Consider the following 57,548-nt stretch of genomic DNA (forward strand, 5'->3'; position numbering starts at 1 on the left):
CGCCGCAACAGGCGGCGGGGGTGGTGGCGGGGGTGGTGGCGCAGCGGTCACCACCTCGGGCTCGGGTGCATAGCCGGGCTTGCCCACCAGTTTCTTGCGCTTTACCTCGACCACAACCTTGTTAGTGCGGCCGTGGCTAAAGGTCTGTTTGACTTCACCAGACTCGAGCGAACGGCTCAAGGTGAGCGGCTTGCGCGTCAATGTCGGCTTGTTATTGGTATCATCACTCATCTAAACAGAACCCGTCCTTATTCAATCAATAGCGGGGATATCAGTATCGGGGCCCCGCTTTTCCGAAGCATAACTTGCGGAATCGAGGGGCGCATTACTGCATCCTTTGAAATTTAGCCAGCGTCCAAGATGTTGTGTCACCCTGTCAGCTGATTTTTGGTCTAATAGTGCAACATGCACGGCATTTTGCCGCCCCAGCGCCGCAGATAATGCATCACGATCCAGTGGCAGTTTGATACCGCCCTTGCCTGTTCCTTCGGCGTCCTCGCCAACGCGCCATGCCTGGTCGCGTTTGCCGCTGCCGTCGGCGCTTGCATCAGAAGCGTGAAGCAGAAGCCGGACCTGACCACTGCGAGACGCCGCATCAATTTTCGCCGCACCCAAGATAAGATGCCCTGCCCGTGCTTCCAAGCCCAGCCGGTCAAGAAATGCCTTTTCCAAGCCACGTTCGACACGTCCGGCAATATCGTCAATCAACGCAATTTTGTCAGTCTTGAACGCACGGCGCAGCAATCCGGCAAGTTTGCCTTTGGCCTGCGCTTTGGCGAGTTCGTCGCGGTTTACACCTATCCACGCCCCGCGACCGGGGGCTTTGGCAAACAAGTCAGGCGCGACGGTTCCGTCGGGGCCGAGCGCAAGCCGGATGAGCGTGGCGCGGTCGCCATGCTCACCCGATAATATGCACTTCCTTATAGGAGAGTGTCGGTTCTCATTGGGAGTCGTCCGCTGCAACCGCGTCCTCCTCTTCGAACCAATGGGCGCGTGCGGCCATGATGATCTCATTGCCCTGCTCTTCGGACAATCCGAACACAGCCAATATACCTGCCTTGTCTTCGGTGCGATTGCGGCGAACTTCACGGTCGCTGCGTTCGTTACGGCGCGGTTCGCGGGCTTTCTGGATCAGTTCGTCGGTCGCAAGGTCAGCCAGATCGTCAAGCGTCTTGATCCCGGCTTTACCCAGAACCACCAGCATCGCTTCGGTCAGGACCGGCAATTCAGCCAGTGCATCTTCGACGCCCAATTCGCGGCGCTCTGTCCGGTTGGTTTCTTCGCGGCGTTCCAACGCTTCTTGTGCGCGGTTTTGCAATTCCGATGCCAGATCTTCATCAAATCCTTCGATCGCGGCGATTTCTGACGGATCGACATAAGCGACTTCTTCAAGTTCACTAAAGCCTTCAGCGACAAGCAATTGCGCCAGCGTTTCATCAACGTCCAGTTCCTGCTGGAACATTTCGGAACGCTCGACAAATTCCTTCTGCCGCTTCTCGCTCGATTCCGCCTCGGTCATGATATCGATACCACGACCCGTCAATTGCGAGGCCAGGCGGACATTCTGACCACGACGGCCAATGGCGAGGCTCAACTGATCGTCGGGCACAACAACTTCGATGCGGCCTTCTTCTTCGTCGATGACCACGCGGCTGACTGTCGCCGGTTGCAATGCGTTTACGATAAACGTCGCTGTATCTTCCGACCAGGGAATGATATCGATCTTTTCGCCCTGCATTTCCTGAACAACTGCCTGTACGCGGCTGCCTTTCATACCGACGCACGCACCAACAGGATCGATGCTGCTGTCATAGCTGATGACACCGATCTTCGCACGGCTACCGGGGTCACGCGCCGCCGCCTTGATTTCGATGACACCGTCGTAAATTTCCGGGACTTCCTGCGCGAACAATTTCTTCATGAAATCGGGATGGGCGCGGCTTAGCAGAATCTGCGGACCGCGATTTTCACGCTGCACTTTCATGATGAGGGCGCGAACGCGATCACCATTGCGGACCACTTCGCGGGGAATCTGCTGATCGCGGCGGATAACGCCTTCAGCGCGACCCAGGTCAACGACTACATGGCCGAATTCGACCGATTTCACGACGCCAGTAATAATCTCGCCAGCGCGTTCCTTGAATTCTTCAAATTGACGCTCACGCTCGGCATCGCGGACTTTCTGGAAAATAACCTGCTTGGCCGATTGCGCGTCGATGCGACCCAGATCCACAGGAGGCAGCGGGTCGACGATAAAGTCACCGACGGCCGAACCCTTTTGCAGCTTTTCCGCCTGCTTAAGGTCGACCTGCTTGAAATAATCCTCAACTTCTTCAACAACCTCGACAACGCGCCACAGGCGAAGGTCGCCGGTCTGCGTATCAAGCTTTGCGCGAATGTCGTTTTCCGCACCATAACGCGCACGGGCGGCGCGCTGGATCGCTTCTTCGAGAGCTTCGACGACAATTGCCTTGTCGATCATCTTCTCAGATGCAACCGCATTGGCAATTGCGAGCAATTCAGCCTTGTTCGCGGCAATCGTATTAGCCATACTCTTCGTCTTCCTGTGCTTCGTCGTGAATGGGGTCTGCCTCTACTTCGTCGGCCCCATCGCTATTGATGGGCGCAGTCGACGCAATAAGGCGGTCTGTCAAGAGCAGCTTGGCCGAACCAAGCGCGGAAAAGGGGAAAGTCAGGCGGCCAGCTTTGCGATCGTCGACCAATATGATCTCGCCATCAACGCCGGCAAGATCGCCACGCATATTCTTGCGACCATCCATAGGCTCGGCCAGTTCAATCTTCGCCTCATGCCCTTTCCAGTCGGTAAAATCGGCAAGACGCGTCAACGGCCGGTCGATTCCGGGCGAACTAACTTCCAACCGATAGGCTTCTTCTATCGGGTCAAGTTCGTCAAACAGATCGGAAATACGGTGCGACAAGGCGGAGCAGTCATCGATGCCGAGTTGACGCGTCTCTAGCCGTTCCGCCATCACCTGCAACGTTGGCTCATCACTTCCCTGTGCGCCATTTTCAAACCACGCAACGCGCACCAACGCAAAGCCAAGGGCTTGCGCTTCGGGCGATATCAACGCAGTCAATTTGTCGAGGTCGGGCAACGTCGGTCTTTCTCAGGCTTTCTGCAAAGCTTTCGGGTGCCGGCCCCGATAGGCGCCAGCGCTTCCAAAATTTTGCAATGTAAGGATGACTCCCATATATCGCGGACAACCATTATATGCAAGCCTCTTGCTATCGGGCGACAGACGCACCAATTCGTGATGATACAAAGCCAAGGAGCCTTCCCAATGAACAAATCCGCTTTACTCATATCGGCAGCATTGATGATCGCCGCGTGCCAACCGACAGATAGCGACGCCGCAGCGGCCGGCGGCGGGGACAAGCCCTTTGAAATTGCCGTGGTCGCTGACTTTGACCAGCCTTGGGCCATGACCTTCATTCCGGGCACTCCCTACGCCTTGATTACAGAAAAAAAAGGAGAGCTGAAGCTTTGGCAAAGTGACGGCCCGGTGGTTGACGTTGTTGGTGTTCCGGCAGTCGCTTATGGTGGCCAAGGCGGGCTAGGCGACGTTGTCTTGCACCCCGACTTTGCCAATAACCAATACATCTATCTCAGCTTTGCCGAAGCAGGAGCAGGAGCAGGCGGCTTTGGCGCGGCCGTTGCCAGGGCGAAGCTGCTACTGGATGGTGCAAAGCCTGCTTTGAGCGATGTCCAGGTAATCTGGCGGCAGGAACCGAAAGTTTCAGGACAAGGACATTATGGCCACCGTCTTGCCTTTGGCCCTGACGGGATGCTCTACATCAGCAGCGGCGAGCGGCAGAAGTTCCAACCTGCACAGGATTTGAACCAGAATTTGGGTAAGATTGTCCGATTAACCGATGGCGGCATGGTACCGTCCGACAATCCCTTTTATGATCAGGGCCGCATCAAATCACAAATCTGGTCCTACGGCCATCGCAATCCGCTAGGGCTCGCTTTTGATGCACAGGGCCGTTTGTGGAATCAGGAAATGGGGCCAGAGGGCGGCGACGAGTTAAACTTCGTCAAGAAAGCCGCAAATTATGGCTATCCCAAGGTATCAAATGGCCGCAATTATGGATCATTCACCGACGATATCCCTGACCACAAAGCCGGAGACGGATTTGAAGCACCCAAGGTCTATTGGAATCCTGCAATCTCGCCAGGTGGCCTGATGATATACTCAGGCGATATGTTCCCGCAATGGAAAGGCGATGCGTTCATTGGTGGCTTAGGCGCCCGGGCGCTGGTCAGGGTGAAGCTGGATGGCGAAAACGCCAGCAAAGGTGACCAATGGGACATGGGCGCCCGCATCCGTGAAGTGGAACAAGGCCCCGATGGATCCATCTGGTTACTCGAAGATGGCAAAAACGGGTCTGAAGGACGCTTGCTAAAGCTGACACCGAAAAAATAGACAAATTGACGTAAATTCTATCGCGCAGCGGTCACCGTACCTGTCAGATCGGCAAGGAAAGAGCGAACGCGCTTTGCGTTCATTCCCAAATCGCTGACCCCGACACGGCTGACAGAGCGCATGTCGACGACGCTGCCTTCACCGGTATCTGTCGGGCGCACCCGGATCACGACGTCATCTTTGAATTTGAAAAATGCGCTGGTTTCTGTTGCTTCCATCCGCCCCTCTTCAGGTAGCGAGATCGCCACTGTCCAGTTTCTTGCCTTTGCCAAACGCTCGGCCTTGGCAACAACCACTGGCACAGGTTCATTGATGCGGACCGAACGGATATCGCCATAAGCCTTCTGATGCACCATGACCCAGCGCTGTTGCGGGGTCAGGCCTTTCATCTGGGCATCATCGGCACCCGGAATATTGTCCAGATTATCGGCCCTAAGCTGAAGCGTCCGAAATACCGGTGGATCGGCCAGATCGGTCGAAACATCGTGAATGGCAGGAACCGACAGGGCCGAAAACAGGAACGTACCGACCCAACCAACATAAACCAGAGCAACCAACATTCCGGCCCAGCGGCGACCGCGCGGCGCGGGATTGATCGACTTGCGCGCGCGCCAACCAAATAGAGCGCCGAAAAGCAAGGCGCCTATGCCCAGAAAAAACGCCCAAGTGACGCCTTTCAGCCCTGACGTGAATTCCCAGAAACCCCATCCGGTGCCGACTGCGGACACAAGGCCCCACAATAAAGCGCCGACGCCGGCAACAAGGACGAGTGTACCTTGATAATCGAATTTCTTTTTCTCGGCTATTGGCATTGCAGGTGACGGGTTGACCGAAGGCGATGCCGTTTCGGCTTGCTCGGCGGGAATTTCCTGTTCGTTCAAAACCTGTTTCCTTATCATGACGACATAATCGCCTCATGCTAATCGAAGTTCCCCTTCATGGCAATTTACCGTTCAAAATTATGTTTGCGCATGACATTCAATTGGACAAAATACCGTTCAACTGACAGGAGGCGGCATGATTATAGACCCCGCCTCGCAGAAACGCGCAAAGCGATTTGTCCTGCTGACGGTGTTCATATATTCGGCCGGCTTTGGTATCATCATGCCGGTTCTGCCCGATCTCATCCGTGAACTGACACAGTTGAGCCTTTCCGAAGCGACGCGATTGGGCGCGTGGATCGGCGCGGCATACGGCATATTCCAATTCGTTATGGGACCGTTGATGGGGAATCTTGGCGACCGGTTTGGACGCCGTCCGGTGTTTTTGGTTTCATTGTTCGGGTTTGGTATCGATTTCCTGCTTATGGGATTGGCTCCCTCTATAATCTGGCTATTTATCGGCCGCTCGATTGCAGGTGGTTTTGGCGCAATATTTGGCCCGGCCAATGCCGCAATGGCCGACATGTCGAGCGCAGAAGATCGCGCCGCCAGCTTTGGTAAAGTTGGTGCGGCCTTTGGACTTGGCTTTATAATAGGGCCAGCACTCGGCGGATTTTTAGGCGACTTTGGCACACGACTGCCTTTCTTCGTTGCCGCAGGCCTTGCCTTTGCAAATGGCATCTACGGGTATTTTGTATTTCCCGAAACAATGACCAAAGACAGGCAACGCCCGTTCGAATGGCGTCGCGCGAACCCATTTGGGGCATTGGCAAATCTGGGCAAGATAAAGGGCATTTTGCCGATCGCCTTTATCTATTTTCTGTGGGTATGTGCGATCAATATCTATCCGGCATCCTGGTCCTTTTTTGCTCCCGCACAATTTGGTTGGGACAGCAAGATGGTGGGTATTTCCCTGACACTGGTCGGGGTTTCCATGCTGCTTTTCCAATCATTGGTAATTGGCAAAGTCGTCAAACGCTTTGGTGAACAGAAAACCGCCATGATCGGGATGGCCTTTGGCGTGACCAGTTTCACGATTACGGCCTTCCTTACCAATGGAACAATTGCACTGTTGTTGAACGTCCTGAACGGATTTTCGGGTATGGCGATGCCAGCGATTAACGCGATGATGTCGCGGCGAACTCCACCGAACCAGCAAGGCGAATTGCAAGGATTGAATGGCAGTATGTCGGCGCTGGCATTTTTGATGGCGCAATTGGTGTATAATAATCTGTTGTCGACGTTCACGGGCACATCTGCCCCCATCTATTTTCCCGGAGCTCCATTCCTTGTTGCTGCCGGCCTTGGTGTTTTGACGTTAGCATCATTATTTCTGTTATCCCGGCGTGACCCCGAACCCGCAATGCCCTGAACATGCCGCAGCCTGTTAAACTTTCCAGCCTTTCAAGTCATGCCGTCGAAAGCCTTTTGGATGATGCCTTTGGTTTGGACAGGCATCAGCGGACGGCATATTTGCTCCGTCAAGGAATGCCGGTCATCGACCGACTGTCTTTTGGCGTAATGTTGAAAGATGATTTGGTGGGAAGCATCCAATGTTGGCCAGTCGCAATCGGGGATGCGCCTTTGATACTTGTCGGCCCGGTTGCAGTTGCCCCCAAGATGCAAAATGAAGGTTTCGGAAAAATGCTGATGCAAAAAATGCTCGGCGCGGTTCTTGCGACAGATGATCCGATGGTGATGATCGGCGACCCGGAATATTATGGGCGCTTCGGTTTTGACCCGGTCGGTACACAAGGCTGGACTTTACCGGGGCCTTGGGAACCGCGGCGGCTATTGCTGCGTAATCCGGAGCATGCGCGCTTACCTGTAACTGCGCCACTTGGTCCACGCCGTATAAATTTGGGTCGGGATGTCATGGGCCACGACCTGTCGCCGATTGTTTGACGGCTGCGACCTTTGCCCTTATCGATTTCAAATGCCTTATGAAGCGCCGGATCTGGCCACGTTAAACCTTGCCGAAATTGCCGATCTCGTTGCGGCACGCAAATTGCCCGCCGTCGAAAGCTGGCAGCCAACGGACATTGGCGACAGCGAAATGCGGATAACTTCTGACGGGAAATGGTATCATCAGGGTGGAGAGATCAAGCGCCCTGCTATGGTACGCGCTTTTTCCGGCTTGCTCAGACATGATGCCGACGGAACATACTGGTTGGTAACGCCGCATCAAAAATTGTCTATTCTGGTTGATGATGCGCCGTTCATGGCCGTCGAAATGCAAAGCGAGGGTGAAGGCAAAGACCGCAAAATTGCATTTCGTTTGAACAGCGACGATTTAATCATGGCCGGTCCAAATAACCCTATCGAGGTTCACAACGGCCTTCTTTACCTGCAGGTCCGGTCAGGTTTAACCGCAAAAATCGCGCGCCCGGTTTATTACGAGCTGGCCGATATTGCCCTGGAAGAAAGCCCTGATGCTCCTGTCGTCTGGAGCAATGGTGTATCGTTTTCTATTGGTTCGTCTGAATGAGCTGGATCGAGCACATCACGGCTGCACTTGACCCTTCGCGCCGCATTGATGTCGAGGATGAGCGCAGCCTTGGCGAGGTCACCCATCGTCCTGCCGCCGTGCTCATTCCAATAACCGAACGCGCGGAACCCGGTGTAATCCTGACGCAAAGACCCGACTGGTTGCGCAGTCACGCAGGGCAAGTCGCGTTTCCGGGCGGTAAAATTGACGATACCGACGCCGACGAAGTTTTCGCCGCATTACGTGAGGCGCATGAAGAATTGAGCATCAATCCCGTTGATGTGAAAGTCATCGGCGTTGCGGACACCTATTACTCCGGAAGCGGATATCGCATCGCACCCGTCGTCGGAATCATTCCGCCGGACCTTCCACTATTGGCAAACCCGGACGAGGTCCAAGACTGGTTCGAGGTTCCTCTGTCCTTCTTGCTTGACCCTGCCAATGCGATGAAGAAAGAAGCGAACTGGAATGGGGAATTGCGGACCTATTATGATATGCAATGGCATGACCGCCGAATCTGGGGCGTTACCGCCGGAATCATTGCAAATTTGGTGCGGCGTCTGACATGACGTCAACGGTTGCTGATACCGAATGGTTTCGTGCCGATAGCTTGCGCCACGTTGTCGACGCACTGCGTGATGAACATGGCGGCCCTCGCATAGTCGGTGGCGCGGTTCGGGATACTTTACTCGGTGTTTCCGTGACTGACATCGATCTGGCGACCCCGTTGATTCCGACCACTGTAGTCGACCGGCTTGAAGCTGCGCGCATCAAGGCTGTGCCCACCGGTATTGATCATGGCACCGTGACCGCAGTTGTTGATGGCAAAAACTATGAAATCACAACTTTACGACGCGATGTTACGACAGATGGCCGGCGTGCAACGGTCGCATTTTCAACCGATTGGCGCGAGGATGCGGCACGACGCGATTTTACCATAAACGCCCTTTATGCCGACGCGGAAAGTGGTGAAATTTTCGACTATTTTAACGGTCAAACAGATCTCAAGGCGGGAATCCTGCGTTTCATTGGCGATGCAAACCAGCGGATTGCCGAGGATTATCTCAGAATATTGCGCTATTTCCGGTTTCTCGCCCGTTACGGCAATGGCTATGTCGATCCTACAGCTGTGATTGCGTGTAAAAACGGGGCGCATGGTTTAACGGCGCTATCGCGTGAGCGGATTGCACAGGAACTGACACGGTTGATGGTGCTGCCCGATCCGGTACTTGCTGTGCAGTTGATGGCCGATAACGGAATATTCGCGCCGTTTCTGCCGGAACTCAAAGACGATGCCCCGAAACATTTGGCGCAGCTTTCAAAACGCGAAAACGTGCATGGCCAGAAAATTTCACTGCCTGCACGGTTGTTGACGCTGGTGCCACGCGACGCGAATGTCGTGGACCGTGTTGCGGCACGTCTGAAACTTTCCAATCGGCTGCGGGAGCATTTGGCCAAGAGGGTGAGTGACCCTGACCCCGATATATTGAATATCAGGGAAATCGCCTATCGTAACGGCATTCAATGCGCCACGGATGCGGTGATGCTTTACACCGACAACGCAACCTTGCCAGAGTGCCTTACAAAGCTGAAAGATTGGACTATTCCGGGTTTTGGAATAAAAGGGGGCGACTTGATTGCGCTAGGGCTGCCGATTGGCAATGTCGTGGCAAAGACCTTGGTATCCGTCGAAGCAAAATGGGTCGCCGAAGATTTCCCCCCGCGCACCCGTCAAATGGAAATCGCGCGTCAGCTTGTCGGAACGCTTCTGTCCGCATCCAAAAAGGCATAAGCCGCCTCACCCGTCATTGGCCGGGCGAAATAATAACCCTGACCAACCGAGCAACCCAAGCGGCGCAAAACTTCTGATATTTCGCTGCTTTCGATTCCTTCGGCGGTTGTTTTCATGCCCAAGGCGCGGGCAAGTGACAGCACCGTGCGGACAATCGCACGCTTGTCCTTGTTGACCATCATTTCCGATACGAAACTGCGGTCGATTTTGAGCACGTCGATCGGCAATTGCTGCAAATAGGCCAAATTGGAATAACCTGTTCCAAAATCATCCATTGCCAAATTGGTGTCCAGCGCCTTCAGATTGTCGAGCAATTGCTTTGCGCCGATCGGATCGTTGATGAACGCGCTTTCAGTAAGTTCAAGCGTCAGCCGGTTGCCCGGTATTTTTGCCCCCCGCAGGGCTTCTGCGACGGCTTCGACGACATTATCGCGTTGAATTTGTACGGCAGACATATTGACCGAAATCCGGAAATCCTGTTCGCCGATCAGGCGGGAATCCCATAATGCGATGGTCTTGGCCGCCTCTTCCAGCGCCCACCGACCCAAAGGAACAATCAGGCCGCTTTCTTCTGCGACGGGGATGAAATCAACAGGGGAAATGGCCCCGAGATCCGGATGATGCCAGCGTGCGAGGGCCTCGAAACCGCTAAGCGACCCTGTGTCCAGATCGACCAAAGGTTGATAATGCAGTTCAAGTTCACCCATTTGCAAAGCCCGGCGTAAATCGGTTTCCATGCTGAACCGACGACGGGCGGTATCAACCGTGCCCGGTGTATAAAGTTCGAAGGCCTTGGAATTTTTAGCCTTTTTCAGCGCGATCTGGGCATGACGCAGCGTGTCCATTGGATCATCGCCGCCCACGGTGCCAATAGCAGCGGCCGCGGCGCAATCAACCTGGATTTCAAGGCTGGAAAGCTGGCACGGCGTTGCAAAGGCATCCATCAACCGGTCTGCGATCCGCCGCACATCCGAACAATCATTGCCCAACTGAACAAACAAGGCAAATTCATTGCCCCCCAGCCTGCACAGGATTTCATTGCTTCGCGTTCGCGAGTTCAACCGGCGGGCAACGGTAATGATAAGTTCATCACCAACCATCGCGCCTGCGGATTCGTTTATGCGGCTAAATCGAGCTAGGTCGATCAGGATGATCGCATAAGCTTGGTCCGACCCGCTATCTGATAGCGCTTCAATTCTTGCTTCGATTTCTTCTTCAAACCCTGTTCGGTTACAAAAACCGGTAAGGCTGTCGCTGAGCATTTCGCGGCGGAGATTGAGGCGGCTGGTTGCTTCTGCTGTGCGGTCGACCATAGACAACAAGATCATGGTCCCGTTCGCACCGAAACGCGCGATGCTGATTTCCAATTCCCGTTTGTTTACAGGGTCCGGCGATTGCCAACATTCAAAATGGGTATCTCTGCCGTTTTCCACCATATTAAATGCGCGGTCGGCCAGTGTTCCGAGATCCAGCCCCGCTTCCCGTTCAAAGCCGAGTGCCAGATCGTCGAATTTCGGGTTGCTCAGGACATATTCTACCCGATCATCTTTCAACCGAAAAATCGCACCGGCAATCGGCAGCGACGCCAACCAGCCAAATTCGAGACGTGGATCAACCGGATTTAGCTGCGCAACCTTCGTCAGCTTGGCGCTGAAAGGGGATAACTCGGCAGTATCGCGTCGGATAATATGCTTCATTCCAACAATTCATAAGAGGAAGATGTAAAAAATAGTCTCTTAGATTTTGGTGGATATTTGGTTAATTTTCGACAAGCCGATTGTTAGTCAAACCGGTTATTACGCGGAAATCCTTGGGGAGGGAGTCTTCCCGCCGCCCCCCGCGCCACGCGCCAGAGCGACATGTCATTCTCGGTCCGCATCCGCCCACTCTCGCCACCCATAGCCCAGCTCAGCCCTTCGCTCAGAAGGAAGCACATGGCGTCGGCAAGACCGCCATCTTTATACCGTTGCAGCGTCACACCCTGCCCCTTGGACATTTCCGGCACCTCGCTCAACGGGAAAACCACGAGCTTACGGTTTTCGCCGACGACAGCGAGATACTGGTCCTTCAGCACCGCTTCATCTTCGGTTTCAGGCGGCGCAGGTCGCACAACCTTCAACCGCACACCAGGTTTCAGCGTCACGACGCCGCGTCCCTTGCGGGTCTCGGCAATGACGTCCGCCATTTTTGCGATAAAGCCTTTGCCTGTCGACGCCGCCAGCAACATCCGGCCATTGGCCGTTGCCGGAAAGACAGAAACAATGTCATTACCCGCTTCAATATCGATCATCGACCCGACGGGCTCACCAAAGCCGCGCGCGCCGGGCAATTTGTCGGCACCCACTGTGTAGAAACGGCCATTTGCCGTGGCGATTAGTATCTTGTCCGTCGTCTGGGTATGGAATGCGAAGGCGAGGCTGTCGCCTTCCTTGAACTTATAGTCCGCTTTTGCCGACAAGTCCGCATGACCCTTCATGGCCTTGATCCAGCCCCTCTTCGACATAATGACCGTCACCGGTTCGCGCTCGACAAAGGCTTCGAGCGAAATTTCCCTCGCCTGTCCGGCTTCTTCCAACGACGTGCGACGCCGGCCCAATTCGGTGTCCTCGGAATAGCTTTTGCGTAAAGCCGCCAAATCCTTTTTAAGCCGCGTCTTTTGTCGCACTGGGCTTTCAATCAGCTTCACCAATTCTTCGCGTTCAGCCTGCAACTCGCCAAGTTCACGGCGAAGCTCCATTTCTTCAAGCCGACGCAGCGACCGCAGCCGCATGTTCAATATGGCTTCGGCCTGTCGGTCGTTGAGCTGGAATTCTTCCATCATCGTAGGTTTGGGTTCATCTTCGGTCCGGATGATCTCGATAATCCGGTCCAGATTGAGGAACGCGATGATATAGCCTGCAAGCAGTTCCAGACGGGCATCAATCTTGTCGAGGCGGTGCTGTGACCGGCGTACCAATACTTCAAGCTGATGGTGCAGCCAGTGCCGAAGCACCTCACCAATGCCCATGACCCGCGGCGTACGCTCTGCATCCAGGACGTTGAGGTTCAGCGAGAAGCGGGTTTCCAGATCGGTCAGGCGGAACAGCGCGTTTTTCAGGTCATCCGGGTCGACATTGCGGCTTTTGGGAACCAAAACGATCCGGATCAGTTCGTCACTTTCGTCGCGAATGTCCTCCAATATCGGCAATTTCTTGTCGGCAATCAGTTGGGCGATCTGCTCGATCAACTTGCCCTTTTGAACCTGGTAGGGAATTTCCGAGACCACAAGTTGCCATGTGCCGCCCGACTGTTTTTCAACGCCGGTTTGTTCCCAATTCCCCGCCTCGTCCCGCCCGGTCGAGAACCGAGCCCGGACACGCATCGCGCCGCGACCGCTTGCATAGGCGGCGCTGATGACGTCCTTGCTGTCCACCAACAGGCCGCCCGTTGCAAAATCGGGGCCCTGCACGATGTTCATAATTTGCTCATGCGTGGCTGATGGTTCGTCAATCAACAGGGTCGCGGCATCAATGATTTCCGCTACATTGTGCGATGGAATGCTGGTCGCCATGCCCACGGCGATGCCACTTGCCCCGTTGGCTAGCAGATTGGGGAAAAGCCCCGGCATCACCTCGGGTTCTTCATCTTCCCCATTATAAGTTGGGCGGAAATCCGAGGCGTTTTCATCAAGACCATTCATCAACTCGATGGCGGTCTTGGTCAGGCGGGCCTCTGTATAGCGATAAGCCGCCGCATTATCGCCGTCGATATTGCCAAAATTTCCTTGCCCGTCGACCAGCGGATAACGGAGCGAAAAAGTCTGCGCGAGACGCACCATCGCGTCATAGACTGACTGGTCACCATGCGGATGATATTTACCGATAACGTCACCCACAACGCGGGCGCATTTCTTGTAGCCCTGCGACGGATCAAGTTTCAACAAACGCATCGCCCATAACAGGCGCCGGTGCACGGGTTTCAGGCCGTCGCGCAAATCCGGCAAAGACCGCGCGGTTATTGTCGACATCGCGTAAATCAGATAACGTTCCGACAAAGCAACATCAAAAGGCGCATCGACGATGGCGTCGAATGGATCTTCGGGTAATGTATCAACTATATCAGACATTGCAGCCCCGATAGCGGCGGTTACGCACAGCGCAAAGTGGCGAATTCAGCAATCCACAGATTTGTTATCAATCGCTTGCTCTGCTAACGGGGCCCCGACTCTGATATTCTGCTGAAAGCTGCGCCCATGATCCCTCGTTATTCCCGCCCCGCCATGACCAAAATCTGGGAGCCGGAGAACCGATTTCGAATCTGGTTTGAAATCGAGGCCCATGCCACGGATGCCCTTGCAGAATTGGGCGTAGTCCCGAAGTCCGCGGCGGAAGCATTGTGGGCGTGGTGGGCGACAAACCCGGCCATCGATGTGGCGGCAATTGACGCCATCGAAGCGGTTACCAAACATGACGTTATAGCTTTCCTGACATGGGTTGCCGAACAGGTAGGCGACGAAGCGCGCTTCATGCATCAGGGTATGACATCCTCGGATGTGCTGGATACGTGCCTTGCCGTCCAGTTGACACAGGCGACGGACCTTCTTCTGGCGGATATGGACGCGCTGCTCGCCGCCCTGAAAACGCGGGCGCTGGAGCATAAATTCACACCGACCATTGGCCGAAGCCACGGTATCCACGCCGAACCGGTTACCTTCGGCCTGAAACTGGCTCAGGCTTATGCCGAATTTGCACGGGGACGTGAACGTCTGGTTGCCGCACGGGCCGAGATTGCAACTTGCGCGATATCGGGTGCCGTTGGAACATTTGCCAATATCGATCCGAAGGTCGAGGCCCACGTAGCCGCAAAGCTAGGCCTTTCGGTTGAACCGGTGTCCACACAGGTCATCCCCCGCGACCGGCATGCGATGTTCTTCGCGATACTGGGCGTCATCGCCTCGTCCATTGAACGGCTCGCCGTCGAAATACGCCATCTGCAACGCACCGAAGTGCTGGAGGCAGAGGAATATTTTTCACCAGGGCAAAAAGGCAGCTCGGCCATGCCCCACAAACGCAACCCTATCCTGACGGAAAATCTGACCGGCCTTGCCCGTATGGTTCGCAGTGCAGTGACCCCCGCGATGGAGAATGTGGCGCTTTGGCATGAGCGGGATATTTCGCACTCCTCGGTGGAACGCTATATCGGCCCCGATGCGACCATCACGCTGGATTTTGCCCTCGGTCGATTGACCGGTGTTGTCGAAAAACTGCTGGTTTATCCAGCGCGTATGCAGAAAAATCTAGACCGGATGGGCGGACTTGTTCATTCGCAGCGCGTTCTGCTCGCGCTCACACAAGCCGGTATAAGCCGCGAAGACAGCTATGCCATCGTCCAGCGCAACGCGATGAAAGTATGGGAATCCGATGGCGCATTGTCGCTTTTGGAACTGCTCAAAGCCGACCCCGACGTGGCGGCAAAAATGAGCGCTACCGAGATGGAAGACCGGTTTAATCTCGATTATCATTTCAAATATGTTGATACGATTTTTGATCGGGTGTTCGGTTAGGTTATTCCCCCTACCCAAGCCGACAAACATTCCATAAGGTAGAGCAAAAGGAGCCTACCCCCCATGCGATTTCTCAAAACACTAATCTGGGTAACCGCGATAGTGGGCCTGATCGTGTTTGCGATGAACAATTGGGTTCCGGTTTCGATCAGTCTTTGGGGCGGTATGCGTCTCGACACGAAATTGCCGGCTTTGGTAATTGCGGCCTTCTTTTTGGGCTTTTTTCCGCTTTATTTCATTCACCGAACGCTTTTATGGCGAATGAGGCGGCGCATTTTGACGCTGGAGGGAAATCAGCGGACCATCACTCCGCCCCCGCAAACCGCCGCGCCCGGCCCTAGCTACGCTTCAGGAGATGCGATATGAGCAACCCGCTTTTTGTCGCTATTGACACACCCTATCTCGAAACTGCGCTGGAACTTACGCGCAAAATCAAGAACCATGTGGGCGGTGTTAAACTGGGCCTCGAATTTTTCTGCGCCAATGGTCATCATGGTGTGCATGAAGTGCAAAAACTGGGGTTGCCCATCTTCCTTGACCTGAAATTGCATGACATTCCCAATACGGTTGCCAAGGCCATGCAGGCGATCCACGCACTTGAACCAGCAATCGTTACCATCCACGCGGCCGGCGGTCGCGCGATGATGGAGGATGCAAAGGCAGCAGCAGGGGCGCATACCAAAGTTGTCGCCGTGACGGTATTGACCAGCCTCGACGATCATGACTTGAACCGCGTCGGCGTGGCAGATAGCCCCGATGTTCAGGTCGCCCGCCTCGCCGCTTTGGCGCAAGAGGCCGGGCTGGACGGTATCGTGTGTTCCGGCCATGAAATAAAAGCGGTCAAGAAGCTCTGGAAAGACGGCTTTTTTGTCGTCCCAGGCCTGCGCGCTGAGGGTGGCCTTAGCGGTGACCAGAAACGTACGGTCACCCCGCGGCAGGCCCGCGACGATGGTGCCAGCATATTGGTGGTGGGCCGTCCGATTACCAAGGCTGAAAGCCCCGATGACGCAGCGCGGGCTATCGTCGGGACGCTGTAAGGAATGACCGTAAGCTATCGGTGGGCCGATTCAGCCGATTATGATGTCCTCGGCGAAGTTATCTTTGACGCCGTTAGAAACGGCCCCAGCCTTTATGATGAAGCCCAGAGACACGCTTGGCTTTCAGCGCCAAAATCTGGACCTGATTGGCATCAACATTTGGCGGTACAATCAGTCGCTGTGGCCGAAACATGCGACACTATCGTGGGTCTGATGAGCCTTACACAGGATGGGTATCTAGATTTTGCTTTTATCCGACCGGCTTATCAAGGCACCGGAATATTCAGAAAACTGTTTGCCATGATCTTCGAATTGGCCGTATCGCAGAGACATTCAAAGATTCTTGTCCATGCCAGCCTTATGGCCCAACCAGCATTCTCCGCGATGGGCTTTGAAAACCTAAAGAAGGAAACCGTAGATTTGAATGGGCAGGACCTTGATCGATTTGAAATGCAACTTTTTATCGTTCGATGAGTAAGTTCACCCAAATCAAAATTTGCGGTCTTAATGACTCGGCGGGTGTTGATGCCGCAGCGCGGGCGGGGGCGACCCATATCGGGCTTAATCTCTATGCCAAAAGCCCTCGCTACGTCCCGCTTGAACAAGCCGCCGCATTACGGATGCGGACGCCGGAGCAGGTGAAGGTTGTACTATTGCTCGTCAATGCCGAGCCGGATTTTACCGCAAAAGCGATGGAAATCGTCAAGCCAGATGTCCTGCAATTTCACGGCGATGAAACACCCGAATGGCTGCGTATACAAAAAGACGCGACGTCGGTTGAAATATGGAAAGCTCTTGGCATCAAGGATGCTGAAACCTTGAGGCAAAGTGCGCGTTTTGTCGGCGCAGTCGACCTGTTGCTGTTCGATGCCCCTGCTCAGGCGTTGCCCGGCGGAACCGGGATGCGGTTTGACTGGTCGCTTCTGGCCGATCACCGCCATGAACTGCCTTGGGCGTTGGCCGGTGGCTTGACATCTTCCAATGTAGCCGAAGCGCTCCGCCAGACGCGCGCACCAATGGTGGATACTTCTTCCGGCGTAGAATCTGCGCCGGGCATCAAGGATATGGACAAGATTGCCCAGTTCTGCAAAGCGGTGCACGATTATGACAACAGCTGACCCCACCCCAAATTCTTTCCGCAACCAACCCGACGAGCGCGGCCATTTTGGCCAGTTCGGTGGTCGTTACGTCGCCGAAACACTCATGCCACTCGTGCTGGATCTCGAACGCGAATACAGGCTGGCCAAAACCGATCCGGCTTTTCAGGCGCAATTCGACGATCTGCTCGAACATTATGTCGGGCGCCCTTCCCCACTATACTATGCAGAGCGACTGACCGAGGACGTACGCAAGACAGCACCGGAGGGCAAAGGCGCGCAAATCTGGTTCAAGCGCGATGAGCTTAACCACACCGGCGCACACAAGATCAACAATTGCATCGGACAGATTTTGCTCGCGATCCGCATGGGCAAGACTCGCATCATCGCCGAAACCGGCGCGGGGCAGCACGGCGTTGCAACGGCAACCGTCTGTGCCCGCTTCGGCCTGCCCTGCTTCATCTACATGGGCGCGAAAGACATTGAACGGCAGCAGCCCAACGTGTTTCGCATGCGCTTGCTTGGTGCAGAGGTTATTCCGGTAACCAGCGGCGCGGGCACGCTCAAAGACGCCATGAACGAGGGCCTGCGCGACTGGGTCGCCAATGTGCATGATACGTTCTACATCATCGGAACAGCCGCCGGTCCGCATCCTTACCCCGAACTTGTGCGCGATTTTCAAAGCGTGATCGGCAAAGAGGCCCGCGCCCAGATGCTCAGCCGGACTGGGCGTCTGCCCGATTTGCTGGTCGCCGCCATCGGAGGTGGATCGAACGCCATCGGTCTGTTCCATCCCTTCCTCGACGACAAGGATGTGGCAATGCTGGGCGTCGAAGCCGCCGGACATGGTCTGGAAAAGGAACATGCTGCAAGTCTGGCTGGCGGACGCCCCGGCATTTTGCACGGTAACAAGACTTATTTGCTGCAGGACGAAGACGGCCAGATCGCCGAAGCGCATTCGATTTCGGCAGGGCTGGATTATCCCGGAATAGGACCGGAGCATAGCTGGCTAAAGGAAATCGGCCGCGTCCGCTATGACAGCGTGACCGATGTCGAGGCGCTTAACGCATTTCAGTTGCTGTGCCGCACCGAAGGTATCATCCCTGCCCTCGAACCCGCCCACGCCATCGCTGCGGTGGAACGCGAGGCCAAGAAAATGGACCGCGACCAGATTATCCTGGCGAATCTGTGTGGCCGTGGGGACAAGGATATCTTCACCGTTGCCGAGGCGTTGGGGACGGTGATTTGACCCGCCTCTCTGCCGCCTTCTCAAAACCACACGCCGCACTTGTCACCTTCATCACCGCTGGCGACGGAGACACCGCTGCTAATCTCGACGCGCTGGTCTCGGGCGGGGCGGATGTCATTGAGCTGGGGATGCCCTTTACCGACCCGATGGCAGACGGACCCGTCATTCAGGAGGCGAATATACGCAGCCTTGGCGCTGGCACCACTACCGCCGACATTTTCGCTCATGCCACCGCATTCCGCGCCCGTCATCCCGAAACGCCATTGGTGCTGATGGGCTATGCCAATCCGATGACGATCCGGGGCGGGGAATGGTTTGCATCCGAATGCAACAAGGCAGGCGTCGACGGGGTGATTTGTGTGGACATACCGCCAGAAGAAGACGCCGAACTCGGTCCGTTGCTGCGTTCTGCGGGAATCGACCTGATCCGCCTTGCCACGCCGACAACCGACAAAGCACGCTTACCCACGGTACTCGATGGTGCATCCGGATTTCTCTATTATGTGAGCGTCGCCGGCATCACCGGCCAGCAACAGGCTGTGCAAACCAGCATTGACGAGGCGGTCACCCGCTTGAAAGCCTATACCGACCTGCCCGTCGCCGTCGGCTTCGGAGTCCGCACGCCGGAACAAGCCGCCAACATCGCCCGTGTGGCAGATGGCGTAGTTGTCGGGTCCGCCCTTGTAGAACTGGTGGCGGAGCATGGCATTAACGCCGCTGGCGCTCTGCGCGATTATGTGGCATCCCTGAAACACGCAATCGTCGCAGCTAGAAAGGCCTGAAAATGAACTGGGTCACCCGAGTCCGCAACGCCATACCCTTCATCGCCAAGCGCGAAACGGCCGAAACGCTCTGGCACAAGTGCAAGGGCTGCAACGCGATGATTTTCCTTAAGGAATTTGAGGAAAACCAATCGGTTTGCCCAAAATGCGACCATCATGGCCGCATCGGACCCGCCGAACGCTTTGCCGCCTTGTTCGATGATGACAGTTACGATGTGCTGAAGCCGCCGGTCGTGGGCGAAGATCCGTTGAAGTTCAAGGATACCAAAAAATACACCGACCGCATCAAAGCCGCCCGTCTCGCCACCGGAGAGCAAGACGCCATGATCAGCGCCAAGGGCGAAGTTAACGGTCAAACTGCCGTTATCAGCGTTCAGGATTTTGCGTTCATGGGCGGATCGATGGGCATGGCCGTGGGCGAAGCTTTCGTCGATGCAGTAAGGGCCGCAATCCGCGCCAAATGCCCCTATATCATCTTCACCGCTGCCGGAGGGGCGCGGATGCAGGAAGGGATATTGTCTCTGATGCAAATGCCGCGTTCTACAGTGGCGATACAGATGCTGCATGAGGCAGGCCTGCCCTATATCGTCGTGCTGACCGATCCGACCACCGGCGGTGTGACGGCGTCCTATGCGATGCTGGGCGACGTTCAGATTGCAGAACCAGGGGCTCTCATCGGTTTTGCGGGGCAGCGGGTGATTGAACAGACAATTCGCGAAAAGCTGCCTGAAGGTTTCCAGCGTGCAGAGTACCTGCTTGAGCATGGCATGATTGACATGGTCACGCACCGCCACGACCTGCGCGGAGTACTGTCGCAGCTGATTGGATATCTCGCGCCCGAGAAAAAGGCAGCTTAAACCGCAATTCCCGACCTTGGATCCCCGCCTGCGCGGGGATGACAGTGAGAGGGCCGATATCGCGTAAATCTGTAAGTGACAAAAGAGTATTGGATGATAAAATCGTTTCGGATCACAAATATGTGACCTTCGCGACCATGACATCCTTTTTGTCATCCCCGCGCAGGCGGGGATCCATGGTCTACACTTGCAACCAACCTACTTCGTCTACATCATGGCCAGCCAGAAAAATGGTACTACCTACATCGGCGTCACCAACGACCTTTATCGCCGTGTGCATGAGCATCGCGAAAAACTTTATTCAGGCTTTTCTAGTGAAAATCGCACAACACGCTTGGTATATTATGAACAATATGTTGGTGTGCGGGACGCGATAAAGCGAGAAAAGCAGTTGAAAAAGTGGAACCGCGCTTGGAAGATAAATCTTATCGAACAAAACAACCCAGAGTGGCGCGATTTATGGTTCGACTTAAACCGGTAGTTCCGACCATGGATCCCCGCCTTCGCGGGCGTAACAAAGTAGAACAAGTGGATGACTAAGGTAAGTGAAAAGACAAATGTCTGTTGAACCAAACTAATGCCTGATCACGCAATCTCCACCGACTCTGCCGTTCAAGCACAACTCGACCGGTTGACCATGTTGTCCCCCGGGCGCGATGTTCTCGGGTTGGAACGGATTGCAGCTTTGCTCGACCGGCTTGGTAACCCGCACCACCACCTGCCGCCGGTGTTCCATGTTGCAGGAACGAACGGCAAGGGTTCGACCTGCGCCTTCCTCCGCAGCGCAATCGAGGCGACCGGAATGACAACCCATGTCTATTCCAGCCCGCATCTGGTGCGTTTCAATGAACGTATTCGGGTGGCGGGGCGGCTGATTGAGGATGGAATACTGGCCTCGCTTCTAACCGAAGTGCTGGACCACGCCGAAGGACTGCAGGCGAGTTTCTTTGAAGTCACGACAGCTGTCGCATTCCTCGCCTTTGCCCGTACTCCCGCAGATGCCTGCATCGTTGAAGTTGGATTGGGCGGTCGGCTTGATGCCACCAATGTTCTCGTCAAGCCTGTGGCGTGCGGTATCGCATCCCTTGGCATTGATCACGAAGCCTTTTTGCTTGCTCCCGAAGTTGGCACACCAAACGCGCCTTTGGACCGCATTGCTTTTGAAAAGGCAGGGATCGCTAAAGCCGGATCTCCCCTGCTTACACAAAAATATACCGCGTCGATGAGCGATACTATTTTGGAAACCGCTGCTCGAACGGGTGCAAAACTAATGGCCCGCGGAACTCTTTGGGATGCCGCTGCCTATGAAGGGCGCCTGCATTATCGTGACGAAAATGGGAAGCTTACCCTTCACCTGCCCCGCATGTCCGGCTCCCATCAGGCCGACAACGCCGCACTCGCCATTGCAATGCTGCGCCACCAGACGGCGCTTAATATCCCCGAAGCCGCTTTGTCCGCTGCGATGGAATGGACCCGTTGGCCCGCGCGTATGCAGTTACTCGCCGCGGGTCCGGTCACAGCGCAGTTACCGGAAAACTCAAACATCTGGCTTGATGGAGGACATAATCCCGATGCAGGTGACGCCATCGCAAAAACCCTAGAAAGTGGTCCGCAGGTTCACGTCATACTGGGCATGTTGAAAAACAAGGACGCGATGGGTTTTATCAAACCTTTTGCTGCAAAAATCGTATCACTTCATGCGGTACCGGTGCCCGGGCACGAACATCATGATCCCGAAGATTTATGCAGACTGGTGCAAGACGAGCTGGGTATCGTCAACGCCAGTCCGGTGAATAATGTGTCCACAGCGTTGGCCCGGATTGCAGCTGAAGGTCAGCCGGGCGACCTATTGATCTGCGGCTCGCTTTACCTTGCCGGCGAAGTCTTGCGCGCCAACAATCAAATTCCCGACTAACCCCGTGGTTGTCATTCCAGCGATAGCGGGAACGACAACATTAGAGCAGCGGACTAGGCTACCTTCGCCGGCTGCCCCTTCCACGCCAGTAATCCGCCTGCCACCAATAACGCCGCAAAAATCGCAGTCAGACTATTGGCAAACTCCAACGGTCCCGACAGCAGCAATCCGATCAGGCCAGCGACAACCAACAGGAATCCGGCAATTCTGATTGGCCCCACCGGTTCCCTCAGCTTCGTTTCATCAACCGCCTCGGTCTGCCGGATACCTTGGACAACATAGCCTTTGCTCCACAAAAGCCAGAGCAGGAACATGCCCGGAATCGCCGCGACAATGGTGAATCCCCAGAACCAGAACCAGCCTACGTTTTCCGCGATTATACCCGCAGGCCCAGCCATGAAAGTCCGCCCGACCCCCGCGAAGGACGACAGCAACGCGAACTGTGTTGCGGTGTAAGCGATGCTCGACAGGCCCGACAAGTAAGTCGCAAACACTGTAAGTCCGATACCGCTGGTCAAATTCTCGGTGCAGATCGCCGCGACCATCATCCAGTAACTGTTGCCGGTTGCGGCAAGAAGCATGAACATGCCGTTCGAAAACATCATGAGCAGGCCGGAAATCAGCAAAGCGCGGCCCATGCCGAGCCAGAGGATAAAGGGCGCGCCCAACGCAGAGCCAACGATCAACGCGCCAAAACCCCATAGCTTGTTCGCCGTAATATAATCCGTATCGGAAAAGCCCAGATCGACGATCATCGGACTAAGCATCGCCTGACCCATCGCGTCGCCGACCTTATAAACCAGCACAAAGCCCAAAATGATAAACGCGCCATGCCGCGTCAGAAATTCGCGAAAAGGGTTCACGACCGCTTCCGTCAGCCATTGACCCGGCGTCTTGCCCGCAACATGTGAATAGCGATCGACAAACTTGCCAGGCCCTGCCCACAAAGCGCCGATAATCGCGGGGATAATGGCAAAGGCTGTCAGGCCGTAGGCTGTCGCCCAACCAAGACCTAGACCCTCTTGCGAAGCAAAATAGATCGTTCCTGCACCAGCAATCAGATTACCTGTGCGATAGCCGAACTGGTTGGTCGCAGTGCCGTGTGCAAATTCATCCTCTTCGAGTATTTCAATCCTATATGCGTCGATGACGATGTCCTGCGTCGCCGACAGGAAGGCCGTAATTAGAGCCCAGACGGCGAACAGTCCCATATTGCCCTGCTGAGGGTTGCTCGCGCCCAATTGCCAGATCGAGAAAAACAGCAACGCCTGAATGAAGAACAGCCAGCCTCGCCGTTGCCCGAAGGTTTTCGTCAGAAATGGCAACGGTAATTTGTCGACCAGTGGCGCCCAAAGGAACTTGATTGTATAAGGGATTCCGAGCGCCACCATGAAGCCGATAGTCGCCGTATCAATTCCGATTCGTGCCAACCAGAAAGTCATCGTGGCGATGAGCAATGTCAGCGGAAATCCACTCGAAACGCCGAGCAAAAAAGCAATAGCCGGATTTTTGCGTAAATAAGGCCGGAACGTTTTGCTCGTCATCGCGACCATTGCGACTGCGACCAATATGCCGACAAAAATCAAGAAACGCATTAAATCGACTGACATCCGGACCCCTCCGATAGTATTTGTCCGAATGACTAACGCCATTTTCCTGAATGGCCAGTGACTTTAACAGTGACGTGACTTTTCAGTCGCAATGCGTCAAAGGCGCAAACATGGCTAAACCACCGACCAGAGCGCCCGCGCGCGCCGCCAAACCGCCCCGCCTGCGCTGGGACACTAAAACTGTGCGCAAACCGCGGCCTGATGCTGCCCCATCGAAGGGTGCGCTGGAGCGTGCCGACGGTGAGGAGCGCATCGCCAAACTGCTCGCGCGCGCCGGTGTTGCCTCGCGGCGGGAAATTGAGCGGATGATTGCCGATGGCCGGATTACCCTGAATGGCGAGAAAGTGGAAACGCCCGCGACCCTGCTGAAATCGCTGCATGGAGTCGCCGTGGACGGCCAGGCTGTGGGGCAGCCGGCGCCTACCCAATTGTACCTCTTTCACAAGCCCGAAGGCTGCCTGACTGCTGAACGCGACTTTAGCGGTCGCAAGACGATTTACGATGTGCTGCCCAAGGATCTGCCGCGGCTGATGCCTATTGGTCGGCTCGATCTGAATACCGAGGGCTTGTTGCTGCTGACCAATGACGGCGAATTCAAACGACAGATGGAATTGCCCTCGACCGGCGTCGAACGCACCTATCGTGCGCGCTGTTTTGGCGATGTTTCACAGGACCAGTTGGAAGAACTGATACACGGCATCGACATTGATGGCGTTCGATATGGCAAGATCGACGCCAATCTGGAGCGTCGGACCGGACGCAATGGCTGGCTGGAAATGACCCTGACCGAAGGTAAGAACCGCGAAGTACGCCGCGTGCTCGAACATCTCGGCCTTGAAGTCAGCCGCCTGATCCGAACCCGTTATGGCTCGTTTACACTGGGCGAGATGCCCCCCGGAACCGTCGGAGAGGTCCGAAGGGTGGATCTGATCGAATTTCGAAAGACATTGAAATAATGCGGATCATTGCCGGCCAGTGGCGGTCACGCCCTTTGGTGGCGCCCAAGGGGGATACAACGCGTCCAACGGCGGATCGCACCCGTGAAACACTGTTTTCCATGTTAAATAGTCGCCTCGGTTCGTTTGAGGACTTGGCGGTACTGGACCTGTTTGCCGGATCGGGCGCTTTGGGGCTGGAAGCTTTGTCGCGCGGCGCGGCGCATTGCACATTCGTCGAGCAGGACGCCAGCGCCCTGAAAGCGCTGGAAACCAATATCGACAAGCTCGGGGCCAAGGCGCAGTCCGACATACGCCGTGGCTCGGTGCTTTCACTGGGTTCGGCCATCAAGCCTTTCGATCTTGTCTTGATGGACCCGCCTTATGCCAGCGGCGCAGGTTCGGTCGCGCTCGACAAATTGGCACGCTTGCGCTGGTTTGCGCCATCCGCATGGATTAGCGTCGAGACGGACACCAAGGAAACTATCGACGTCAAAGGCTTTGTGATCGACACCGTGCGCGATGTCGGAAAAGCCCGGCTGACGCTGCTTCGCCAGGACGAAATAATGTGACCAGCCCCAGAATATCGGGTGGCGATTGGGGCATCATCATGCTGCTGTCGCTGATATGGGGCGGTGCGTTCTTCCTGATTGCGCTTGGTTTGCGCAGCTTTCCGCCGATCACCCTTGCCTTTCTGCGGATGGCGCTTGCGGTGCCCCCCATGCTGATCGCACTGGCATATCTGGGGCAGAAACTGCCAACTGACCGCCGGAGTTGGCAGCAGTTATTTGTGTTGGGCGCGTTGAACGCTGCCTTTCCTTTCATGCTTTTTTTCTGGGGCCAATCCCATATCAGTACCGGGCTCGGGTCCATATTGAATGCGACGACACCTTTATGGGGTGTCGTTCTTGCCCATCTGTTCACGCGGCATGAAAAAGCCACGCCGTCGCGGATCGTGGGCGTATTGCTCGGGCTGGCCGGCATCATCGTGATGGTGGGAACCGGCGCGCTCAAGGGGATGACGAGCGATGTTCTGGCGCAAGTCGCCTGCCTTTTTGCGACTGTACTTTATGCAGTTGCGGCAATTTACGGGCGCACATTGTCGCAATCAACGATGACCCCGATTGTGGTCGCCACGGGCCAGGTGTTCACTGCGGCGATTCTCATCCTGCCGTTCATGCTGTTTTTCGACCATCCCTGGACCCTGCCCTTCGCCCGTTGGGATGCGTGGGTGGGTGCGATTGGCCTAGCCATACCATCAACGGCTTTTGCCTATTTCCTCTATTTCCGGTTGATCGACCGGGCGGGCGCATCCAATGCCATGCTTGTTGCGTTTATTCAGCCCGTCGTCGCAATCATCCTTGGCGTCCTTGTACTTGGGGAATCCTTTGCGACAAAGGAAATGATCGGTGCCGCGCTGATTGCGCTGGGACTTGTCGCAATCGACGGACGGGTGTTTGCAAAGCTTGCGCGGAGCCGTTCCGTTCCCTAACTGTTCGCTGATGCCCGAAACAAGCTTACAAAACAACCCGCCATGGTTGAGCGGTCTGAACCCCCCACAACGCGAGGCCGTGTTGACGACGGAAGGGCCGGTCCTCCTGCTTGCCGGTGCCGGCACAGGGAAAACCGCTGCCTTAACGGCACGCATGGCACAGATACTCTATGCACGGCTGGCGTGGCCATCGGAGATATTGGCCGTCACCTTCACCAACAAGGCCGCGCGCGAAATGCGTGAACGGATTGGCGCGATGGTGGGCGAAGCGGTCGAAGGCATGCCGTGGCTAGGAACTTTCCATAGCATTGGCGCCAAGCTGCTCCGCCGCCATGCCGAAGTCATCGGCTTGCAGAGCAATTTCACCATCATCGACACCGACGACCAGATCCGCCTGCTGAAACAGCTGATCCAGTCCGAAGACCTTGACGAAAAACGCTTCCCCGCCCGTGGCCTCGCCGTGTTGCTCGACAAATGGAAAAATGCCGGAAAATCGCCGTCAGACCTCGATGCCGCCGATAATGAAGCCTACGCCAACGGCAAGGGTCAGCGGATGTATGCGCTTTATCAGGCGCGGCTTCTGGCGCTAAATGCGTGCGACTTTGGCGATTTGTTACTGCACGGCTTGAATCTGCTCAAGAACCACCGCGATATCCTCGAAAAATATCAGACGCAGTTCAAATATATTTTGGTGGACGAATATCAAGACACTAACGCCGTCCAATATCTCTGGCTGCGTCTGCTGGCGCAAAAGCGTAAGAATATCTGCTGTGTTGGCGATGACGACCAGAGCATCTATTCCTGGCGCGGGGCAGAAGTGGCCAATATTCTGCGCTTTGAAAAGGATTTTCCAGGCGCAAAGATAATCAAGCTCGAACAAAATTACCGCAGCACACCCCACATCCTTGCCGCCGCCAGCGGCCTGATCGACGCCAACAGCGCGCGTCTGGGGAAAACCTTGTGGACCGAACTGGACGAAGGCGAAAAGGTCCGGATCATCGGCGTGTGGGACGGCCCCGAAGAAGCCCGCCGTGTGGGTGAGGAAATTGAAAGCCTGCAATATAAGAGCGAAAGCCTCGACAGCATCGCCATACTCGTGCGCGCCCAACACCAGACCCGCGAATTTGAAGACCGCTTCATACAGATCGGCCTGAATTACCGCATTGTCGGCGGTTTCCGCTTTTACGAACGCGCCGAAATCCGCGATGCCATTGCCTATTTGCGGATCGTCAACCAACCCGCCGATGACCTTGCCTTTGAACGTATCGTCAATGTCCCCAAGCGCGGCATTGGGGATAAGGCTGTGGAAAAAATCCATATCATCGCCCGCGCCGACCAAGCACCCCTCAGCGTTGCCGCCGCCCGGCTGGTCGGTACGGACGAGCTTTCCGGCAAGGCGCGCAAATCGCTGGCCGACCTTGTCGTCGATATAGCCCGTTGGCGGGATGAAGCATCGCGCATGACTCCAGCGGACTTGACCCGCCTGATCCTGGACGAGAGCGGATATACCGCCGTTCTACAGGCAGAACGTAGCGTGGAGGCATCCGGACGGCTTGAAAACCTGAACGAACTTGCGCGCGCGATGGAAGAATATGAGACATTGGGCGAATTTCTGGAGCATGTCAGTCTGGTCATGGACAATGACCGGGGTGACACAGGCGCAAGTGTCACCATAATGACAATACACGCCGCCAAGGGATTGGAATATAATAATATTATTCTTGTTGGTTGGGAAGATGGTATATTCCCGTCGCAGCGTGCCTTGGACGAAGGTGGCCTTGCCTCCTTGGAGGAAGAGCGCCGCCTTGCCTATGTTGCGATTACCCGTGCGCGGCGCAAATGCACCATCATCCACGCCGCAAACCGCCGCATCTATGGCCAATGGACATCGAGCATCCCCAGCCGGTTCATCGAAGAATTACCGCTCGACCATATCGAGGCCGAACAGACCATGACGGGCGGCGCTTCGCTGTGGCGTGCCAATTGGTCCGAACAATCCGACCCCTTCGCCCATCTCGCCGCCGCCAATCAGGGTCGCAGCAATGCACGCGGTCCCGGTTGGCAACGTGCCGCAACCAGCGGGGGCTTTAACCCGCGCCCACAGCGCATCGCCGAAAATACAAAGAGCGCTGTGAGTTTGGGCAATAAGGGGCGCAGTGACCTGTCAGTCGGGATGCGCGTATTCCACGAAAAATTCGGTTATGGCAGCATCGCGGAAATTGAAGGCAACAAGCTGGAAATCGATTTTGAAACTGCCGGGCGCAAACGGGTGATGGACAGTTTCGTATCAATGGGGTGACAGGCGGCCTGCGACATGGCCCGGCATGACTTCATCCCACCCGGTGCGCGCTTCTGTGATGAACGCCTTCAACCGTTCCCCTTGACGAACCCATGCCGCTTCGGTTTCGCTATTCCAGCTTGCTCCTGCGGCTTCTGCAACAGTTTCGATGGTTAACGCGATCCAGCTTTCATATTCAACCCACGGCAATTGCCCATAATTACGGTGCGTGAAGGCCAGTTCGGCAACCAGTGGCCACACCCATTGCTCCTCGTCCTTGGCCAATCCCATCATCATTTCCAGAGTTTCATCGGTCATCCGCCGGGACGCAGCATCAAGGTTCAGAAAATCAGCGGGCCTTTGCGGCCATGCAGTGAAAAATTTGTCGAAAAGGGCAAATCGCAATTCCACCCCCGCTTCCGCACCTGCAATCAGGCTAGCTTCCATGAGTTCAGCGTCTGGCGATACCATGTCGTTCACGCTCTCACAGAACAACGCCGGTGCAAAGGAATATTTAATAGCAGGTCCTGACCCTAAATATCCGCACCAAACAGCCGTAAAATCATAAAATATCGGTGGCGAATGTTGAAGCGCCTGAGAAATGGACCATTTCATGGAACTGAACCCTTCGTTGAACGCTGTTTCAACCCCAATATCGGACGAGGCCCAGCCGGCGAGTGAACGGCGTTCGGGTGAACGCCAGGTTTCGGTGATGCTGACCGCGAAGCTGGAGGCTGGCGGCAGACAACAGCCATGCCGTATCCTGAATATTTCCGTCAAAGGCGCGAATATCGAGTCACTGATCGAACTTCAGGTTGGACAGCCCATCGAAATAGAGTTTCGTTCGAACCTGAAACTACGCGGCGTTGTCCGCTGGGTTCGACAATCACAGGCGGGTGTGGAATTTCAAAACGCAATTGATCTCAATGAAATCTGGAAACGAACCGAGGCCAGTATCATGCGTATCAAGCCAAGGCCGCCGCGCTTTTGTTGCTTTGCCCCTGCAACGATTGAAACCGCAGATGGCAACCAGATTTGCCAGATTATCGATATTTCGGCATCAGGATTACGGGTTATCGACCTGTTTAACATTCCCACCGGAACGACCGTGATGATCGAAGCGGAAGGATTGTCCCGCCACCGTGCTGTCGTCATATGGTGCAACGCCAATGCGGCCGGACTGAAGCTGTTCAACGCGTATAAATATAGTGAACTCGAATCTTGGTTACTTCGTCAGGAGGGCCGTTCGGACGTGGATCGCCATGCTAATTGAAATTACTGCCGAGCAACTTCGGGTCGGAATGTATGTCCATTCACTTGACCTTTCCTGGTATAACCATCCTTTTTGGCGGCGGAGGTTCCTGATAAATAATAAAGCGGATTTGACGACGCTTTTGGCGTTGGGAACCCGTGTGATTGTCATTGACGATAGCAAAGGTCTGGCTCCTCAGCCAAAGCATGATCCGGTTCCCGATGTCGCCAGCCTTCCTGCAACATCAGATTTGATCCAGTTCGAAGCGAACCCCGCCAAATCCAAGCCTGCGCCAAAAAGGCCGGTGCCAAATGGCCCCGATAGCACACCGATACCTTTGGTCGGTGCGGCGCGGAAAACGGAAATGCTGCGCGCTTCAAAAATGTTGTACCGGTCAAAGACCGAGTTAATGACCCTTTTCGGCAATGCGCGAATGGGAAAAGCTATTTCGACGCGCAAGATAACAAATCTGGTCGCGCAGATTTCGGATAGCGTTACCAAAGATCCATCAATCATCCTGAATATCGCACGGCTGAAAACTAAGGATGAATACACGTTCCTGCATTCGGTTTCGGTATGTGCCTTGATGATAAATCTGGGACGCAAGTTGGGGCTGGATGAGGTAGTCGTGCAAGATCTGGGCATGGCCGGAATGCTCCACGATCTTGGGAAAATGACGATCCCTGATTTGATATTGAACAAACCGGCCAAGTTGGATGAAGAAGAATGGCGCATTGTCCGCAGCCATCCGGAAAAAGGCCATGCGATATTATCCTCGGCAAAATGCGGGACCGAAACCGCGTTGGATGTATGTTTGCACCATCACGAAAAAATGGACGGCACAGGCTACCCCAATAGAATAAAAGGGGAGGATTTAAGCCTGGCAGCACGGATGGCCGCGATTTGCGACGTTTATGACGCGATCACGTCACAGCGCAGTTACAATGCACCGCTGTCTGGCGCGGTTGCTTTATCTAAAATGTTAAGCTTGAAAGGTCATTTTGACCAATCTCTGCTCCGTAGCTTTATTGAAAGCCTTGGCATTTCGCCAATTGGAACCGTGGTCCAGTTAACCGATGGTAAGTATGCCATCGTCATTGGCGAGAATCCTGAAGATTTTTCGCAACCCGTTGTCAGGACATTTCGTGACCCTGAAAATCCGGAGTTATTTGTACCGAAGGACGTCCGCATTTCCAGAATAACGGGCACAGTACAAGTTCATGCGATCATATATGATCTGACGCCGGAGTTGGAAGCGAAGGCACAGGACACGTCGGTTTTTGTGTCCTGATTACAGCACCGGATTTCCGTTAGCGATGTAATCATTACCCTGAAGATAGACAATCAAGTCGATTGCACATCCCCACATTCGTCCATAGTAGGTCAAAGGATGACGGCAGCCGAAGTCCATCCCCTTTCCATCCCCGATTACCGCTACTTTTGGTTCAGCCGGTTCATGGCTGTCTTGGCGACAATGGGCATGGTCGTGGTCATAGGATATCAGGCTTATGACATCGCGCGCAGTGATTATGGAATGTCGATCCGCGAAGCGTCGTTCCAACTGGGACTATTGGGATTATCCCAGTTCATCCCGTTGGCGTTGCTGACCCCGGTTGCAGGCTGGGCCGCCGACCGTTGGGAACGCCGGACAGTGGCAAGGGTAGCAAATTGCATTGATATGCTGGTCGCATTGGCGCTGGGTTGGTTCACCTTGCACGACATGTTGACCTTGCCGTTACTCTTTGGTTTTGCCGCGTTGCACGGCGTGGCGCGGGTATTTGTCGGGCCGGCGATGTCGGCGATTGCGCCCAATATCGTTCCAACTGCGTCCCTGCCCCGCGCCATCGCGTTAAGTTCCATCGCCTGGCAAGTCGGGTCGGTGTTCGGTCCGGCGGGCGGCGGGTTGTTGTTTGCGGCCAGTCCGGCGTCACCTTATTGGGTGTCAGCTGGCCTATTACTCCTCGCAACCATCAGCCTTAGCTTCGTCAAACCAGTTTTTCCGCCGCCGATGCACCGAAAGGTGCATCCGGTCAGACAAATGATCGATGGTATCAAATATACTCTGACCGAGCGGTTTTTGTTGGGCGCAATCACGCTGGATTTGTTCGCCGTTCTTCTGGCCGGGGCAACCGCTCTGTTACCGGTTTATGCCCGTGATATTTTGCAGGTTGGGCCGGATGGTCTTGGGCAATTGCGCGCCGCTCCGGCGGTCGGGGCTTCGCTGGTCGCTTTGCTCCTGACCCTGCGACCCTTGCGTCATAATGTTGGTAGTAAGATGCTGTGGTCGGTTGTCATATTCGGGCTAGCGACCATCGGCTTTGGGTTCAGTCATGAAATCGGGACGCGGGTCTTTGACGATGGCCGGATAGGCTGGCTGAACATGGGCGCGGGCATGGCGGTGGCATTGGTTATGCTGGTCATACTCGGCGCTTCGGATATGCTATCGGTCTATGTGCGCTCCTCGCTCGTTCAATTGAATACGCCCGACGATATGCGCGGGCGGGTCAGTTCGGTGTCCGGCCTAGCTATTTCGGCCTCCAATGAATTGGGAGAGCTGCAATCAGGGGTGGTGGCGGCATTGCTTGGCCCTGTCGTCGCGGTTGTTTTTGGCGGCGTCGGTGCCATAATGGTAACAGGCCTATGGGCATGGCTGTTCCCTGAACTGAAAAATGCCCGCACATTCGAACCGCAATACAGAGGAAAAAGTCCATGAAAGCCCAATCCATCCTCGAGACCATTGGTAACAGCCCGCACATCCGACTTGGACGGATGTTTCCGGATGCCGAAGTGTGGGTGAAATCGGAACGATCGAACCCGGGCGGATCGATCAAGGACCGGATCGGCCTTGCGATGATCGAAGCGGCGGAAAAGGATGGCAGCCTGAAGCCCGGCGGCACGATTATCGAGCCGACATCGGGGAATACCGGCGTCGGGCTGGCGATGGTTGCTGCGGTCAAGGGATATCGACTGATCCTTGTCATGCCGGAATCCATGTCGCTCGAACGCCGCCGCCTGATGCTAGCTTATGGTGCGACATTTGATCTTACTCCCCGGGAAAAGGGAATGAAGGGCGCAATCGAACGCGCGATGGAGCTGGTTGCGGGAACACCCAATTCATGGATGCCGCAACAATTTGAAAACCCCGCCAATATCGATGTGCACGTCCACACCACCGCGCAGGAAATATTGGCCGATTTCGCCGACGCACCCATCGACGCCATGATCACCGGCGTTGGCACCGGCGGACATATAACGGGCTGCGCCGAAGTGTTGAAAAAGGCATGGCCTTCAATCAAGGTTTTTGCGGTCGAACCCACATTGTCCCCCGTCATCAGCGGCGGCCAACCGGGGCCGCATGCCATTCAAGGCATAGGCGCAGGCTTTATTCCCGCCAATTTGCATACAGCATTGCTCGATGGTGTCATTCAGGTCGACCCGGAAAGCGCAAAAGAAGCAGCCCGCCGTGCAGCGCGCGAAGAAGGTATGCTGGTTGGCATTTCATCAGGCGCAACATTGGCCGCCATCGCGCAAAAATTGCCCGATCTGCCTTCGGGAAGCCGGATTTTGGGTTTCAACTATGACACTGGCGAACGCTATCTGTCGGTGCCGGATTTCCTGCCGGTGGAATAAACCAAACGGGCCGGAGCATATTGATTGCTCCGGCCCCGCCTGAAAAGCGCCCCTTGCGACCCGAAGGCGCCCTTATTCAGCTTTGGATTTCTTTTCCATTTGGTCGTCGGGTTTGCCATCCCCATTGTCGTCAAACCGATCGGGCTTGCCGTCGCCATTCACGTCCCACGCATCCGGAACGCCATTTCCATCGCGGTCCCAAGCGTCCAATTTCCCATCTTCGTTCGAATCTATCGTCGGAGGCGGCACCGCCCCTTCGGGCGCAGGTGCCATTTGCGCGACAGCCGCGCTGTGTAAACTAAAAGCTGCAAGTGCCGAAACGACGGCGCTGGCGACCCATTTTTGTTTTTGAGACATTGGTTGCTCCTTAAAAGCCAACCCCCTGTCAACGCCGATAGTCGGCCAAATATAGTGCTCGCACCAGCACCATGCGCTGGTAGGAGCCAGGAAAGAGGCTGTTCGAAAACCCGCCTCTCCCTATCGCAAATGGGGCGCTGTTGACCGTCAGGCTACCGCGAACATATCCGGTGACAGCGCCATTATCGCCTCGCTCCCCGCCTCAATCTTGCGACGCAACGCGCCGCAATCAGGCAAGAATCGCTCGGCAAAATAACGCGCGGTGACCAGCTTGGTTTCATAAAAAGCCGCGTTTCCGGTCCCTGCATCGAGCGACCGCTGTGCCGCCTCGGCCATACGCAGCCATTGCAGCCCGAGTGCGACATTCCCCATGATGTGCATATAATGATGTGCGCCCGCGCCGACATTGTCCGGGTTCGCCATTCCATTTTGCATGAACCACATGGTCGCCGCCTTCAACTCTCCATTCGCCTTTTCAAGGCGACCGGCAAAATCGGCAAGCGCGCCAGATTTTGCCGAAGCGCATTCATCGTCGACAACCTTGAAAAAAGCCTGAACCGCACGGCCGCCGTTTTGCGCCAGCTTGCGGCCGACCAGGTCCATTGCCTGGACCCCGTTGGTACCTTCATAGATCATCGCGATCCGGGCATCGCGAACATATTGTTCCATACCCCATTCGCCAATATAGCCGTGTCCGCCAAACACCTGCTGCGCGTTGGTGGCCACTTCATAACCTTTGTCGGTGCCATATCCTTTGATAACCGGCGTCAGCAGTGACAACAGGTCATCAGCCATTTGCCGTTCATCCTCGGTCTGTGCTTGGTGCAGCAGATCGGCCTGCAACGCGCCCCACAGACACAAAGCGCGCATCGCTTCGGTAAAGGCCTTCGCATCCATCAACATCCGGCGGACATCGGGGTGCACGAACAAGGTATCGGCTTTCTGGTCAAGATCCTGAGGACCGGTGAGCGCCCGTCCCTGACGCCGGTCCTGTGCATAATGCACCGCATTTTGATAGGCCACTTCGGCAATACCAAGTCCCTGCTGTCCCACGCCAAGACGCGCGATATTCATCATGATAAACATGGCCGCGAGGCCCTTATTTTCTTCGCCCACCAGATAACCGGTCGCACCATCATAGTTCATTACACAGGTCGAATTGCCGTGAATGCCCATTTTATGTTCGATCGAACCACAGGAAAGCGCGTTGCGTGCGCCCAGCGACCCGTCATCATTGACCAGAAATTTGGGAACGATGAATAGCGAAATGCCCTTCACATTGTCTGGCGCATCGGGCGTCTTTGCCAGAACCAGATGAATGATATTCTCGGTCAAATCATGCTCGCCGGATGAAATGAAGATTTTCATGCCGGTAATGCTATGCGACCCGTCCCCATTGGGAACCGCTTTGGTGCGGATAAGGCCCAGATCGGTTCCACAATGCGGCTCCGTCAGGTTCATGGTTCCACCCCATTTGCCCGAAATCATGTTCGGGGCATATTTGGCCTTTTGTTCTTCACTGCCCTTCACCAAGATCGCGGAAACGGCGCCGTGGGTCAGGCCGGGGTACATGGCAAATGCCATGTTTGAACTGGCCATATATTCTTCGAATGCCATCGAAACGATGTGCGGCATAGCCTGACCGCCAAATTCTGACGGTGCGGACAAGGTGCCCCAACCGGCATCGCAATATTGCTTATAGGCTTCCTTAAAACCTTCAGGTGTCGTGACGCTGCCATCTTCATGCCGGGTGCACCCTTGCAAATCACCCACCTGATTAAGCTGGAACAACACGCCCTCGACGAATTTCGCGCCCTCACCCAAAATCGCCTCGATCATGTCGGCGCTGGCATTTTCAAAACCGGGAAGGTTCGCAAAACGTTCGATACCCAAAACTTCATTGATTACAAATTGGGTGTCACGAACAGGAGCTTGATAATGTGGCATGATATGTCCTTCGACAGGTAAAGATAAAAGGTTTCAGGCCGCGGTCGATTTTTCGGATTCTTCAACCCGTTCGACCATAGCGACAAAGTCGGTCAATTCGTTGATCGCGCTTTCGATATCATCACGCTGCGCCTTTAATAAATTGATACGATCCCGGCATTTTTCGATAGTTACCCGGCGCTGGATATTGCGGCCATCATTCAAGTCATACAGGTCGATCATCTCGCGAATTTCCGCAAGGCTGAACCCGACGCGCTTCGCCCTCAATATCCACGCCAACCTCGCCCGGTCCCGCTTCGAATAGATCCGCGCCAGACCAAGCCGTTCCGGCGAAATCAGCCCCTGATCTTCGTAAAAGCGCAATGCGCGGGCGGTTACGTCGAACTCGGTCGACAAATCCGATATTGTAAAGGAATCGCGATTGAATACATCGGGCGTGTCGATTGTGGCATCGGCATGCCTTTCATTTTGTGACATATGATCCATAGCGACGTTATCCCTCTTCGTTGCACTAACGTCACTACTTTACGTTAGCGTAAACGTCAATTGGGATTTTGCCGATCAGGTAACTGGTGCCACCGCTGGCGGAATAGTTCCGGGCTGATTGACAGGGACCGCCGGCTCAACCACAGGCGCAACCACAGGCTCGACCTTCGGTTCAGGCCGTTTCACGGGAGTCAAAATGTTTTGCAACACGACCACTTCCTGCTTCATCTGCGTCGCACCGAACAGTGCTTTGGCAAAGGGATGCGGCAAGCGTATGCAGCCGTGCGACGCCGGATAACCAGGCAAATGGCCACCGTGCATGGCTATTCCGTCCCAAGTCAGCCGCTGCATATAAGGCATCGGCGCATTGCTGTAGAGATTTGATTTATGATCAACATTCTTTTGCAGGATATTGAAATAGCCGGTCGGCGTCTCTTTACCCTTTTTACCGGATGAAATCGTGCTGAAACCCAACAGCTGGTCATTCTGGAAAACATAAATCCGCTGGATATCCAGCACAATCACAATTTTCATCGGGCCTTCGTAACTGTCGCGCGGTTCCCAGACAAATTGGCCCGGTTTAAGCGCGTCGACAGGTCCTTTCTTGCGAACCGGTTTTGGAACGGGCTTTACGACAGGCGGGGTTTCAACCGGTTGGGGCGTAGCCACAGGCGGCGGCGTGACCTGCGGATTCACCTCCTGCTGCAATGGCGGCGCTAAAGGGGGCGACGACGGTTGTTGCACCGCATTACCGGCGCCTACTGCCTGTGCCAACAATGGCGCAGCGATTACCAGCGTCAGGCTGGCTGAAAAATTGCGAACGATCGCAAGGAAATGCATGGAAATGCCCCGAATGAAGATTGATACGCGTTTCGCGACCCGCTTTATAATGCCATTGTAGCAATATCTGGAGACGCTTTCGACCGGATTTTCGCATGGCGGCAAAATAATCACGCCTAACCGTCCGCAATTTGCGGCCAAATGCCAGATTTAAGGCTTTCGGCAACGCTTGCCAGTCACTATCTCTACTGAAATGACAAATCTCGGGCGTAGACAGTTTTTCCATTCGGCCATCATCGGTGCAGCGACCTTTGCCGTGCCCGGTTTCGCGAGCGAGATCATTTTCCGTTCCGGCACAGGAAACCCGCAAGGTGATGGTCCCTCGCCTCACTTACTCGCACGGGCCAAGTCCGCTTTGGAAACACACCGGTCCCGCATCCGTGTTACCGATCGGTTGGCGATTGCGGATTTTTCAAAGCCATCGCGTGAGCCGCGTTTTTATATTGTAGATCTTAAAAGCGGGAAGGCCACGTCGTTCCTAGTCGCCCACGGCAAAGGGTCTGACCCTTCGCATAGCGGATGGGTTCAAAGCTTTTCCAACACCCACGGATCGGAAGCAACCTCAGCGGGTGCCTATATGGTCGGCGATACCTATTTCGGCCAATATGGCGAATCCCGCCGACTGCTGGGGCTTGAACCGCAAAATGACCAGGCAGAAGCTCGGGCGATTGTCATTCATCCGGCCTGGTACGTGAACAAGTCGCTTATTCAGGAACAAGGGAAAATCGGCAGAAGCCAAGGCTGCTTCGCCTTCGCCCAAAGCGACATCGGGCACATACTCCAACAGGTCGCGCCGGGGACGTTGTTGTTCGCGGACAAGGCGTAAGCTTTTTGTTTAACCCACGTTAGGGACAGTCCCTAACCGGCGGCGCCAATTTTTTCGTCAGAAGGAATAAGCGAAAAAGGAAGAAGAAGCTCAATTCTTGACTTTCGTTGCTGTTCCCTTTTTCCTTATTCATCTTTTTTCTTTTGACGAAAAATCTTCACAACAGCGCCTTCCCAAGGTGGTTCTTTTGCGCGAAATTTCTGATCGATTAAAAATAGATGCGGAAACTTCGCACCCAAAACATTATCCCTTAAACACGCCGCATATCATGCGTTTGCCGCTGTTTCCTGTTGGGTCGGTTTTATAATCATCCGGCTTTTCATGGATTATCAGCGCGGCGCCGTCTGCATCGAGCAAACCGCCATCGCCTTTTAACAGGATTTCGGGCATCCGAAATTCCAATATTACCTTTTTATCCACACCGGCAACTGCATTGGGAAGATCGCCGCCATGCGCGCCCATCGGGTTGTCGCGTCCATGTTGTTTTACTTCAGGGTTCCAATGCCCACCGGCACTCGCAAAATCCGGTCCTTCACATTTGCCCACGCTGTGCAGGTGCATTCCGAATGTTCCTGCCGTCGATGCCTGTGCCTTCACATTGAGGAATATTCCATCGTTGCGTTTTGTAAGCGTAGCAACGCCAACCGATACCCCATCAGCGCCCATTAAATCCGCCGATATGGTTTCGATTACCGCATTGTTTTGGGTTGAAGCCATTGTCGAACATCCCGCTACAAGGGGAAGGATACATATCGTTAGAAATTGACGCATGCTGTTTTCCTGTCTTCGGAAATGGACCTGTCGGCCATTTTGCTATTATTATCAGAAACACTAACCCGTTCAAACCGTTTAGGGTCCCGAACTCGGTCTAATCTAACAATCCGCCCAATTGCCCCGCCCGACACCTTGGGCATAGAGCAATGCGGTCAGGTCATTGTGCCGGATCGCGAAGTTGGAAGCCGTTGCCAATACCAGTCGCGGGTGAAATCCGGCCCCGATCCCTCCGCCTGCAACAGCAGAAGCGATCATCGGCAGGTCATTCGCACCGTCGCCCACCGCAACCGCCATATCCATCGAAATGCCCTGTCTGGCCGCAGCGGATTCCAAAACCGCGCGCTTGGTCGCCGCATCGACGATTGAACCGACTAAAGCGCCGGTGAGCCTGCCGTCCATGATTTCCAGAACATTGGCATGAACTTCAGCAAAGCCCAAAATTTGTGCGACCACATCGGTAAAACTGGTAAATCCGCCCGACACCAGCACGCTGTGCGCGCCCCAATTGGCCATGGTTTGCACCAGAGTCTTGGCCCCCGGCATCGGGCGCACCCGTTCTTCTAAACAGCGGGCAATGATTTTTTCATCAAGCCCCGCCAACAAGGCGACCCGTGCTGTCAACGCCTCTGCAAAATCCAGCTCACCTGCCATAGCGCGTTCGGTAATCGCGGCGATTTCGACCTTTATACCGGCATAGTCAGCCAATTCGTCGATACATTCGACTGTAATCATCGTGCTATCCATATCGGATACGAGCAACATCTTGCGGCGATGGAGGCTGGATTGACAAATAATGTCAAAATCCGCCTCAAGCGGGGAAAGCGCCAGACGTGCGGTTGCAATATCACCGGTAAAGCCAATGTCCAACGCTTTGCCGGTGTCGATCCATTCGATCTCGGCCGGGGTGCATCTTGCTTGCGCCAAACGGTCACAGACTTCGGAAATTACTCCGCTTTCGGTCAAATCTGCTGCTATCAACGTGGCGATGGTCATACCGAATCCTGAAACTAAACCGAAGTTGGCGCTTATCGCGGGTCCAACCGCCAGCGGCAAGACCGCACTCGCGCTGCATCTGGCAAAAACGCGTAATATTGTGATTATCAACGCCGATAGCACGCAAGTATATTCCGATTTACCAGTCTTGAGCGCGCAACCTTCACCGCAAGAGCTGTCCAGTGCGCCCCATCGTCTATTCGGCTATCGGGATGGGCGCACGCCTTGTTCCGCCGCGGCATGGGCAGCCGATGCCAAGCTGGAAATCGCACGCGCCCATCAATCGGGTGCTTTGCCGGTGCTGGTCGGGGGCACTGGACTTTATTTGCGAACCTTGCTGGACGGCATTGCGCCGATTCCGGAAATCGATCCGGTGTTGCGTGCAGCGATCCGCGGACTCGATGTGGCCGACGCTTATGCCCAATTGCAGGAGCAAGATCCGGAAATGGCCGCAATGCTATCACCAACCGACAGCAGCAGGATCGCCCGCGCGCTGGAGGTTGTAAGGGCAACGGGTCGCAGCATCGCCGATTGGCGGCGGGACAAAGTCGGGGGCATAAGCGAGGCCGTAGACTTGCGTCCCGTCCTATTGTTGCCACCGCGTGACTGGTTGTATGAAAGGTGTGACCAGCGCTTTGATGCCATGATGAATTCCGGCGCGATACCGGAGGTTTCGGCTTTGCTGGCGCGGCAGATTCCGGGGGATGCGCCTGTTATGCGGGCCATCGGTGTCCGCGAAATATCGGCCTATCTTTCGGGCGGTTTAACCCGTGAAGACGCTATTGCATTGGGCAAAATAGCGACGCGGCAATATGCCAAACGGCAATATACATGGTTTAGAAACCAGTCACCGGCGGGTTGGGTAAGGTTTGAAGACATTATATGTATCGAGAACAGAGATAAAATTGAAACAATATTACAATAATAATGGTTGACACAGTATATTCTAATAACTAGTGGCACCCCTCTTGCTAAATCTATTGCAGCGCAGCATGGCAAAAACCCAAGCTAAGTTGCAATGCAAACATAATCGAACAGGACAACAAAGTGCCCGAAAAATCCGGTGCGGAAATATTGATCGACTGCCTCATTGAACAAGGGGTGGATACCGTGTTCGGATATCCGGGCGGGGCGGTTTTGCCGATCTATGATGCCCTGTTTCAACAGAAAAAGATCAAGCATGTTCTTGTCCGGCATGAGGCAGGCGCCGCCCACGCGGCCGAAGGCTATGCCCGTTCCACCGGCAAACCCGGCGTTGTCTTGGTAACCTCCGGCCCTGGCGCGACCAATGCGGTAACAGGCATCGCCGACGCGTTTATGGATTCCATACCGATGATCGTGCTGACGGGTCAGGTTTCCACCACCCTGATCGGCACTGATGCCTTTCAGGAGGCCGATACGGTCGGCATCACGCGCCATTGTTCGAAGCACAATTATCTGGTGAAAGACCCGGCGGACCTTGCCGCCACAGTCCGGGAGGCGTTTACCATTGCAACCAAGGGCCGCCCTGGTCCGGTTGTCATCGACATTCCCAAAAATGTGCAGGTCGCCACCGCGCGGACTGACATCAAAAACAATGCGCCCAATCGTTTCCATGCGGCGGGTGAAGCGGACTATGTGGCGATCAACAAGGCGGTGGATTTGCTCGCCAATGCCAAGGCCCCGATTTTCTATACCGGCGGCGGCATTATCAATTCCGGCCCGCAAGCCAGCGCCGCTTTACGTGAACTGGCCGAATTGTGCGGTGCACCCGTTACCTCCACGTTGATGGGTCTGGGCGCATATCCTGCCTCTGGCGACGCATGGCTGGGGATGCTGGGAATGCATGGCACCTATGAAGCCAATATGGCGATGAACCAGTGCGACGTCATGTTCTGCCTTGGCGCGCGTTTTGATGATCGGGTCACCGGTCGCCTGGATGCTTTTTCGCCGGACAGCTTCAAAGTCCATATCGATATCGACCGGAGCTCCATCAACAAGACAATCCGCGTAGATATGCCGATTATCGCCGATGTCGGCACCGCTATCCAGCAAATGATCGATGTCTGGAAAGCCCGCAAGTACAAGCCGCAGCCGCTGACCGAATGGTGGACGCGGATAAAGGGCTGGCGCGCGGTCGAATGCCTGAACTACCCCGCCAGCACAGCCGAAATCATGCCGCAGTTCGCCATCGAACGGCTGTATGCCGCAACGAAGGACAAAGCCCCGATCATCACGACCGAGGTTGGCCAGCACCAGATGTGGGCGGCGCAGCATTTCCACTTTGATGCCCCCAATAAATGGCTGACCAGCGGTGGCCTTGGCACGATGGGCTATGGCCTGCCCGCCGCCATCGGCGCGCAAATGGGCCATCCCGATGCGCTCGTCATCGACATTGCCGGTGAAGCATCGATCCAGATGAATATCCAGGAAATGGGCACCGCCACCCAATATCGCCTGCCGGTCAAGGTCTTCATCCTCAACAATGAATGGATGGGCATGGTCCGCCAATGGCAGGAACTGACCTATGAAAGCCGCTATTCCGAAAGCTATTCGGACAGCCTGCCCGACTTTGTCGCGCTTGCCGAAGCTTATGGCTGGAAAGGCATACGCTGTGAAAAGCCGGAAGAACTGGACGCCGCCATCGCCGAAATGCTTGCTTATGATGGCCCTGTGATGTTCGATTGCCGCGTGTCGAAAACAGCGAATTGCTTCCCGATGATCCCGTCGGGCGCAGCGCATACCGAAATGATCCTGAATTCCGATGAAGTTTCGGGCACGATGGACGACGAAGCGAAGGCGCTGGTATAATGCATATCAAGGAAGAAATCTCCGAACGGCACGTCCTTACGCTGACCGTCGATAACGAAGCCGGAACATTGGCCCGGATCGCAGGGATGTTCACATCGCGCGGATATAATATCGACAGTTTGACCGTGGCCGACATTAGCGAAGACCATACGACAAGCCGGATAACCATCGTCACCAAAGGGCCGCCGCCCGTCATCGACCAGATTATCGCGCAATGTGAGCGTCTGGTACCCGTGCACAAGGTTACCGACCTGACCGAGGCCGGCCCCCATGTCGAACGCGAACTGGCGCTGGTGAAAGTAAATGGATCGGGCGACCAGCGGGTGGAAGCCATGCGACTGGCCGACATTTACCGCGCCCGCGTCATTGACGCGACGGTCAGCAGTTTTATTTTTGAAATCACCGGCGGACCGGCCAAGATCGACACCTTCGTCACATTGATGCGCGAAGTCGGCCTGGTCGAGGTTGGCCGCACCGGAATTGTTGGCCTGATGCGGGGCAGCGAAGCGAGTTAAATATAAGGGAAAGCTAATATCATGAAGGTTTATTACGACGCCGATTGTGACCTCGGCCTCATCAAGGACAAGAAGATCGCGATTGTCGGCTATGGCAGTCAGGGTCATGCCCATGCACAGAATCTGCGCGACAGCGGCGTCGCGGACGTTGCCATCGCCCTGCGCGCCGGTTCGGCCACCGCAAAGAAGGCCGAAGCCGCCGGTTTCAAGGTATTGGCCAACGCCGACGCGGCGGCATGGGCGGACATTTTGATGATCCTTGCACCAGACGAGCATCAAGCCGCGATTTATGTGGACGATCTGCACGCCAATATGAAGCCCGGCGCGGCGCTAGCCTTCGCCCACGGTCTGAACATCCATTTCGGGCTGATCGAACCACGCGCTGATGTCGATGTCATCATGATCGCCCCAAAAGGCCCCGGCCATACTGTGCGTAGCGAGTATCAAAAGGGCGGCGGCGTCCCTTGCCTGATCGCGATCGCGCAAGATGCTAGCGGCAACGCGCATGATATCGCCCTTGCCTATGCCAGCGGTGTTGGCGGCGGACGCAGCGGGATTATCGAAACCAATTTCCGCGAAGAGTGTGAAACCGACCTGTTTGGCGAACAAGCCGTGCTATGCGGCGGCATCACCCATTTGATCCAGGCCGGGTTCGAAACCCTGACCGAGGCGGGATATGCCCCTGAAATGGCCTATTTCGAATGCCTGCATGAAACCAAGCTGATCGTCGACCTGCTTTATGAAGGCGGGATCGCCAATATGCGCTATTCGATCAGCAACACCGCTGAATATGGCGATATCACCACCGGCCCGCGTATCATCACCGATGAGACCAAGGCCGAAATGAAGCGCGTTCTGGCCGACATCCAGTCTGGCCGCTTCGTCAAGAATTTCGTGCTCGACAACCGCGCCGGTCAACCCGAACTGAAAGCTGCGCGCAAGGCGGCTGCGGCCCATCCGATTGAGGCGACCGGTGCCCAATTACGCGCCATGATGCCGTGGATCGCAAAGAATAAGTTGGTCGATCAGGCGAAAAACTAAACTCTATCGAAGCTTGACTATTCAAGGGGAGGCATCAAAATGGTGCCTCCCCTTTTTATTTTTTTGGAGCATCCCCCATGCGTAAACTTCTTCTCGCTTTGCCCCTCTTGGCCGCTGTTCCCCTGATGGCACAGAGCGCGCCCCAAATGCCCGGCATCGCCGATGTTAGCCGCGTATCTGCCGGCACATACAAGACCGACCCCGGCCACACGCTGATCGGATGGCGGGTCAGCCATTTCGGCTTCAACGATTATTTCGGCATTTTTGGCGATGCCACCGGTACATTGGATATCGATCCTGCAAACCCGAATGCGGCCAAAGTCGACATCACTATTCCGGTCGGCAAGTTGACGACCGCCAGCGCTGGTTTGACCGGCCATATGCTGCGGGCGGGCAAAGATGGCGGCAAAGCCGACTTTTTCGGACCCACCCCTGCGGATGCCAAATTTGTTTCGACCAAAGTTGAAGCCAGCGGCATGACGGCAAAGATCACCGGCGATCTTACGCTGAACGGCGTGACAAAGCCGGTTGTGTTGGACGCGAAGTTTTCAGGTGCGGGAAATAATCCGTTCAACAAGAAAGCCACCGTTGGCTTCCACGCCACGACGACGATCAAGCGGAGCGAATTTGGCGTATCTTACGGCGTTCCGGTAATTTCCGACGACGTCGCGCTGGATATATCAGTCGCGTTCGAAAAGGCGTCCTGATCGATGTAGAGGACAGTCCCCAAGGGGACTGTCCCTTTAGGGACTGTTCCCCTACACCCCTGAAACGAGTTTAGGGTGACGGTGAGGGGTAATCATATAAGCAGTGTTTTCAACGCAAAACCTTACCCGCGATACACCTTGTCCAGATTGGCTTTTGCCGCGCGATATTCGCTTTCCAGCTGGTCGACAAATTCGGCCACGGTCTTTACCGCCTTGACCGCGCCAATACCTTGGCCGGAACCCCATATGTCCTTCCATGCCTTGGCTTCGCTATTGCCGCCGGAACCGAAGTTCATGGTTGAAATATCGCCTTTGGGCAGGTTTTTGGGGTCCATTCCGGCGCGCTCGATTGACTGGCGCAGATAGTTGCCGCTGACGCCGGTGAACAGGTCGGAATAGACAATGTCGTCGGCCTTCGCCTCGACGATATTATCCTTATATCCGTCAACCGCATTGGCTTCCTTTGTCGCGATAAAGGCGCTGCCGATATAGGCAAGGTCAGCCCCCATTGCCTGCGCCGCCAAAACCGATGCACCATGTGCGATCGACCCCGACAAAGCCACCGGCCCGTCAAACCATTCGCGGATTTCGCGCATCAACGCAAAGGGCGAAGTTACACCGGCATGGCCCCCGGCACCTGCCGCCACCGGAATCAGGCCATCGGCACCCTTTTCAATCGCCTTGTGCGCGAAACGGTCGTTGATGACATCATGCAACACGATCCCGCCCCAGCTATGAACCGCTTTATTCAACTCTTCCTGCGCGCCCAAAGACGTAATTGTCACCGGCACCTGCCATTTGCCGCACATTGCGATGTCTTCTTGCAAGCGATTGTTAGATTTGTGCACGATCTGGTTGACGGCATATGGCGCGGCCGGACGGTCGGGATTGTCGCGGTTATGCGCGGCCAGTTCCTCGGTAATCTGGTGCAGCCATTCGTCAAGCTGGCTTGCCGGACGGGCATTCAGCGCGGGAAATGATCCGACGACGCCTGCCTTGCACTGCGCGATCACCAATTCGGGACCCGAAACGATGAACAATGGGGAACCGATAATCGGCAGACGGAGTTTGTCAAAAATTGCCGGAAGAGCCATAGGTCGAATCCTCTCTTAATTGCGTGTTTAATTGCCGGTTAGCCACAGCAAACCGCCGCTGTCAAATGACGCTTTGGTGGTCCGCCGTGCCGTAACGGCAAAGAACAGGTGTGACGTTATGCCCCGTCGCAATTGGCGTGACAGGCCCCCTCGACTTCATGCCCCGCCCGATGCAATAAGCAGATATGACAAAACTGACCCATCTGGATGACACAGGCGCTGCACATATGGTCGATGTGTCGGCCAAGGCCGATACCGTTCGCGAGGCCGTTGCCGAAGGCCGCATTTCAATGTCACGCGACGCGCTGGATGCAATACGCGAAGGCACCGCCAAAAAGGGCGATGTATTGGCCACCGCGCGCATAGCCGGCATAATGGCGGCGAAGAAAACGCCCGAGCTCATTCCATTGTGCCATCCGTTAATGCTGTCGAAAGTGGCCATCGATTTTGTATTTGAAGAAAGCGGCATCCGCGTTACGGCTCTGGTCCGGCTGACAGGTCAGACCGGCGCTGAAATGGAGGCGATGACCGCCGTTTCGGTAACGCTGCTCACCATATATGACATGGCCAAGGCGATCGATAAGGGCATGGTTATGTCGGGGATACAGCTTGTGTCGAAGACGGGTGGAAAATCCGGCGAATGGAGCCGGGCCGGATGCTAAATGTAGACGAGGCACAAGCCCGCTTATTGGCTTTGGCCGATCCACTACCCCCGATCAGCAGGCCGGTTGCCACCTGCGTCGGCCATTATCTTGCCGAACCGGTCATTGCACAACGGACGCAGCCAGCGGCGGATCTATCGGCGATGGATGGCTATGCATTTCGCTTTGCCGACCTGCCCGGCCCTTGGAAGGTTATTGGCGAAAGCGCGGCGGGGCGGCCCTTTTCCGGCGATGTAGGTCCGGGCGAAGCGATACGGATATTCACCGGCGCGCATCTACCAAAAGGTGCCGACAGCATTTTGATACAGGAAGAAGCAACGCGTGATGGCGGCGCACTCACCCTCACTGGCGACGGGCCACCCCACATCGGCGCGCATATCCGGCGCAAGGGCAGCGATTTTTCAAAAGGCGATGCACTTTTGGCAACAGGCGAAAGGTTGAACGCAGGGGGCATCGCGGCCGCGGTTATGGCCGGATTTGGCGCACTGAATGTCGGCGGACGTCCCAAAATCTCGATAATCGCCACGGGCGACGAATTGCGACCGGCGGGCGTCGCGTGCGATGATGCCCATATTCCTTCGTCCAACAGCGTCATGTTGGCGGCGATGCTGGCGTCCCTGCCCTGTGACGTTGATGACAGGGGCATTGTTGCCGACAGGCTGGATGATGTTGAGGCAATGCTGCGGGCGTGCAGCGGTTCCGACATCATAGTGACCAGCGGCGGCGCATCGGTGGGTGACCATGATCTGGTTCAACCCGCATTGCGTAATGTCGGTGCCGAGATCGATTTCTGGAAAGTCGCCATGCGGCCGGGTAAGCCGTTGATGGCGGGGCGGCTCGGGACATCGGTTGTGCTGGGGTTGCCGGGGAACCCTTCTTCAGCCTTTGTTACCGCTTTTCTGTTCCTGTTGCCCTTATTGCGACATCTGGCGGGGTGCAAAGCGCCGTTTCCAGAAGTTTTTACCTTGCTTGATGAATGCGAACTGCCACCGCCCGGCGCGCGCACGGAATATTTCCGCGCAAAGATACATAATGGTTATATATCAGATATTTATGGACGTGACAGCGGCCTGATAACACCGCTTTCCCAAGCCAATGCCCTGCTTATCAACCCCCAACAAAACCCGCTCCAAGCTTCAGCCGAGTCAACAAAATACTATCATCTGCTGGATTGAGTGTTGGGAAAGACGGGTATTTATTGTTCTTGACTTGATCCAATATGTTCCCTAATCGTTCCTGCCATGTTCAACACATCGGGAACACGATAATGCTCACCGCGAAACAACATGAATTGCTTCTTTTCATTAACCAGCGCCTGGAAGGCAGCGGTATTTCTCCTTCTTTTGAAGAGATGAAGGAAGCTCTCGACCTGAAGAGCAAGTCAGGTGTGCACCGATTGATCGGCGCGCTCGAAGAACGTGGCTTTATCCGGCGGCTTGCCAATCGTGCCCGCGCACTCGAAGTGATGAAAATGCCCGAAGGCGGGGGTAGCAGATCGGCAACGATTGCCAAGCTCACCCCTGCCATCGCTTCGAACAAAGCGCAGGTCAATTTGCCAGTGGCCGCCAATGACGTTCTTGAAATTCCGTTGCATGGCAAAATTGCCGCCGGTGTTCCGATTGAGGCGCTTGAGGGGCAGAGCTCGCTTTCGGTGCCAATGGCTTTGCTGGGCAGCGGAGAGCATTATGCCCTCGAAGTTTCCGGCGACTCCATGGTCGAGGCAGGCATCTTGGATGGCGACTATGCCCTGATCAAGAAAGCAAACACCGCGCGCGACGGCGAAATTGTGGTCGCACTGGTTCGTGGTGAAGAAGCAACGCTGAAATATCTACGCCGTGATGGCCAAAGGATACGGCTTGATCCGGCCAATCAGGCATATGAACCGCAATATTTCGAAGCACACGAAGTTGAGGTGCAGGGCAAGCTTGCGGGACTGTTGCGGCGCTATCATTAAGGGGCGTCTGCCAGCGCCTTTGCGGCGCGGGCGGCCTTTACCCAAGGATAATGGGCGTTGTTGTCATTAACGGTTACAAGCCTTTGTTGCGGTAAATAGAAGGCCAATCCGCCGGTTTCTGCCAACATCTTCCTATCGGCCTTGATCCATTTAGGTCGACATGAAGATGGCAGCCATCGGTCGCTGATGACAATATCAACCCGCTTACACGCCGCCGCCATTTCCATCGCCGGTATCGGGTAAGGTGTTCGGGTAGCAAGAATGAGCCAGCGCCGTTTGTCACGGAGAATCGATATGATACAGATATCGTCCGAACATCGCGCCCCGGGCCATCGTTCGATCGCGATAGGCTCGGCCGATGTTCCCACCTTCTCCAAAAGCATATCCCGCGCAAATTCCCCAACCCGCGACCGCAACAAGGATACATCACCATTGGCATCGGCAAGCGCCAGATGCTGGCCATCCCCTGTAACCAATATATCAGGTCGCGGTGCCAACACCATCGCGATAAATCCGGCTACCAGGGGTAAAAGCCCGAAGAAACGCAAACGGCTTTTCAACAATCCGGTAATCAGCGCGCCCCCTAGAATTGCCAGAAACGCCCAGAAAGGCATGGCAGGCAACATCGTGACAGCGCCCGGCAATGCGCTAAAATATCGCGCAATCATCAATATGGCTGCGACGCCCTGCCCCGCAACCCACCAAAATGGCGCTCCTAATCCTGCGATATCCGCAATCAAAGCCAACGCTTGCGCTGGCATTATAATGAAGGTGGTCAAAGGAATGGCGATAACATTCGCAAGCGCGCTATACATTCCGGTGCGATGGAAATGGAACAAGGCAATTGGTGCCAGTACCAGTTCTATGGCTATGCCGGTGACGACCAAAGTCACCAATCCGCGCGCCATACGGACGATGAAATTCTCCTCTTTTATTGCTGCCCATTGCATCATCCACGGCGTTTCATGCAAAAGCAAAATAGTTGTCACCGCTGCAAAACTTAGTTGGAAACTTGGCCCCGCCATAGATTCTGGCCAGATCAGCAATATCACGCAGGCTCCAAAGGCAACCAGACGAAGCGTCAACGCATCGCGACCCAAAGCCATTGCCAGCAGGATAAGAAGTGCCGCAATACACGACCTGATCGTTGGAACCTCTGCGCCTGCAAGCAACGTATATGCAACCGCGCCCAACGCAGCAAAGCTCGCAGATAATAATGGAACGGTAAGCCGAAGGGCGACAGAGGGGATTAACGATAGAGTTCTATTACTCAGAAGAAACAGGAAACCCACAACCGCGGTGACATGCAAGCCGCTGATGGATAACAAATGCGCCATGCCGCTGTCTCGCATGGCCTGGGCGTCGACCGGATCGATATTCCCTTGATCTCCGGTAATCAAAGCAGCCCCCATTTCGCCAGTGCCATTGGGCATTTGGCTTATAATATGTCGGGTCAACGTGGTTCGAATGTCACCGATAAATACACCATTTTCAGAGCTTTTATAAACCGAAACCGGGCCTATCGCGCTTCCTGTAGCGCCGATTTGTTGAAACCAGGCACGTCGTGCAAAGTCATATCCGCCGGGCAATGCCGGTCCAGCCGGCGGCATGAGACGGGCGCGCGTATGGACAATGGCTCCGACCCTGAAATTCTGCTTTTCATATTGCTCGGGCTTAAGGTTGATCCGGATTTTCCGCGGCAGATTTTGAAGGCTTCCAGTATCCAACTCAAGCCGGACAACGTCGCGTGCACCGAGTATTTCTACTTTTGCAATTCGTCCATACAGCGAACCAACCCAGATTTTTCCCAAAACTGGCGCCGCTACCTGTTCCGACTTTATCGCGATTGCGCCGTAGCCGACCGACAGAGCTATGCCGGCGACAAAAAGCGAATGGCCCAAGCGGCCGGCAAGTCCAAAATATATTCCAGCAACCGAAACCGACCAAAATATCAAAAAAAGCGGGGTAATTCTGTCCGTGCCTGTGAGTTGCCAAAGCCCAATCCCTATGCCGATAAGCACAGGCAGCCAAAGCGAAAGCCGATCGCGCTCGATATTAAGCCAACGCTCAACCCTATCGATTCTACGATTGGGATGGATGAGATTCCCGCGACGTTCGCTCAAATAATTACGGAAAAACCCAATCATGTCAGAAGCGTAGCATCTATGTCACAGATAACAAATATAGCAACGGTGATGCTAAATGCTTTGCCTTGACGACCGTGTAATTTCACACCATTGCCAACAAATAACAAAGCCCGTTTCGGCGATTGGAATAGTGGCATTTGAAAAGCCTAAAGCACATATATCTGGCGTTTTTGACGCCTATTGACGAAAATGGGAACTGGTTTGAAAAACAGATTGAACCAGTTGTATTAAATAGAGACACCGGGCGGACCGGGTGGGAAGTAATGGAGTTTGAAAATGTCTGAAAACAATGCAACGCTGACAATTGGGGATAACAGCTACGCACTGCCTATTATGAAGGGCAATGAGGGACCTGACGTTCTCGACATCCGAAAATTATATGGCGTTTCTGACCATTTTACTTTTGACCCGGGCTTTACTTCAACAGCAAGTTGCGAGTCTGCCATTACGTTTATCGATGGCGACAAAGGCATTTTGCTTCACCGCGGATATTCAATTGAGGAGCTTTCGGAGAAATCCAGCTTCATGGAAGTTTCCTACCTTTTGTTGAATGGTGAGTTGCCTAGCAAAACGCAGCTTAGCAATTTCAGCCACACTATTTCTCGGCATACGATGTTGCATGAACAACTTGCCACTTTCTATCGCGGTTTTCGCCGTGACGGCCATCCAATGGCGATCATGTGCGGTGTTGTCGGGGCTTTATCGGCATTTTACCATGACTCAACCGACATCAGCGATCCAACCCATCGCATGATTTCGAGCCACCGGTTGATCGCCAAGATGCCGACAATCGCAGCGATGGCTTATAAATATTCAATTGGTCAGCCATTTCTTTATCCAGACAATAGCTTGTCTTACACTGGCAATTTCCTTCGCATGACATTCGGGGTCCCTGCAGAACCTTATGTTGTAAATCCGGTCATTGAACGGGCTTTGGATCGCATATTCATTTTGCATGCAGATCATGAACAGAACGCTTCGACCTCCACCGTGCGTTTGGCTGGTTCTTCTGGCGCAAATCCTTTCGCATGCATTGCCGCCGGCATCGCTTGTCTCTGGGGACCAGCACATGGCGGGGCCAATGAGGCTGCCCTTAACATGCTTCGCGAAATAGGCACACCCGACAGAATTCCGCATTACATCGAACGCGCAAAGGACAAGAACGACCCTTTCCGCTTGATGGGCTTCGGGCATCGCGTCTATAAAAATTACGATCCTCGTGCGACGGTAATGCAGAAAACTGTTCGTGAGGTTTTGACTGAGTTGAAAGTTAGTGATCCAATTTTTGATGTGGCGCTTCAGCTTGAAGAAATGGCTCTGAATGATCCCTATTTCATCGAGAAAAAATTGTTCCCCAACGTCGATTTTTATTCGGGAATAATCTTGTCGGCCATCGGTTTCCCGACCGAAATGTTTACAGTATTGTTCGCCCTTTCGCGGACCGTCGGCTGGGTCGCGCAATGGAACGAGATGATTTCTGATCCAGGCCAGAAAATTGGACGTCCGCGCCAACTCTATACAGGTCCGCAAATGCGCCCTTACCCGTCATTTGACGATCGTTAATCAGTCAGGAATTTGGAAGGCGGAGGACGAATTTAGCTCCACCGCCTTCTGAATCTGTAACAAAAAGATCGCCGCCCATCGCGCACGCCAATCGACGGGAAATATAAAGACCAAGACCACTACCACCGTCTCCAGATCTTCCAAGTCTTTCAAATTTTTGAAAAACTTTTTCACGGTCAGCGCCGAATATACCTTTTCCCTGATCACTAACTGTCACTATCGCATATTTATCAGCCGTCTCGGTTTCGATAGTTATAGCTGTCCCGTCCGACGAATACCGTATAGCGTTGTTAACCAAATTTAACATAATTTGTAACGTCCGCCGGAACTCGGCGATTGCAACTACATTAGTATCATCGGCAGGTGTATTGATTTTAATACGATGATCCGCAGCTTTTAGCGCGAGCAATCCCGCAACTCGCCGCGCAACATCGCCCAATTCAATCGTGTCGCGGGCCGTTTGAAAGTCGATTCTTTCGACAGCTTCCAAATCACCGAGATCATCAACCAAAGCAGATAAATGCCGCGCTGCATTGGCTATATCCCTGGCGTAAAGTGCATAATTTTCTCGTATTGGTCCCTGCAATTCTCCGCCAATAGTTTCAGCATTGGCAATAATTCGTCCCAAAGGTTGCCTCAGTACCGGTGCCAAATTCTTACCAAAAAGATTGCCCGCAACATCGCCGTAGTTCGCCTCAACGATCGACAACGGTTTTTCGTAAAGTGGATCGAATCGAAGTCGAAATCCAAAAACAGCCTGCCGCTCGTCATCGATGATATCGCCGCTAACATCGAACGCTCTCCCGTCTGACTGCCGCTTTATTTGCATTGTCTTGATGCTAACTCCAGTGGACAGGGCGGATATAAGGTTTGCTAATGGAACTCCGTTCTCAAAGATATTGGTCAGCACTTCCACACCATTTTTACCAAAGTCGGAGGGCACCAAACCATGTGCAGCAATTCCTTTGGCGCTTATCAAGCGCCCATGGCGGTCAAATACCATCTGGTTTTCGATGCTGTCGGGCATCGATGTGAGTATCAAATTTCTTTTGTTTAAAACTGGCAATGCGCGCCAACTTAAAATCGAAACCTTCGCGAATTGCAGTGTGGGATGGACTTCAATCCAAAGTTCCAAATGGTCTTCATTGTCTGCAACACGCACGGCGCGAGAAAGCTTCATTTGCAAATTCAAGGATAGCTTCGCCAATTTGGCGATGGCGGGCACGGCGATCGCGCCACCCTCTACTCCGCCGGCCCTTTGATTCAATCGCAAAAAAGCTTCGTCAGCTCGCAGCAACTTTCCATCATTGTCAATTTCACCTGAAATAGGCTGGGTTAAATTCGGTCCACTCATATCGTCTTCCCGGACGCGAGATATTGCGACCTTTCTGACGCCCAGTAACTAATTTCTTCCAAAGCAGATTCGCGCGTAACTTCCGCGTAGCTAGCCTCAAAAATTCCAAAATCATGCGCCGAAGTACGATTGCCACTAAATAAGAGCATATTGCGAATGGCATGGTCTTTATCAACAGCGCACGCGGCAAGCATTAACGCGTAAGGAGCAGAGGATTGTGCATTTAATAAATGTAAGACATGGTCATAATCCAGCTCCAAATGGGCGGACAAAGCAGCCACATGCAAGCGAAGACCCGCAACTTCTGGGTGAAGAAATTCTTCAAGTTCAACACCACGGGTGAAATGCACAATTTTTCTTGCAGCATCCAGCGCTCGATCCGCTTCCGAATATTGCGATATGAGAAACTTTGTTGAAGCGATGATTTCTGGGTTCCTGCCGCCATTAACAATTTCCAGCGCTGCAACAACTCTCCAGCATAACTTGTGTAATAATTCAGGGGGTAACCCAAGGAAACTATTGCCCGATCCGAAACGATGCAAGCTTTCCGCTGCTAACAAAGTCTGCGCTGAATCTGCGATGTGACTCTCGGAATTATCCAGTAATTTCGTGGCAAAAGTCGCGATTGGAAATTCCAAACACGACTCGAGACGGTCTTCTGCGACCCGCGCCAATGTAAAGTCGATTAAGTCTGGCTCTCGCAAAAACCCTGAGGACGCCAATATTTCCCATGTGATTGACATGCGCGAGTGAGCATTTGGAATTAACTTTTTTTCCAGATCCGATACCAGCTGGATCAGCTTAGTCGACACCTTGCTAATGATTGCATCAGTTGGAGGATTTAGCGCTTTTGGAAAAATAATTGCCGCTACATCTGTGCACATGGCATGGATATCGCGAGCATGGCTTGCTGCGAGTTTAGATAACCCAAAATTTTCGTTAAAACCGTGATCCAACGGAATTTCCAAGCTGATTTCAGCGACAATGGTAACCGTTAAAGGTTAACGTCGTTTTAAGTCTAATCATTCTTTACATGTTTTCTTTCAGATAGATGCCGTCCTGCGATAAGGAGTAAAAGCTGCGCCAAAACTACGGCTTTTATCCCGATTGAAAATACAGACATCAAAGCTGCCAAAATCAAACAAATAACGATAAGCGAAGGCGAAAGAAGTAACGCTTTGACCCAATGAGGCAAAGTCAGACTTCGTGCCAGAATGGCCAACCCAATGACTACTGCCATAAACGAAATCGTGTCTGAACTATAGTAGCTGAGCGAATAAGAGACCACTAAACCAGACGTACACAATATTAGCCAGAATATACGATCAGGCCAAGTTCGATTTTTCAGATCAAAATCGTTCCCTTGAACAACAAAATCAAGATAATTACAAAATAGGCAACCAAGTGCCCCGAAAAGTGCCAAGATCGGTAAGTCGAAAAATGCCAATGCGAGGCACACTAATGAAAGTATGATACCCGAGAAACTAGAAAGCGACAAAAAATTGTCGTTTGACCAGATTCTAAGTGCCAACAATTTGGCAAAGGGTGCATAAAAGGTCCGTTCCACCCATCCGCTTGATACCTTTGATCGAAAATTGAGAATCAGGTTATTTAGCTCGTGTGCCTTGGCTTTGCTGTTTATTTTAGCGATGGCCCTATTTTGCAGGTGAACCTGCGGAACCATCAGGAATTCCAACTTCTCTTGGACTGCCTGGCGAAGCAATGAAGAAACTAAATTCCAATCATCGGGCAACTCTTTCATTTTGAAAATGACTTCTGCATTCATCGCAGCAAAGCCGGCCCAACGGGTATTGAGATCAATTCGTTCAAAGTCCGCATTTTCTTCGCGGCTGTCAATTGCCGCAAGAAATGCTGTTTTATGAGCCATGAGATCGGCGATGAGTTCATCAGAATAAAAATGATCCTCTGCCTGAATAATTAATCGCATCCCAGGCCGAACCAATTCCCGAAGATCATTTATATTTCGTGCAAACTCAAGAGACAGTCCTTCTCGCCGAAACCGATCAACCATTGCAAGAAGCGCACCCGACACATTGTCTACTTCAATTATGAAAAACGAACATCCTGCTCTTCTGAGCGCCATCAACTGAATTTCTAATAAGCAATTCCCGGCCACCCTGATAGGCTCAACCGTATTGTGCGTGGAAGATTGCTCTGCGGTGGCATCTGCTGCCGAAAGAAGGGCGACTAAATTATCTTGATGAAAAGTGACCGGCATTATCAAAACTGATATGGGCTACGGACCCGCATTGCCAACAATATTATTTACAGCGCCCTGAAAGCAAGACAACTGAGAATGTACTTACCAGCTACAATAGAATTTCGTGGGTCTCAATTTCGCTGATTGCCGCAACTATTTTACGTAAAACGACCGGATCTCCGGGTGCACCGTCCACCGCCTCGTCCGCCAATACCATTAGCCGGGTTGCCCCAAAACTTGCGGCAAGACCTTTTAGTCGCCAACTTGTATATTGCCAGTTTGCGTCACATCGCGACCGGGTGAGCAGGCTCAATTGCCACTTAGCGCTCTCCACAAAAGAAGCGCGAAGTTCAGCAATGAGATCATCATTTTCGCCGGCAGCAGCCTTTAATGCTGTGTCAAAAGAGCCATAATCCATAGACATTCAAAACTTATAACGAACATAGAGTTAACTTTGCGTTTCCCTGTGGATAAAATATGGTAAACAGGATTTTATGACTGCACGATCAAAAATTGTTGGCCTGACAAGGCCGATAGAAGCGACCGAACTGGCAACAGATTTGCCATACGCTGAAGGCATAGCGGACGGGTCCCCTTTCATTACGGACGCGGACCTCGAAGGTGGCGATCTCCAATCTGATTGGGACTATCCCAATTCAAGTGCAAGCAGCTGGAAGGAATATATAATTCCATTCATTATCCTTGCACTTTCAGTGTCCTGGACCGCCTTTTTTGCTTTTGTATATTATGCAGAAGTGTCAGGTGGACTTGCGATAGAACGCCTGGTTTATCTGGCCAGTATGTGGGCGACGCCTATGTTGTTTTTGGCGGTTGGCTGGTTACTTACCATGCGGCACAGCAGCGCTGAATCAGTCCGCTTTGGCAATGTCGCCCTTTCTTTGAGGCAGGAGAGCATGGCTCTTGAGCGCAGAATGCGGACCGTCAATGAAGAAATTTCCATGGCACGTCAATTTCTGGCGCAAAATGCGCTTGAATTGGAATCCGTTGGAAAAAGGTCATCCCAACATTTGATTGAAGCGGCCGGAATATTGGCCGAGGCCTTGGCCGACAGCGACGAAAAGGCCAAGACTTTGGAAACGGTCAGTAATGCCGCGACGACTAATTTAGAGCAGTTACGCAAACATTTGCCTGTCGTCACCAGCGCCGCCAAGGATGTGACAAACCAGATCGGTAGCGCAGGAAGCAATGCGCAGCTTCAAATCAAACTTTTAATTTCCGGCCTGGAGCGCATCAGCGAAGCCGGCATTTCGACGCGGGAATACATCGACCAGGTTGGTTCTCGTGCCGATGTTGTTTTCGAGAAACTCCACAAAATATCTCGTGAGAGTGCAGCAACCTTGGACCTTGCAAGTACCGAGAGCGAAAAACGGGCAGTTGTGTCAGCGGAACTTTTAAGCGGCGCCGCCGAAAATATGGTTCAAAAAGTTGGATCCACTCTAAATAATCTGGATCATTTCGTACAAGAAAGCGCGGAGAAAATCGGCAAAAATATATCTGAGGTCGAAAAGAGTCTCTCAGGACTTTCCCAACAATCGGAGGAAGAGAGAGGTCGGATTTTTGCTATTATTGGCGAAGTTGAAAAGCATTTAGGATTGAGCTCGGCTAGAATTACGGAAATTGACCAGGCCGCGACAGACCAGACGGCGAAGTTGGCGTTTGCCGTTTCCGCGCTAAGCGAAAGCTCACGGGCCGTAGGCGCTGATTTGAACAATAATCAGCATATAACGCAATCACTTATGGAGCTTTCAGGCCGGCTGTTAGCCGCCTTAAATGCAGTTAACGAGGAAATATCCAACAAAATCCCGGCATCAATTGCTATGATGGACACAAACTTTTCCGCGGCAGCAGAGCAACTTAGCGTCGCGTCAAATAGTGCGGGTGAACTTGATTCACTCAGCGAAGCACTGATCGACAAAACAAATATCCTTGGCAGCTTGATACATGACCAGCGCGAAAATGTTGAAAAAATTA

Annotated in this window: 56 protein-coding genes (1 of these 56 running past the window's edge); 35 read left to right on the forward strand and 21 right to left on the reverse strand. The window is 54.2% G+C overall.

What is annotated here, in order from left to right:
• From ACEW72_RS05245 to rimP, 4 genes are all read right to left on the reverse strand, one after another.
• Window positions 1-231, reverse strand: a 231-nt coding sequence (locus ACEW72_RS05245) for a translation initiation factor IF-2 associated domain-containing protein (RefSeq protein WP_373475326.1), incomplete at its 3' end; no start/stop codon positions are given.
• 21 nt (window positions 232-252) lie between these two features.
• Entirely contained in the window at window positions 253-963 is a 711-nt protein-coding gene (locus ACEW72_RS05250) for a DUF448 domain-containing protein (RefSeq protein ID WP_373475327.1), read from the reverse strand.
• Window positions 941-2,551: a transcription termination factor NusA gene (gene nusA, locus ACEW72_RS05255; RefSeq protein ID WP_373475328.1), complete on the reverse strand. Its 1,611-nt coding sequence runs from the start codon at window positions 2,549-2,551 to the stop codon at window positions 941-943. Before nusA ends, ACEW72_RS05250 begins: the two co-directional genes overlap by 23 nt.
• Entirely contained in the window at window positions 2,544-3,116 is a 573-nt protein-coding gene (gene rimP, locus ACEW72_RS05260; protein WP_373475329.1) for a ribosome maturation protein RimP, read from the reverse strand. Before rimP ends, nusA begins: the two co-directional genes overlap by 8 nt.
• 186 nt (window positions 3,117-3,302) lie before the next feature.
• Between rimP and ACEW72_RS05265 the strand changes: the two genes are divergently transcribed.
• Window positions 3,303-4,448, forward strand: coding sequence for a PQQ-dependent sugar dehydrogenase (locus tag ACEW72_RS05265; RefSeq protein WP_373475330.1), 1,146 nt, complete (start codon window positions 3,303-3,305; stop codon window positions 4,446-4,448).
• A 17-nt stretch (window positions 4,449-4,465) separates the two neighbouring features.
• Here the strand turns inward: ACEW72_RS05265 and ACEW72_RS05270 are convergent, their stop codons facing one another.
• Entirely contained in the window at window positions 4,466-5,329 is an 864-nt protein-coding gene (locus ACEW72_RS05270; RefSeq protein WP_373475331.1) for a DUF1499 domain-containing protein, read from the reverse strand.
• A gap of 136 nt (window positions 5,330-5,465) precedes the next feature.
• Here ACEW72_RS05270 and ACEW72_RS05275 point away from each other — a divergent pair, with 136 nt between their 5' ends.
• From ACEW72_RS05275 to ACEW72_RS05295, 5 genes are read left to right on the forward strand one after another with little or no spacing between them, the layout of a single operon-like run.
• Complete coding sequence (locus ACEW72_RS05275; RefSeq protein ID WP_373475332.1) at window positions 5,466-6,701, forward strand: TCR/Tet family MFS transporter; 1,236 nt, start codon at window positions 5,466-5,468, stop codon at window positions 6,699-6,701.
• A gap of 2 nt (window positions 6,702-6,703) precedes the next feature.
• Entirely contained in the window at window positions 6,704-7,234 is a 531-nt protein-coding gene (locus tag ACEW72_RS05280) for a GNAT family N-acetyltransferase (RefSeq protein WP_373475333.1), read from the forward strand.
• Between the two features lie 31 nt (window positions 7,235-7,265).
• Window positions 7,266-7,817 (forward strand): DUF1285 domain-containing protein, encoded by a 552-nt coding sequence (locus tag ACEW72_RS05285; RefSeq protein WP_373475334.1) that lies wholly within the window; start codon window positions 7,266-7,268, stop codon window positions 7,815-7,817.
• Window positions 7,814-8,386, forward strand: a complete 573-nt coding sequence (locus ACEW72_RS05290) for a CoA pyrophosphatase (RefSeq protein WP_373475335.1) — start codon at window positions 7,814-7,816, stop codon at window positions 8,384-8,386. The genes ACEW72_RS05285 and ACEW72_RS05290 overlap by 4 nt, the downstream gene beginning before the upstream one ends.
• Entirely contained in the window at window positions 8,383-9,609 is a 1,227-nt protein-coding gene (locus ACEW72_RS05295; protein ID WP_373475336.1) for a CCA tRNA nucleotidyltransferase, read from the forward strand. Before ACEW72_RS05290 ends, ACEW72_RS05295 begins: the two co-directional genes overlap by 4 nt.
• On the opposite strand, the gene ACEW72_RS05300 is transcribed toward ACEW72_RS05295, so the two are convergent.
• Window positions 9,567-11,306 (reverse strand): putative bifunctional diguanylate cyclase/phosphodiesterase, encoded by a 1,740-nt coding sequence (locus ACEW72_RS05300; RefSeq protein ID WP_373475337.1) that lies wholly within the window; start codon window positions 11,304-11,306, stop codon window positions 9,567-9,569. The two genes, ACEW72_RS05295 and ACEW72_RS05300, sit on opposite strands and share 43 nt — an antisense overlap.
• Before the next feature lie 83 nt (window positions 11,307-11,389).
• A complete protein-coding gene (gene parC, locus ACEW72_RS05305) occupies window positions 11,390-13,714 on the reverse strand; it encodes a DNA topoisomerase IV subunit A (RefSeq protein ID WP_373475338.1) in 2,325 nt (774 codons plus the stop codon).
• Window positions 13,715-13,840: 126 nt separating this feature from the next.
• Between parC and purB the strand changes: the two genes are divergently transcribed.
• The 10 genes from purB to ACEW72_RS05355 all read left to right on the forward strand — a co-directional run bounded on the left by purB (window position 13,841) and on the right by ACEW72_RS05355 (window position 22,088).
• Window positions 13,841-15,151, forward strand: a complete 1,311-nt coding sequence (gene purB, locus ACEW72_RS05310) for an adenylosuccinate lyase (RefSeq protein ID WP_373475339.1) — start codon at window positions 13,841-13,843, stop codon at window positions 15,149-15,151.
• A 63-nt stretch (window positions 15,152-15,214) separates the two neighbouring features.
• A complete protein-coding gene (locus ACEW72_RS05315) occupies window positions 15,215-15,517 on the forward strand; it encodes a hypothetical protein (RefSeq protein ID WP_373475340.1) in 303 nt (100 codons plus the stop codon).
• Window positions 15,514-16,188 carry an orotidine-5'-phosphate decarboxylase gene (gene pyrF / locus ACEW72_RS05320; RefSeq protein ID WP_373475341.1) on the forward strand — a complete coding sequence of 225 codons (675 nt, stop codon included), beginning with the start codon at window positions 15,514-15,516 and terminating at the stop codon, window positions 16,186-16,188. The genes ACEW72_RS05315 and pyrF overlap by 4 nt, the downstream gene beginning before the upstream one ends.
• A 3-nt stretch (window positions 16,189-16,191) precedes the next feature.
• Complete coding sequence (locus ACEW72_RS05325) at window positions 16,192-16,662, forward strand: GNAT family N-acetyltransferase (RefSeq protein ID WP_373475342.1); 471 nt, start codon at window positions 16,192-16,194, stop codon at window positions 16,660-16,662.
• Complete coding sequence (locus ACEW72_RS05330) at window positions 16,659-17,306, forward strand: phosphoribosylanthranilate isomerase (protein WP_373475343.1); 648 nt, start codon at window positions 16,659-16,661, stop codon at window positions 17,304-17,306. The genes ACEW72_RS05325 and ACEW72_RS05330 overlap by 4 nt, the downstream gene beginning before the upstream one ends.
• Window positions 17,293-18,534 carry a tryptophan synthase subunit beta gene (trpB, locus tag ACEW72_RS05335; RefSeq protein WP_373475344.1) on the forward strand — a complete coding sequence of 414 codons (1,242 nt, stop codon included), beginning with the start codon at window positions 17,293-17,295 and terminating at the stop codon, window positions 18,532-18,534. Before ACEW72_RS05330 ends, trpB begins: the two co-directional genes overlap by 14 nt.
• A complete protein-coding gene (gene trpA / locus ACEW72_RS05340) occupies window positions 18,531-19,316 on the forward strand; it encodes a tryptophan synthase subunit alpha (RefSeq protein ID WP_373475345.1) in 786 nt (261 codons plus the stop codon). Before trpB ends, trpA begins: the two co-directional genes overlap by 4 nt.
• 2 nt (window positions 19,317-19,318) lie before the next feature.
• A complete protein-coding gene (accD, locus tag ACEW72_RS05345) occupies window positions 19,319-20,173 on the forward strand; it encodes an acetyl-CoA carboxylase, carboxyltransferase subunit beta (protein ID WP_373475346.1) in 855 nt (284 codons plus the stop codon).
• Window positions 20,174-20,360: 187 nt separating this feature from the next.
• Window positions 20,361-20,654 carry a GIY-YIG nuclease family protein gene (locus ACEW72_RS05350; RefSeq protein ID WP_373475347.1) on the forward strand — a complete coding sequence of 98 codons (294 nt, stop codon included), beginning with the start codon at window positions 20,361-20,363 and terminating at the stop codon, window positions 20,652-20,654.
• Window positions 20,655-20,750: 96 nt separating this feature from the next.
• The gene (locus ACEW72_RS05355; protein ID WP_373475348.1) at window positions 20,751-22,088 is read left to right on the forward strand and encodes a folylpolyglutamate synthase/dihydrofolate synthase family protein; all 1,338 of its coding nucleotides are present in this window, start codon (window positions 20,751-20,753) and stop codon (window positions 22,086-22,088) included.
• 53 nt (window positions 22,089-22,141) lie between these two features.
• Here ACEW72_RS05355 and ACEW72_RS05360 read toward each other — a convergent pair whose 3' ends face one another.
• Window positions 22,142-23,698 (reverse strand): MFS transporter, encoded by a 1,557-nt coding sequence (locus tag ACEW72_RS05360; RefSeq protein ID WP_373475349.1) that lies wholly within the window; start codon window positions 23,696-23,698, stop codon window positions 22,142-22,144.
• Window positions 23,699-23,808: 110 nt separating this feature from the next.
• On the opposite strand from ACEW72_RS05360, the gene ACEW72_RS05365 reads away from it, so the two are divergent.
• Genes ACEW72_RS05365 through ACEW72_RS05380 form a run of 4 tightly spaced genes read left to right on the forward strand, consistent with a single transcriptional unit; the run spans window position 23,809 to window position 28,424 of the window.
• Window positions 23,809-24,654, forward strand: a complete 846-nt coding sequence (locus tag ACEW72_RS05365; RefSeq protein ID WP_373475350.1) for a pseudouridine synthase — start codon at window positions 23,809-23,811, stop codon at window positions 24,652-24,654.
• Window positions 24,654-25,205 carry a 16S rRNA (guanine(966)-N(2))-methyltransferase RsmD gene (gene rsmD, locus ACEW72_RS05370; RefSeq protein WP_373475351.1) on the forward strand — a complete coding sequence of 184 codons (552 nt, stop codon included), beginning with the start codon at window positions 24,654-24,656 and terminating at the stop codon, window positions 25,203-25,205. Before ACEW72_RS05365 ends, rsmD begins: the two co-directional genes overlap by 1 nt.
• Window positions 25,202-26,125, forward strand: coding sequence for a DMT family transporter (locus tag ACEW72_RS05375; RefSeq protein WP_373475352.1), 924 nt, complete (start codon window positions 25,202-25,204; stop codon window positions 26,123-26,125). The genes rsmD and ACEW72_RS05375 overlap by 4 nt, the downstream gene beginning before the upstream one ends.
• A 10-nt stretch (window positions 26,126-26,135) precedes the next feature.
• Entirely contained in the window at window positions 26,136-28,424 is a 2,289-nt protein-coding gene (locus ACEW72_RS05380; protein WP_373475353.1) for an ATP-dependent helicase, read from the forward strand.
• Here ACEW72_RS05380 and ACEW72_RS05385 read toward each other — a convergent pair.
• Window positions 28,413-28,874: a hypothetical protein gene (locus tag ACEW72_RS05385; protein WP_373475354.1), complete on the reverse strand. Its 462-nt coding sequence runs from the start codon at window positions 28,872-28,874 to the stop codon at window positions 28,413-28,415. The two genes, ACEW72_RS05380 and ACEW72_RS05385, sit on opposite strands and share 12 nt — an antisense overlap.
• A 142-nt stretch (window positions 28,875-29,016) precedes the next feature.
• Between ACEW72_RS05385 and ACEW72_RS05390 the strand changes: the two genes are divergently transcribed.
• From ACEW72_RS05390 to cysK, 4 genes are all read left to right on the forward strand, one after another.
• Window positions 29,017-29,676 carry a PilZ domain-containing protein gene (locus ACEW72_RS05390; protein WP_373475355.1) on the forward strand — a complete coding sequence of 220 codons (660 nt, stop codon included), beginning with the start codon at window positions 29,017-29,019 and terminating at the stop codon, window positions 29,674-29,676.
• Between the two features lie 28 nt (window positions 29,677-29,704).
• Window positions 29,705-30,946 (forward strand): HD-GYP domain-containing protein, encoded by a 1,242-nt coding sequence (locus ACEW72_RS05395; RefSeq protein ID WP_373475395.1) that lies wholly within the window; start codon window positions 29,705-29,707, stop codon window positions 30,944-30,946.
• Between the two features lie 99 nt (window positions 30,947-31,045).
• Window positions 31,046-32,368 (forward strand): MFS transporter, encoded by a 1,323-nt coding sequence (locus ACEW72_RS05400; RefSeq protein ID WP_373475356.1) that lies wholly within the window; start codon window positions 31,046-31,048, stop codon window positions 32,366-32,368.
• Complete coding sequence (gene cysK, locus ACEW72_RS05405) at window positions 32,365-33,285, forward strand: cysteine synthase A (protein ID WP_373475357.1); 921 nt, start codon at window positions 32,365-32,367, stop codon at window positions 33,283-33,285. Before ACEW72_RS05400 ends, cysK begins: the two co-directional genes overlap by 4 nt.
• Before the next feature lie 72 nt (window positions 33,286-33,357).
• On the opposite strand, the gene ACEW72_RS05410 is transcribed toward cysK, so the two are convergent.
• The 4 genes from ACEW72_RS05410 to ACEW72_RS05425 all read right to left on the reverse strand — a co-directional run bounded on the left by ACEW72_RS05410 (window position 33,358) and on the right by ACEW72_RS05425 (window position 37,056).
• The gene (locus ACEW72_RS05410; RefSeq protein WP_373475358.1) at window positions 33,358-33,642 is read right to left on the reverse strand and encodes a hypothetical protein; all 285 of its coding nucleotides are present in this window, start codon (window positions 33,640-33,642) and stop codon (window positions 33,358-33,360) included.
• A 147-nt stretch (window positions 33,643-33,789) separates the two neighbouring features.
• Entirely contained in the window at window positions 33,790-35,589 is a 1,800-nt protein-coding gene (locus tag ACEW72_RS05415) for an acyl-CoA dehydrogenase C-terminal domain-containing protein (protein WP_373475359.1), read from the reverse strand.
• A 33-nt stretch (window positions 35,590-35,622) separates the two neighbouring features.
• Window positions 35,623-36,066, reverse strand: a complete 444-nt coding sequence (locus tag ACEW72_RS05420) for a MerR family DNA-binding transcriptional regulator (RefSeq protein WP_373475360.1) — start codon at window positions 36,064-36,066, stop codon at window positions 35,623-35,625.
• A gap of 84 nt (window positions 36,067-36,150) precedes the next feature.
• The gene (locus ACEW72_RS05425; RefSeq protein WP_373475361.1) at window positions 36,151-37,056 is read right to left on the reverse strand and encodes a L,D-transpeptidase family protein; all 906 of its coding nucleotides are present in this window, start codon (window positions 37,054-37,056) and stop codon (window positions 36,151-36,153) included.
• A gap of 52 nt (window positions 37,057-37,108) precedes the next feature.
• Between ACEW72_RS05425 and ACEW72_RS05430 the strand changes: the two genes are divergently transcribed.
• Window positions 37,109-37,741 carry a murein L,D-transpeptidase catalytic domain family protein gene (locus ACEW72_RS05430; protein WP_373475362.1) on the forward strand — a complete coding sequence of 211 codons (633 nt, stop codon included), beginning with the start codon at window positions 37,109-37,111 and terminating at the stop codon, window positions 37,739-37,741.
• A 243-nt stretch (window positions 37,742-37,984) separates the two neighbouring features.
• Here ACEW72_RS05430 and ACEW72_RS05435 read toward each other — a convergent pair whose 3' ends face one another.
• Together ACEW72_RS05435 and serB are read right to left on the reverse strand one after the other, a co-directional pair.
• Entirely contained in the window at window positions 37,985-38,458 is a 474-nt protein-coding gene (locus ACEW72_RS05435) for a superoxide dismutase family protein (protein ID WP_373475363.1), read from the reverse strand.
• A 156-nt stretch (window positions 38,459-38,614) separates the two neighbouring features.
• On the reverse strand, window positions 38,615-39,508 hold the full coding sequence (serB, locus tag ACEW72_RS05440) for a phosphoserine phosphatase SerB (protein WP_373475364.1): 894 nt from the start codon (window positions 39,506-39,508) through the stop codon (window positions 38,615-38,617).
• Here serB and miaA point away from each other — a divergent pair.
• From miaA to ACEW72_RS05465, 5 genes are all read left to right on the forward strand, one after another.
• Window positions 39,501-40,433, forward strand: a complete 933-nt coding sequence (gene miaA / locus ACEW72_RS05445) for a tRNA (adenosine(37)-N6)-dimethylallyltransferase MiaA (RefSeq protein WP_373475365.1) — start codon at window positions 39,501-39,503, stop codon at window positions 40,431-40,433. The two genes, serB and miaA, sit on opposite strands and share 8 nt — an antisense overlap.
• A 122-nt stretch (window positions 40,434-40,555) precedes the next feature.
• Window positions 40,556-42,298 carry an acetolactate synthase 3 large subunit gene (locus ACEW72_RS05450; RefSeq protein WP_373475366.1) on the forward strand — a complete coding sequence of 581 codons (1,743 nt, stop codon included), beginning with the start codon at window positions 40,556-40,558 and terminating at the stop codon, window positions 42,296-42,298.
• Window positions 42,298-42,813 carry an acetolactate synthase small subunit gene (ilvN, locus tag ACEW72_RS05455; protein ID WP_373475367.1) on the forward strand — a complete coding sequence of 172 codons (516 nt, stop codon included), beginning with the start codon at window positions 42,298-42,300 and terminating at the stop codon, window positions 42,811-42,813. The genes ACEW72_RS05450 and ilvN overlap by 1 nt, the downstream gene beginning before the upstream one ends.
• A gap of 21 nt (window positions 42,814-42,834) precedes the next feature.
• Window positions 42,835-43,854 (forward strand): ketol-acid reductoisomerase, encoded by a 1,020-nt coding sequence (gene ilvC, locus ACEW72_RS05460; RefSeq protein ID WP_373475368.1) that lies wholly within the window; start codon window positions 42,835-42,837, stop codon window positions 43,852-43,854.
• Between the two features lie 77 nt (window positions 43,855-43,931).
• A complete protein-coding gene (locus ACEW72_RS05465; RefSeq protein ID WP_373475369.1) occupies window positions 43,932-44,561 on the forward strand; it encodes a YceI family protein in 630 nt (209 codons plus the stop codon).
• Between the two features lie 122 nt (window positions 44,562-44,683).
• Here the strand turns inward: ACEW72_RS05465 and ACEW72_RS05470 are convergent, their stop codons facing one another.
• The gene (locus tag ACEW72_RS05470; RefSeq protein WP_373475370.1) at window positions 44,684-45,655 is read right to left on the reverse strand and encodes an NAD(P)H-dependent flavin oxidoreductase; all 972 of its coding nucleotides are present in this window, start codon (window positions 45,653-45,655) and stop codon (window positions 44,684-44,686) included.
• Window positions 45,656-45,840: 185 nt separating this feature from the next.
• On the opposite strand from ACEW72_RS05470, the gene moaC reads away from it, so the two are divergent.
• From moaC to lexA, 3 genes are all read left to right on the forward strand, one after another.
• On the forward strand, window positions 45,841-46,317 hold the full coding sequence (gene moaC, locus ACEW72_RS05475) for a cyclic pyranopterin monophosphate synthase MoaC (RefSeq protein ID WP_373475371.1): 477 nt from the start codon (window positions 45,841-45,843) through the stop codon (window positions 46,315-46,317).
• Window positions 46,311-47,492 carry a molybdopterin molybdotransferase MoeA gene (locus ACEW72_RS05480; protein WP_373475372.1) on the forward strand — a complete coding sequence of 394 codons (1,182 nt, stop codon included), beginning with the start codon at window positions 46,311-46,313 and terminating at the stop codon, window positions 47,490-47,492. The genes moaC and ACEW72_RS05480 overlap by 7 nt, the downstream gene beginning before the upstream one ends.
• A gap of 92 nt (window positions 47,493-47,584) precedes the next feature.
• On the forward strand, window positions 47,585-48,271 hold the full coding sequence (gene lexA, locus ACEW72_RS05485; protein WP_373475373.1) for a transcriptional repressor LexA: 687 nt from the start codon (window positions 47,585-47,587) through the stop codon (window positions 48,269-48,271).
• On the opposite strand, the gene ACEW72_RS05490 is transcribed toward lexA, so the two are convergent.
• Window positions 48,268-50,394: a ComEC/Rec2 family competence protein gene (locus ACEW72_RS05490; RefSeq protein ID WP_373475374.1), complete on the reverse strand. Its 2,127-nt coding sequence runs from the start codon at window positions 50,392-50,394 to the stop codon at window positions 48,268-48,270. The genes lexA and ACEW72_RS05490 overlap by 4 nt on opposite strands.
• Before the next feature lie 300 nt (window positions 50,395-50,694).
• On the opposite strand from ACEW72_RS05490, the gene ACEW72_RS05495 reads away from it, so the two are divergent.
• The gene (locus ACEW72_RS05495) at window positions 50,695-51,981 is read left to right on the forward strand and encodes a citrate synthase (protein WP_373475375.1); all 1,287 of its coding nucleotides are present in this window, start codon (window positions 50,695-50,697) and stop codon (window positions 51,979-51,981) included.
• Between the two features lie 4 nt (window positions 51,982-51,985).
• On the opposite strand, the gene ACEW72_RS05500 is transcribed toward ACEW72_RS05495, so the two are convergent.
• From ACEW72_RS05500 to ACEW72_RS05515, 4 genes are all read right to left on the reverse strand, one after another.
• Complete coding sequence (locus ACEW72_RS05500; protein ID WP_373475376.1) at window positions 51,986-53,335, reverse strand: sensor histidine kinase; 1,350 nt, start codon at window positions 53,333-53,335, stop codon at window positions 51,986-51,988.
• Entirely contained in the window at window positions 53,332-54,303 is a 972-nt protein-coding gene (locus ACEW72_RS05505) for a hypothetical protein (protein ID WP_373475377.1), read from the reverse strand. The genes ACEW72_RS05500 and ACEW72_RS05505 overlap by 4 nt, the downstream gene beginning before the upstream one ends.
• Window positions 54,304-54,353: 50 nt before the next feature.
• Window positions 54,354-55,574, reverse strand: coding sequence for a hypothetical protein (locus ACEW72_RS05510; protein WP_373475378.1), 1,221 nt, complete (start codon window positions 55,572-55,574; stop codon window positions 54,354-54,356).
• Between the two features lie 91 nt (window positions 55,575-55,665).
• Window positions 55,666-55,980: an Hpt domain-containing protein gene (locus ACEW72_RS05515; protein ID WP_373475379.1), complete on the reverse strand. Its 315-nt coding sequence runs from the start codon at window positions 55,978-55,980 to the stop codon at window positions 55,666-55,668.
• A 289-nt stretch (window positions 55,981-56,269) separates the two neighbouring features.
• Between ACEW72_RS05515 and ACEW72_RS05520 the strand changes: the two genes are divergently transcribed.
• A protein-coding gene (locus ACEW72_RS05520) for a hypothetical protein (protein WP_373475380.1) crosses the window boundary here: on the forward strand, window positions 56,270-57,548 show its 5' portion. Its footprint extends 803 nt past the window's final position; only the first 1,279 of its 2,082 coding nucleotides appear in the window; it begins with the start codon at window positions 56,270-56,272; its stop codon lies beyond the right edge, outside the window.

The sequence above is a fragment of the Sphingorhabdus sp. genome, from assembly GCF_041737645.1.
In the GTDB taxonomy this organism is placed as follows: domain Bacteria; phylum Pseudomonadota; class Alphaproteobacteria; order Sphingomonadales; family Sphingomonadaceae; genus Sphingorhabdus_B.

Bases quoted from the DNA above. Each gene is read 5' to 3' on its own strand.
- nusA (WP_373475328.1), bottom strand. From the start codon at position 2,551: ATGGCTAATACGATTGCCGCGAACAAGGCTGAATTGCTCGCAATTGCC.
- ACEW72_RS05265 (WP_373475330.1), top strand. From the start codon at position 3,303: ATGAACAAATCCGCTTTACTCATATCGGCAGCATTGATGATCGCCGCG.
- ACEW72_RS05275 (WP_373475332.1), top strand. From the start codon at position 5,466: ATGATTATAGACCCCGCCTCGCAGAAACGCGCAAAGCGATTTGTCCTG.
- ACEW72_RS05280 (WP_373475333.1), top strand. From the start codon at position 6,704: ATGCCGCAGCCTGTTAAACTTTCCAGCCTTTCAAGTCATGCCGTCGAA.
- ACEW72_RS05285 (WP_373475334.1), top strand. From the start codon at position 7,266: ATGCCTTATGAAGCGCCGGATCTGGCCACGTTAAACCTTGCCGAAATT.
- ACEW72_RS05290 (WP_373475335.1), top strand. From the start codon at position 7,814: ATGAGCTGGATCGAGCACATCACGGCTGCACTTGACCCTTCGCGCCGC.
- ACEW72_RS05295 (WP_373475336.1), top strand. From the start codon at position 8,383: ATGACGTCAACGGTTGCTGATACCGAATGGTTTCGTGCCGATAGCTTG.
- ACEW72_RS05300 (WP_373475337.1), bottom strand. From the start codon at position 11,306: ATGAAGCATATTATCCGACGCGATACTGCCGAGTTATCCCCTTTCAGC.
- parC (WP_373475338.1), bottom strand. From the start codon at position 13,714: ATGTCTGATATAGTTGATACATTACCCGAAGATCCATTCGACGCCATC.
- purB (WP_373475339.1), top strand. From the start codon at position 13,841: ATGATCCCTCGTTATTCCCGCCCCGCCATGACCAAAATCTGGGAGCCG.
- ACEW72_RS05315 (WP_373475340.1), top strand. From the start codon at position 15,215: ATGCGATTTCTCAAAACACTAATCTGGGTAACCGCGATAGTGGGCCTG.
- pyrF (WP_373475341.1), top strand. From the start codon at position 15,514: ATGAGCAACCCGCTTTTTGTCGCTATTGACACACCCTATCTCGAAACT.
- ACEW72_RS05325 (WP_373475342.1), top strand. From the start codon at position 16,192: ATGACCGTAAGCTATCGGTGGGCCGATTCAGCCGATTATGATGTCCTC.
- ACEW72_RS05330 (WP_373475343.1), top strand. From the start codon at position 16,659: ATGAGTAAGTTCACCCAAATCAAAATTTGCGGTCTTAATGACTCGGCG.
- trpB (WP_373475344.1), top strand. From the start codon at position 17,293: ATGACAACAGCTGACCCCACCCCAAATTCTTTCCGCAACCAACCCGAC.
- accD (WP_373475346.1), top strand. From the start codon at position 19,319: ATGAACTGGGTCACCCGAGTCCGCAACGCCATACCCTTCATCGCCAAG.
- ACEW72_RS05355 (WP_373475348.1), top strand. From the start codon at position 20,751: ATGCCTGATCACGCAATCTCCACCGACTCTGCCGTTCAAGCACAACTC.
- ACEW72_RS05360 (WP_373475349.1), bottom strand. From the start codon at position 23,698: ATGTCAGTCGATTTAATGCGTTTCTTGATTTTTGTCGGCATATTGGTC.
- ACEW72_RS05365 (WP_373475350.1), top strand. From the start codon at position 23,809: ATGGCTAAACCACCGACCAGAGCGCCCGCGCGCGCCGCCAAACCGCCC.
- rsmD (WP_373475351.1), top strand. From the start codon at position 24,654: ATGCGGATCATTGCCGGCCAGTGGCGGTCACGCCCTTTGGTGGCGCCC.
- ACEW72_RS05380 (WP_373475353.1), top strand. From the start codon at position 26,136: ATGCCCGAAACAAGCTTACAAAACAACCCGCCATGGTTGAGCGGTCTG.
- ACEW72_RS05385 (WP_373475354.1), bottom strand. From the start codon at position 28,874: ATGGTATCGCCAGACGCTGAACTCATGGAAGCTAGCCTGATTGCAGGT.
- ACEW72_RS05390 (WP_373475355.1), top strand. From the start codon at position 29,017: ATGGAACTGAACCCTTCGTTGAACGCTGTTTCAACCCCAATATCGGAC.
- ACEW72_RS05395 (WP_373475395.1), top strand. From the start codon at position 29,705: ATGTATGTCCATTCACTTGACCTTTCCTGGTATAACCATCCTTTTTGG.
- ACEW72_RS05400 (WP_373475356.1), top strand. From the start codon at position 31,046: ATGACGGCAGCCGAAGTCCATCCCCTTTCCATCCCCGATTACCGCTAC.
- cysK (WP_373475357.1), top strand. From the start codon at position 32,365: ATGAAAGCCCAATCCATCCTCGAGACCATTGGTAACAGCCCGCACATC.
- ACEW72_RS05410 (WP_373475358.1), bottom strand. From the start codon at position 33,642: ATGTCTCAAAAACAAAAATGGGTCGCCAGCGCCGTCGTTTCGGCACTT.
- ACEW72_RS05415 (WP_373475359.1), bottom strand. From the start codon at position 35,589: ATGCCACATTATCAAGCTCCTGTTCGTGACACCCAATTTGTAATCAAT.
- ACEW72_RS05420 (WP_373475360.1), bottom strand. From the start codon at position 36,066: ATGTCACAAAATGAAAGGCATGCCGATGCCACAATCGACACGCCCGAT.
- ACEW72_RS05430 (WP_373475362.1), top strand. From the start codon at position 37,109: ATGACAAATCTCGGGCGTAGACAGTTTTTCCATTCGGCCATCATCGGT.
- ACEW72_RS05435 (WP_373475363.1), bottom strand. From the start codon at position 38,458: ATGGCTTCAACCCAAAACAATGCGGTAATCGAAACCATATCGGCGGAT.
- miaA (WP_373475365.1), top strand. From the start codon at position 39,501: ATGGTCATACCGAATCCTGAAACTAAACCGAAGTTGGCGCTTATCGCG.
- serB (WP_373475364.1), bottom strand. From the start codon at position 39,508: ATGACCATCGCCACGTTGATAGCAGCAGATTTGACCGAAAGCGGAGTA.
- ilvN (WP_373475367.1), top strand. From the start codon at position 42,298: ATGCATATCAAGGAAGAAATCTCCGAACGGCACGTCCTTACGCTGACC.
- ilvC (WP_373475368.1), top strand. From the start codon at position 42,835: ATGAAGGTTTATTACGACGCCGATTGTGACCTCGGCCTCATCAAGGAC.
- ACEW72_RS05465 (WP_373475369.1), top strand. From the start codon at position 43,932: ATGCGTAAACTTCTTCTCGCTTTGCCCCTCTTGGCCGCTGTTCCCCTG.
- ACEW72_RS05470 (WP_373475370.1), bottom strand. From the start codon at position 45,655: ATGGCTCTTCCGGCAATTTTTGACAAACTCCGTCTGCCGATTATCGGT.
- moaC (WP_373475371.1), top strand. From the start codon at position 45,841: ATGACAAAACTGACCCATCTGGATGACACAGGCGCTGCACATATGGTC.
- ACEW72_RS05480 (WP_373475372.1), top strand. From the start codon at position 46,311: ATGCTAAATGTAGACGAGGCACAAGCCCGCTTATTGGCTTTGGCCGAT.
- lexA (WP_373475373.1), top strand. From the start codon at position 47,585: ATGCTCACCGCGAAACAACATGAATTGCTTCTTTTCATTAACCAGCGC.
- ACEW72_RS05495 (WP_373475375.1), top strand. From the start codon at position 50,695: ATGTCTGAAAACAATGCAACGCTGACAATTGGGGATAACAGCTACGCA.
- ACEW72_RS05500 (WP_373475376.1), bottom strand. From the start codon at position 53,335: ATGAGTGGACCGAATTTAACCCAGCCTATTTCAGGTGAAATTGACAAT.
- ACEW72_RS05510 (WP_373475378.1), bottom strand. From the start codon at position 55,574: ATGCCGGTCACTTTTCATCAAGATAATTTAGTCGCCCTTCTTTCGGCA.
- ACEW72_RS05515 (WP_373475379.1), bottom strand. From the start codon at position 55,980: ATGTCTATGGATTATGGCTCTTTTGACACAGCATTAAAGGCTGCTGCC.